The organism is Pseudomonas sp. PLB05 (genome assembly GCF_021106615.1).
In the GTDB taxonomy this organism is placed as follows: domain Bacteria; phylum Pseudomonadota; class Gammaproteobacteria; order Pseudomonadales; family Pseudomonadaceae; genus Chryseomonas; species Chryseomonas benzopyrenica.
In genome coordinates, this window is sequence record NZ_JAJOHO010000003.1 from 617,880 (window position 1) to 672,035 (window position 54,156).

General features: G+C 66.2%; 55 protein-coding genes and 1 pseudogene (2 of these 56 running past the window's edge). 27 read left to right on the plus strand and 29 right to left on the minus strand.

The features are described from left to right. The 3 genes from LRS53_RS15675 to LRS53_RS15685 all read right to left on the minus strand — a co-directional run. Positions 1-1,691, minus strand: partial view of an NAD-glutamate dehydrogenase gene (locus LRS53_RS15675; protein WP_231356518.1) — the beginning only. It extends 3,157 nt beyond the left edge of the window; 1,691 of the gene's 4,848 nt are visible here — the first part of the coding sequence; it begins with the start codon at positions 1,689-1,691; its stop codon lies off the left edge, out of view. A gap of 192 nt (positions 1,692-1,883) precedes the next feature. After that, positions 1,884-2,093 carry a SlyX family protein gene (locus LRS53_RS15680; RefSeq protein ID WP_059314155.1) on the minus strand — a complete coding sequence of 70 codons (210 nt, stop codon included), beginning with the start codon at positions 2,091-2,093 and terminating at the stop codon, positions 1,884-1,886. Then, positions 2,090-2,506, minus strand: a complete 417-nt coding sequence (locus LRS53_RS15685) for an HIT domain-containing protein (RefSeq protein WP_231356519.1) — start codon at positions 2,504-2,506, stop codon at positions 2,090-2,092. Before LRS53_RS15685 ends, LRS53_RS15680 begins: the two co-directional genes overlap by 4 nt. Before the next feature lie 368 nt (positions 2,507-2,874). Here LRS53_RS15685 and LRS53_RS15690 point away from each other — a divergent pair, with 368 nt between their 5' ends. Together LRS53_RS15690 and LRS53_RS15695 are read left to right on the plus strand one after the other, a co-directional pair. Further along, positions 2,875-4,194: an OprD family porin gene (locus LRS53_RS15690; protein ID WP_231356520.1), complete on the plus strand. Its 1,320-nt coding sequence runs from the start codon at positions 2,875-2,877 to the stop codon at positions 4,192-4,194. Between the two features lie 154 nt (positions 4,195-4,348). After that, positions 4,349-6,055: a proline--tRNA ligase gene (locus tag LRS53_RS15695; protein WP_231356521.1), complete on the plus strand. Its 1,707-nt coding sequence runs from the start codon at positions 4,349-4,351 to the stop codon at positions 6,053-6,055. Positions 6,056-6,071: 16 nt separating this feature from the next. Here the strand turns inward: LRS53_RS15695 and LRS53_RS15700 are convergent, their stop codons facing one another. Together LRS53_RS15700 and LRS53_RS15705 are read right to left on the minus strand one after the other, a co-directional pair. Continuing rightward, a complete protein-coding gene (locus LRS53_RS15700; protein WP_442968530.1) occupies positions 6,072-6,356 on the minus strand; it encodes an acylphosphatase in 285 nt (94 codons plus the stop codon). Beyond that, positions 6,356-7,606, minus strand: coding sequence for a YihY family inner membrane protein (locus LRS53_RS15705; protein WP_231356523.1), 1,251 nt, complete (start codon positions 7,604-7,606; stop codon positions 6,356-6,358). The genes LRS53_RS15700 and LRS53_RS15705 overlap by 1 nt, the downstream gene beginning before the upstream one ends. 91 nt (positions 7,607-7,697) lie before the next feature. On the opposite strand from LRS53_RS15705, the gene arsC reads away from it, so the two are divergent. Then, entirely contained in the window at positions 7,698-8,051 is a 354-nt protein-coding gene (gene arsC, locus LRS53_RS15710; protein ID WP_231356524.1) for an arsenate reductase (glutaredoxin), read from the plus strand. Further along, on the plus strand, positions 8,048-8,647 hold the full coding sequence (wrbA, locus tag LRS53_RS15715) for an NAD(P)H:quinone oxidoreductase (protein WP_017638944.1): 600 nt from the start codon (positions 8,048-8,050) through the stop codon (positions 8,645-8,647). The genes arsC and wrbA overlap by 4 nt, the downstream gene beginning before the upstream one ends. Positions 8,648-8,662: 15 nt before the next feature. Here wrbA and hda read toward each other — a convergent pair whose 3' ends face one another. Next, complete coding sequence (gene hda / locus LRS53_RS15720; RefSeq protein WP_064306685.1) at positions 8,663-9,367, minus strand: DnaA regulatory inactivator Hda; 705 nt, start codon at positions 9,365-9,367, stop codon at positions 8,663-8,665. Between the two features lie 97 nt (positions 9,368-9,464). Next, a complete protein-coding gene (locus LRS53_RS15725; RefSeq protein WP_231356525.1) occupies positions 9,465-10,553 on the minus strand; it encodes a DUF2066 domain-containing protein in 1,089 nt (362 codons plus the stop codon). A gap of 285 nt (positions 10,554-10,838) precedes the next feature. Between LRS53_RS15725 and purM the strand changes: the two genes are divergently transcribed. The 3 genes from purM to LRS53_RS15740 are packed head-to-tail and all read left to right on the plus strand — an operon-like array spanning position 10,839 to position 13,294. After that, positions 10,839-11,900 (plus strand): phosphoribosylformylglycinamidine cyclo-ligase, encoded by a 1,062-nt coding sequence (gene purM, locus LRS53_RS15730; protein ID WP_017638947.1) that lies wholly within the window; start codon positions 10,839-10,841, stop codon positions 11,898-11,900. Beyond that, positions 11,897-12,565, plus strand: coding sequence for a phosphoribosylglycinamide formyltransferase (purN, locus tag LRS53_RS15735; protein ID WP_231356526.1), 669 nt, complete (start codon positions 11,897-11,899; stop codon positions 12,563-12,565). Before purM ends, purN begins: the two co-directional genes overlap by 4 nt. A 15-nt stretch (positions 12,566-12,580) precedes the next feature. Beyond that, a complete protein-coding gene (locus tag LRS53_RS15740; protein ID WP_231356527.1) occupies positions 12,581-13,294 on the plus strand; it encodes a DUF3108 domain-containing protein in 714 nt (237 codons plus the stop codon). Between the two features lie 63 nt (positions 13,295-13,357). On the opposite strand, the gene LRS53_RS15745 is transcribed toward LRS53_RS15740, so the two are convergent. Together LRS53_RS15745 and LRS53_RS23995 are read right to left on the minus strand one after the other, a co-directional pair. After that, positions 13,358-13,726, minus strand: coding sequence for a GFA family protein (locus tag LRS53_RS15745; protein ID WP_231356528.1), 369 nt, complete (start codon positions 13,724-13,726; stop codon positions 13,358-13,360). A gap of 187 nt (positions 13,727-13,913) precedes the next feature. Then, positions 13,914-14,210, minus strand: a complete 297-nt coding sequence (locus LRS53_RS23995; protein WP_442968515.1) for a GNAT family N-acetyltransferase — start codon at positions 14,208-14,210, stop codon at positions 13,914-13,916. A 177-nt stretch (positions 14,211-14,387) separates the two neighbouring features. On the opposite strand from LRS53_RS23995, the gene LRS53_RS15755 reads away from it, so the two are divergent. Beyond that, positions 14,388-14,567, plus strand: a complete 180-nt coding sequence (locus LRS53_RS15755) for a hypothetical protein (RefSeq protein WP_231356529.1) — start codon at positions 14,388-14,390, stop codon at positions 14,565-14,567. Positions 14,568-14,744: 177 nt separating this feature from the next. On the opposite strand, the gene LRS53_RS15760 is transcribed toward LRS53_RS15755, so the two are convergent. From LRS53_RS15760 to LRS53_RS15770, 3 genes are read right to left on the minus strand one after another with little or no spacing between them, the layout of a single operon-like run. Next, positions 14,745-16,970, minus strand: coding sequence for a xanthine dehydrogenase family protein molybdopterin-binding subunit (locus LRS53_RS15760; protein ID WP_231356530.1), 2,226 nt, complete (start codon positions 16,968-16,970; stop codon positions 14,745-14,747). Then, complete coding sequence (locus LRS53_RS15765) at positions 16,967-17,953, minus strand: FAD binding domain-containing protein (protein WP_231356531.1); 987 nt, start codon at positions 17,951-17,953, stop codon at positions 16,967-16,969. Before LRS53_RS15765 ends, LRS53_RS15760 begins: the two co-directional genes overlap by 4 nt. After that, entirely contained in the window at positions 17,950-18,480 is a 531-nt protein-coding gene (locus LRS53_RS15770) for a (2Fe-2S)-binding protein (protein WP_133859726.1), read from the minus strand. The genes LRS53_RS15765 and LRS53_RS15770 overlap by 4 nt, the downstream gene beginning before the upstream one ends. 316 nt (positions 18,481-18,796) lie before the next feature. Between LRS53_RS15770 and paoA the strand changes: the two genes are divergently transcribed. Genes paoA through LRS53_RS15785 form a run of 3 tightly spaced genes read left to right on the plus strand, consistent with a single transcriptional unit; the run spans position 18,797 to position 22,675 of the window. After that, complete coding sequence (gene paoA, locus LRS53_RS15775; RefSeq protein ID WP_231356532.1) at positions 18,797-19,465, plus strand: aldehyde dehydrogenase iron-sulfur subunit PaoA; 669 nt, start codon at positions 18,797-18,799, stop codon at positions 19,463-19,465. Further along, positions 19,462-20,442: an FAD binding domain-containing protein gene (locus tag LRS53_RS15780; RefSeq protein ID WP_231356533.1), complete on the plus strand. Its 981-nt coding sequence runs from the start codon at positions 19,462-19,464 to the stop codon at positions 20,440-20,442. The genes paoA and LRS53_RS15780 overlap by 4 nt, the downstream gene beginning before the upstream one ends. 10 nt (positions 20,443-20,452) lie before the next feature. Continuing rightward, a complete protein-coding gene (locus LRS53_RS15785) occupies positions 20,453-22,675 on the plus strand; it encodes a xanthine dehydrogenase family protein molybdopterin-binding subunit (protein WP_231356534.1) in 2,223 nt (740 codons plus the stop codon). 16 nt (positions 22,676-22,691) lie between these two features. On the opposite strand, the gene LRS53_RS15790 is transcribed toward LRS53_RS15785, so the two are convergent. Together LRS53_RS15790 and LRS53_RS15795 are read right to left on the minus strand one after the other, a co-directional pair. After that, a complete protein-coding gene (locus LRS53_RS15790) occupies positions 22,692-23,588 on the minus strand; it encodes a DMT family transporter (protein WP_068385188.1) in 897 nt (298 codons plus the stop codon). Between the two features lie 22 nt (positions 23,589-23,610). After that, a complete protein-coding gene (locus LRS53_RS15795; protein WP_231356535.1) occupies positions 23,611-24,513 on the minus strand; it encodes a DMT family transporter in 903 nt (300 codons plus the stop codon). Between the two features lie 104 nt (positions 24,514-24,617). On the opposite strand from LRS53_RS15795, the gene LRS53_RS15800 reads away from it, so the two are divergent. The 5 genes from LRS53_RS15800 to LRS53_RS15825 all read left to right on the plus strand — a co-directional run bounded on the left by LRS53_RS15800 (position 24,618) and on the right by LRS53_RS15825 (position 27,605). Beyond that, positions 24,618-25,574 carry a LysR substrate-binding domain-containing protein gene (locus LRS53_RS15800; RefSeq protein ID WP_231356536.1) on the plus strand — a complete coding sequence of 319 codons (957 nt, stop codon included), beginning with the start codon at positions 24,618-24,620 and terminating at the stop codon, positions 25,572-25,574. Between the two features lie 53 nt (positions 25,575-25,627). Continuing rightward, positions 25,628-26,008 (plus strand): lysozyme inhibitor LprI family protein, encoded by a 381-nt coding sequence (locus LRS53_RS15805; protein WP_231356537.1) that lies wholly within the window; start codon positions 25,628-25,630, stop codon positions 26,006-26,008. A 70-nt stretch (positions 26,009-26,078) separates the two neighbouring features. After that, positions 26,079-26,735: a DUF2726 domain-containing protein gene (locus tag LRS53_RS23655; protein WP_269216738.1), complete on the plus strand. Its 657-nt coding sequence runs from the start codon at positions 26,079-26,081 to the stop codon at positions 26,733-26,735. Between the two features lie 16 nt (positions 26,736-26,751). After that, positions 26,752-27,078 (plus strand): hypothetical protein, encoded by a 327-nt coding sequence (locus tag LRS53_RS15820; protein ID WP_160922814.1) that lies wholly within the window; start codon positions 26,752-26,754, stop codon positions 27,076-27,078. 53 nt (positions 27,079-27,131) lie between these two features. Then, positions 27,132-27,605 carry a GNAT family N-acetyltransferase gene (locus tag LRS53_RS15825; protein WP_017638965.1) on the plus strand — a complete coding sequence of 158 codons (474 nt, stop codon included), beginning with the start codon at positions 27,132-27,134 and terminating at the stop codon, positions 27,603-27,605. Between the two features lie 246 nt (positions 27,606-27,851). On the opposite strand, the gene LRS53_RS15830 is transcribed toward LRS53_RS15825, so the two are convergent. Further along, entirely contained in the window at positions 27,852-28,868 is a 1,017-nt protein-coding gene (locus tag LRS53_RS15830) for a LacI family DNA-binding transcriptional regulator (protein WP_231356538.1), read from the minus strand. Between the two features lie 186 nt (positions 28,869-29,054). Here LRS53_RS15830 and LRS53_RS15835 point away from each other — a divergent pair, with 186 nt between their 5' ends. Both LRS53_RS15835 and LRS53_RS15840 read left to right on the plus strand, forming a co-directional pair. Then, positions 29,055-29,588 (plus strand): gluconokinase, encoded by a 534-nt coding sequence (locus LRS53_RS15835; RefSeq protein WP_231356539.1) that lies wholly within the window; start codon positions 29,055-29,057, stop codon positions 29,586-29,588. A 203-nt stretch (positions 29,589-29,791) separates the two neighbouring features. Continuing rightward, the gene (locus tag LRS53_RS15840; RefSeq protein ID WP_017638968.1) at positions 29,792-31,144 is read left to right on the plus strand and encodes a GntP family permease; all 1,353 of its coding nucleotides are present in this window, start codon (positions 29,792-29,794) and stop codon (positions 31,142-31,144) included. Between the two features lie 4 nt (positions 31,145-31,148). Here the strand turns inward: LRS53_RS15840 and LRS53_RS15845 are convergent, their stop codons facing one another. The 3 genes from LRS53_RS15845 to LRS53_RS15855 all read right to left on the minus strand — a co-directional run bounded on the left by LRS53_RS15845 (position 31,149) and on the right by LRS53_RS15855 (position 33,560). Next, positions 31,149-32,702: an alkaline phosphatase D family protein gene (locus LRS53_RS15845; RefSeq protein WP_231356540.1), complete on the minus strand. Its 1,554-nt coding sequence runs from the start codon at positions 32,700-32,702 to the stop codon at positions 31,149-31,151. A gap of 62 nt (positions 32,703-32,764) precedes the next feature. Further along, positions 32,765-33,067, minus strand: a complete 303-nt coding sequence (locus LRS53_RS15850; protein WP_064306701.1) for a putative quinol monooxygenase — start codon at positions 33,065-33,067, stop codon at positions 32,765-32,767. 88 nt (positions 33,068-33,155) lie between these two features. Then, complete coding sequence (locus tag LRS53_RS15855) at positions 33,156-33,560, minus strand: RcnB family protein (protein WP_017638971.1); 405 nt, start codon at positions 33,558-33,560, stop codon at positions 33,156-33,158. Positions 33,561-33,885: 325 nt separating this feature from the next. Between LRS53_RS15855 and LRS53_RS15860 the strand changes: the two genes are divergently transcribed. The 3 genes from LRS53_RS15860 to trmA all read left to right on the plus strand — a co-directional run bounded on the left by LRS53_RS15860 (position 33,886) and on the right by trmA (position 37,844). Next, a complete protein-coding gene (locus LRS53_RS15860) occupies positions 33,886-35,277 on the plus strand; it encodes an MFS transporter (RefSeq protein WP_231356541.1) in 1,392 nt (463 codons plus the stop codon). Between the two features lie 122 nt (positions 35,278-35,399). After that, on the plus strand, positions 35,400-36,695 hold the full coding sequence (locus tag LRS53_RS15865) for an NCS2 family permease (protein ID WP_064306703.1): 1,296 nt from the start codon (positions 35,400-35,402) through the stop codon (positions 36,693-36,695). Between the two features lie 60 nt (positions 36,696-36,755). Beyond that, positions 36,756-37,844 (plus strand): tRNA (uridine(54)-C5)-methyltransferase TrmA, encoded by a 1,089-nt coding sequence (gene trmA / locus LRS53_RS15870; RefSeq protein WP_231356542.1) that lies wholly within the window; start codon positions 36,756-36,758, stop codon positions 37,842-37,844. A 536-nt stretch (positions 37,845-38,380) separates the two neighbouring features. On the opposite strand, the gene LRS53_RS15875 is transcribed toward trmA, so the two are convergent. Together LRS53_RS15875 and ptrR are read right to left on the minus strand one after the other, a co-directional pair. Next, positions 38,381-39,301 (minus strand): Gfo/Idh/MocA family protein, encoded by a 921-nt coding sequence (locus tag LRS53_RS15875; protein WP_231356543.1) that lies wholly within the window; start codon positions 39,299-39,301, stop codon positions 38,381-38,383. 50 nt (positions 39,302-39,351) lie between these two features. Beyond that, the gene (gene ptrR / locus LRS53_RS15880) at positions 39,352-40,236 is read right to left on the minus strand and encodes a putrescine utilization regulator PtrR (RefSeq protein ID WP_017638978.1); all 885 of its coding nucleotides are present in this window, start codon (positions 40,234-40,236) and stop codon (positions 39,352-39,354) included. Positions 40,237-40,338: 102 nt separating this feature from the next. On the opposite strand from ptrR, the gene LRS53_RS15885 reads away from it, so the two are divergent. The 4 genes and pseudogenes from LRS53_RS15885 to LRS53_RS24005 all read left to right on the plus strand — a co-directional run bounded on the left by LRS53_RS15885 (position 40,339) and on the right by LRS53_RS24005 (position 45,836). Next, positions 40,339-41,487 (plus strand): YbfB/YjiJ family MFS transporter, encoded by a 1,149-nt coding sequence (locus LRS53_RS15885; RefSeq protein ID WP_231356544.1) that lies wholly within the window; start codon positions 40,339-40,341, stop codon positions 41,485-41,487. Between the two features lie 152 nt (positions 41,488-41,639). Then, entirely contained in the window at positions 41,640-43,286 is a 1,647-nt protein-coding gene (locus tag LRS53_RS15890) for an acetolactate synthase large subunit (protein ID WP_064306709.1), read from the plus strand. A gap of 717 nt (positions 43,287-44,003) precedes the next feature. Beyond that, positions 44,004-44,978, plus strand: a pseudogene (locus tag LRS53_RS24000) (methyl-accepting chemotaxis protein); the annotation flags it as partial. Further along, positions 44,973-45,836: a methyl-accepting chemotaxis protein gene (locus LRS53_RS24005; RefSeq protein ID WP_442968531.1), complete on the plus strand. Its 864-nt coding sequence runs from the start codon at positions 44,973-44,975 to the stop codon at positions 45,834-45,836. The pseudogene LRS53_RS24000 and the gene LRS53_RS24005, both read left to right, overlap by 6 nt. A gap of 208 nt (positions 45,837-46,044) precedes the next feature. On the opposite strand, the gene LRS53_RS15900 is transcribed toward LRS53_RS24005, so the two are convergent. Beyond that, on the minus strand, positions 46,045-46,914 hold the full coding sequence (locus LRS53_RS15900; RefSeq protein WP_231356546.1) for a LysR substrate-binding domain-containing protein: 870 nt from the start codon (positions 46,912-46,914) through the stop codon (positions 46,045-46,047). Positions 46,915-47,048: 134 nt separating this feature from the next. Here LRS53_RS15900 and LRS53_RS15905 point away from each other — a divergent pair, with 134 nt between their 5' ends. Next, positions 47,049-47,699, plus strand: coding sequence for a DUF998 domain-containing protein (locus tag LRS53_RS15905; RefSeq protein WP_231356547.1), 651 nt, complete (start codon positions 47,049-47,051; stop codon positions 47,697-47,699). Positions 47,700-47,721: 22 nt separating this feature from the next. Here LRS53_RS15905 and LRS53_RS15910 read toward each other — a convergent pair whose 3' ends face one another. Continuing rightward, the gene (locus LRS53_RS15910; RefSeq protein WP_231356548.1) at positions 47,722-47,982 is read right to left on the minus strand and encodes a DUF2798 domain-containing protein; all 261 of its coding nucleotides are present in this window, start codon (positions 47,980-47,982) and stop codon (positions 47,722-47,724) included. Positions 47,983-48,100: 118 nt separating this feature from the next. On the opposite strand from LRS53_RS15910, the gene LRS53_RS15915 reads away from it, so the two are divergent. Continuing rightward, entirely contained in the window at positions 48,101-49,015 is a 915-nt protein-coding gene (locus LRS53_RS15915; protein WP_231356549.1) for a LysR family transcriptional regulator, read from the plus strand. Between the two features lie 42 nt (positions 49,016-49,057). Here LRS53_RS15915 and LRS53_RS15920 read toward each other — a convergent pair whose 3' ends face one another. The 7 genes from LRS53_RS15920 to LRS53_RS15950 form a co-directional block, all read right to left on the minus strand. Then, positions 49,058-49,909 carry a universal stress protein gene (locus LRS53_RS15920; protein WP_231356550.1) on the minus strand — a complete coding sequence of 284 codons (852 nt, stop codon included), beginning with the start codon at positions 49,907-49,909 and terminating at the stop codon, positions 49,058-49,060. Between the two features lie 14 nt (positions 49,910-49,923). Then, on the minus strand, positions 49,924-51,408 hold the full coding sequence (locus tag LRS53_RS15925) for a SulP family inorganic anion transporter (RefSeq protein WP_184291407.1): 1,485 nt from the start codon (positions 51,406-51,408) through the stop codon (positions 49,924-49,926). 261 nt (positions 51,409-51,669) lie between these two features. Continuing rightward, positions 51,670-52,284, minus strand: coding sequence for an ATP-dependent Clp protease proteolytic subunit (locus LRS53_RS15930; RefSeq protein ID WP_231356551.1), 615 nt, complete (start codon positions 52,282-52,284; stop codon positions 51,670-51,672). A gap of 190 nt (positions 52,285-52,474) precedes the next feature. Continuing rightward, complete coding sequence (locus LRS53_RS15935; RefSeq protein WP_133859758.1) at positions 52,475-52,831, minus strand: YajD family HNH nuclease; 357 nt, start codon at positions 52,829-52,831, stop codon at positions 52,475-52,477. A gap of 152 nt (positions 52,832-52,983) precedes the next feature. Next, positions 52,984-53,415, minus strand: a complete 432-nt coding sequence (locus LRS53_RS15940; protein ID WP_133859759.1) for a carboxymuconolactone decarboxylase family protein — start codon at positions 53,413-53,415, stop codon at positions 52,984-52,986. After that, positions 53,412-54,056, minus strand: a complete 645-nt coding sequence (locus LRS53_RS15945; protein WP_231356552.1) for an FMN-dependent NADH-azoreductase — start codon at positions 54,054-54,056, stop codon at positions 53,412-53,414. Before LRS53_RS15945 ends, LRS53_RS15940 begins: the two co-directional genes overlap by 4 nt. Next, positions 54,053-54,156: the end of a GNAT family N-acetyltransferase gene (locus tag LRS53_RS15950; protein WP_133859761.1), read on the minus strand. It continues 346 nt past the right edge of the window; the window shows 104 of its 450 coding nt (coding positions 347-450); the start codon falls outside the window, past its right edge; it ends in the stop codon at positions 54,053-54,055. Before LRS53_RS15950 ends, LRS53_RS15945 begins: the two co-directional genes overlap by 4 nt.

Here is a 54,156-nt window from a genome sequence, read left to right on the forward strand (position 1 = left end):
CCGGTCTGGGTCAGCGGCTGGTAGAAGCCCATGGCCAGACGGCGATCGTCCTTCAGGGCCAGCAGGTGGCGCATGTCCACCACGGCCAGGTGCGGCGCGAAGCGCTCGCGGTAGCCGGCCGGGAAACCCAGCGGGTAATCGGCCAGGATGGAGGTGCCCTGGGCTTCACCGAAGCTATCCACCATCAGGCTGGCGAAATCGTCCTTCCAGCTGCGGCAGGCCTGCACCATCTCCTGCTCCAGGCGCGCCGGATCGACATCCTGGGGCTGCAGGGGATCGACGCGCAGGATGAACTGCACCCGCGCCAGCACGGATTCGGAGAAGAAGGTCCAGAATTCGCAGTCGGTGCCGTGCAGGCGATCCATGAGGATCTGCTGCATGCGCTGGCGCACTTCGGTGGAGTAGATGTCGCGCGGCACATAGGCCAGGCAATAGAAGAACTGGCCATAGGGATCGCGGCGCAGGAAGACGCGCACCTTGCTGCGTTCCTGGATCTGCACGATGGCCATGGCGGTGCTGAAGAGATCGTCCACCGGGGTCTGGAACAGATCGTCCCGCGGCAGGCCTTCGAGCACCTGCGCCAGTTCCTTGCCCAGGTGGGCGCTGCTGTCGAAATCGGCGCGGCGGCGCACCTCGTCGACCTTGCGGCGGATGTAGGGAATCTCGCGCACGCTGTCGTTGTAGACGCTGGAGGTATAGAGGCCCATGAAGCGATGCTCGCGCACCACCCGGCCATTGGCGTCCACCTCGCGCAGGGAGACGAAATCGGGGTAGGCCGGACGATGCACCCGGCTCGGGTCGGCCGCCTTGGCAAAGGACAGTAGCACCGGCTCGCGCAGGTAACGCAGCGGATCACCGGACAGGCTGATCTCGGCCGTCTCGGGACGGCCGCGCAGACGCCGCGACAGCCCCAGCAGGGAGTCGGGCACATAGCGTTGCACCGCGGTCTCGCCATCGCCTTCGACGGTGAATTCCTCGTAGCCGAGGAAGGTGAATCTGTCGTTGCGCAGCCAGTCGAGGAAAGCCTTGACCTCGGCCAGCTCCCCCTCCTCCACGCCCGCCGGACGCCGATCCAGCCAGGTCAGCAGGTCGGCGACCTTGGCCTTCATGGCGGCGAAGTCACCGACCGTCAGCCGCACCTCGCCGAGGATCTCCTGCAGCGCTGCCTCCAAGGCGCGCAACTCGCTGGTTGCCGCGCAGCGGTCGATCTCAAGGAACATCAGGGCTTCGCGGGTCACTCCTTCGCCCTGCTGGCCCTTGGGCAGCAATTCGAGCAACCGGCCCTGGGCATCTCGACGGACGCTGAGAACGCTGTTCTGCAGGGTATGGACGCTGTAGCCCTGGCGATTGAGTTCCATGCGCACCGAGTCCACCAGGAACGGCGAATCGGCGTGCAGTACCTCGACCACAGTGTGGCTCGATTGCCAGCCGTGTCGTTCGTAATCCGGATTGAAGACCTGCACCCGCGGCTCGGCCGGATCGAAGACGTCCAGCAGGCGCCAGGCCGACAGCACGCAGCCGACCAGATCGGACAGCCGACGCTGAGTGAGTTCTTCCAGCGGGACGATGCCGAAGAACTGGGCGGTGAAGCGCTCCAGCTGTTCAAGGGTTTCCCCTTCGACATGGGCCGCAAGGGCATTCTTGAGTTGTTGTTGGAAATCCGCTTGGCTGGCAGCGGTGAAAAACGCCATAACCGTACTCCGTCCTGAAGGTGCTGTGGGCTTCGCTCCGCAGAGGACAGGCCTCTCCCGGAGCGAGTTCCACAGGGGACGAGGCCGGACTGCACCAAAAAAGTGCAAGGATGCAGTGCCGCTAGAGTAGCCGGCAAAGCCGCCTGCGCACGTACGTCAGGGCGACAACAAGATTCAGCTGCGGAACGGATCTCAATAGTGTGGCGGCGGGGCTTCGTCCGGCATCCCCCCGCCACCGCCGCTTTGCAACTCGGCCTGGCGCTCGGCCAGCAGGCGGATCTGCGCCGCACAGCGATCCAGGGCGCGTTGCTGCTCGACGATGATGTCATTGAGGGTCTGGATGGTGTCGTCCTGGAACGCCTGACGCATTTCCAGATCGGCGATACGTTCTTCGAGGGTCATGCCTGTGCCTCCTCGTCAATCAACAGCCGCCAGCGTTCCGAAGCGGCACGGCCGGCCTCCATGTCATAGGATTCGCGTGGTGAGTGCCCCCATACCGGGCCGGGCCAGGCCGGATCGCCCTCCTGCCGCAGCAGGACGTGCAGGTGCAATTGCCTGACGACGTTGCCCAGCGCCCCGATGTTCAACTTGAGGTCTGGTTGAGCGCTCCGCAACACCTGGGCAACAAGTGTCACCTCTCGCCACAGTTGTGCCTGATCCTGGGGTGACAGGTCGAGGATCTCGGTAACACCTTCGCGGCGGGGTACCAGCACCAGCCAGTCATAGCGCCTGTCGTTCAGCAGTAACACCTGGCACAGCGTCAAGGACGCCACTTCCAGGGTATCGCCGGCCAGTCGTGGGTCTATTTGGAACATCTCATCTCCTGCCAACACCAGTAGGCACTAAAAGTGTGCACAGCTTTGGGTAAGTGAAACCTTTGGTGTCACAAAGGTGCAACCAAGCCTTCCGAAACTGCCCATTACCCGGGACGCGGACCGGTGATAGACAGGCGGGCTCAGGGATTAAGGATTTGTGCACGCTTTTTGCTATCACGATCCGGGTACGACGATCGGACGGGAACTCTTAAAGAAATTTCTTAAGAGTCCTGGTTAATCCGCTCATTACACGCAAAATTTTGATGAAGCCTATCGCCCCTCCGAGAGAGGTGCTATATGTGCCGCCATTAGAACAAACAGCCACGGCTGACACGATGGCTGACTTTCAACCCAAAGGAGCATTTCTGATGCAAGCGATGAAGTGGAGCATTCTCGCCCTGGCCGTAGCTGCAGGGACCACTCAACTGGCTTTCGCCGACCAGCAGTCCGAATCCAAGGGCTTTGTCGAAGACAGCAAGCTGACCCTGCTGAACCGTAACTACTACTTCAACCGGGACGTCAAAAACGGCGCCAACGATCGTAAAGATTGGAGCCATGGCTTCCTGATGAACTACGCATCGGGCTTCACTCAAGGCACCGTCGGTGTCGGTGTCGACGCCTTTGGCTACCTGGGTCTGAAACTGGACGGCGGTCGTGGCACCGTAGGCTCCGGAAACCTGCAGGTCGACAGCGACGGCCGCAACAAGGACGAGTACTCCACTGCTGGTGCCGCCGTCAAACTGCGCATCTCCAACACCGTCCTGAAGTACGGCAACGTGCAGCCCACCTCCCCGGTCTTCGCCGTGGGTGGCAGCCGCCTGTTCCCGCAGACCGCCACCGGCTTCATGCTGACCAGCGAAGAGATCGAGAATCTGTTCCTGGAAGCTGGTCACATCACCGCTGCGCGTGACCGCACCAACACCTACCACGACGGCAACATGGGCGCGGCTTACGCTACCGCGTTTACCGCCAGCTCCGCCGACTACCTGGGTGGCAAGTACAAGATCAATGATCAGCTGAATGCGTCGCTGTACTACGGCCGCATGGAAGATCTGTGGAACCAGTACTATGCCAACGTCAACTATGTGCAGCCGTTGAGTGCCAACCAGGCGCTGACCTTCGACTTCAACTACTACCACACCAAGGACGCGGGCAGCGCCAAGCTGGGTGACTTCACCAATAACGCCTACTCCCTGGCCGCTGCCTACAGCATCGATGCCCACACCTTCACCCTGGCCTACCAGGCCGTGAGCAGCGACTCGCCGTTCGACTACGTTGCCGTGGGTGGCAAGGGTTCTGGTGCTGGCACTGGCAACGGTGGCGACAGTATCTTCCTGGCCAACTCCATCCAGTACTCCGACTTCAACGCCTCTGGCGAGAAGTCCTGGCAGGCTCGCTACGACCTGAACATGGCCACCCTGGGCGTACCCGGCCTGAGCTTCATGGCCCGTTATATCTACGGCCACGACATCGATGCGCCGAAAGCCGGTACCGCTTACGCCGGCCTGTACCAGGATGGCGACAAAGAGCGCGAGACCAACGTCGAAGCCAAGTACGTCCTGCAGAGCGGCCCGGCCAAGGACCTGTCCTTCCGTATCCGTCAAGCCTGGCACCGTGGCGACGCCAGCACCGGCGGCACCGTCAACGAGTTCCGCCTGATCACCGAGTACCCGCTGAACATCCTCTAATAGAGGTCAGCCCTACTCGCACGATCCAGCAGCCCGGCATCCGCCGGGCTGCTCTTTTCCGGCCCCTGGTCGGCGCCGCCCGCGTCCCTGTACGCCCTGCCCCACCCCACCGTACAATGCCGGTCCCGTCTCGATGCCGACAGACCGCCTAGCCATGCGTACCAGTCAGTTCCTGCTGTCCACCCTCAAAGAAACCCCTTCCGATGCCGTGGTGATCAGCCACCAGCTGCTGCTGCGTGCCGGCATGATCCGCAAACTGGCCTCCGGCCTCTATACCTGGCTGCCGCTGGGCCTGCGCGTGCTGCGCAAGGTGGAAGCCGTGGTGCGTGAGGAAATGAACGCCACTGGCGCCCTGGAGGTGCTGATGCCGGCGATCCAGCCCGCCGAGCTGTGGCAGGAATCCGGCCGTTGGGAGCAGTACGGCCCCGAGCTGCTGCGTCTGAAGGACCGTCATCAGCGCGATTTCTGCGTGGGCCCGACCCATGAGGAAGTCATCACCGATCTGATGCGCAACGAGCTGAACAGCTACAAGCAGCTGCCGATCAACCTGTACCAGATCCAGACCAAGTTCCGCGACGAGATCCGCCCGCGTTTCGGCCTGATGCGCGGTCGCGAGTTCGTGATGAAGGACGCCTACTCCTTCCACCTGAACCAGGCCTCGCTGCAGCAAACCTATGACGCCATGTACCAGGCGTACTGCAATGTCTTCACCCGTCTGGGTCTGAATTTCCGTCCGGTGCAGGCCGACAACGGCTCCATCGGCGGCAGCGGTTCCCATGAATTCCACGTGCTGGCCGGCTCCGGTGAAGACGACATCGCCTTCAGCGACAGCTCCGACTACGCCGCCAACATCGAGAAGGCCGAGGCCCTGCCGCGGGAAACCGCGCGTGGCGCCGCCACCGAAGAATTGCGCCTGGTCGATACCCCCGACACCAAGACCATCGCCGATCTGGTGGAGAAATTCGGTCTGGCCATCGAGAAGACCGTGAAGACCCTGGTGGTACGCGGCGCCGAGGAAGGCAAGCTGGTCGCCCTGGTGGTGCGTGGCGATCACGAGCTCAACGAAATCAAGGCGGCCAACCTGCCGGAGGTCGCCAGCCCCCTGGTGTTCGCCACCGAGCCCGAGATTCGTGCCGCCATTGGCGCCAGCCCCGGCTCCCTGGGCCCGATGAATCTGTCGATTCCCTGCATCGTCGATCGCTCGGTCGCCCTGATGAGCGACTTCGGCATCGGTGCCAACCAGGAAGACAAGCACTACTTCGGCGTCAACTGGGAGCGCGATCTGCCGCTGCCCCAGGTCGCCGACCTGCGCAACGTGGTGGCCGGCGATCCGAGTCCGGATGGCCAGGGTACCCTGGTGATCAAGCGCGGCATCGAAGTGGGTCATATCTTCCAGCTGGGCACCAAGTACAGCGAGGCCATGAAGCTGTCGGTCCTGGGCGAGGAAGGCAAACCCACCCTCCTGACCATGGGCTGCTACGGCATCGGGGTATCCCGCGTGGTCGCCGCCGCCATCGAGCAGAACCACGACGAGCGCGGCATCCGCTGGCCGGCCGCCCTGGCGCCCTTCCAGATCGCCCTGGTGCCGATGAAGTACGAGAACGCGGCAGTGAAGGAAGCCACCGATCGCCTCTATGCCGAGCTAAAGGCGGCCGGCTTCGACGTGCTGCTGGACGACCGCGACAAGAAGACCAGCCCTGGCGTGAAGTTCGCCGACATGGAGCTGATCGGCATCCCCCATCGCCTGGTGGTGGGTGAGCGCGGCCTCAATGAAGGCCTGGTCGAGTACAAGGGCCGTACCGACAGCGACAGCCAGAACGTCGCCCTGGCCGAGATCGTCGGCTTCCTCAAAGCCCGCTGAGGGCTACCGTTCCAGGTCAGGCGTCCGTGCGCCTGACCTGGAAGTCGGTGAAGCCTGCGCAGGCCACCTCCTCCAGCTCCACCCCGGTCACCCGCGCCGCTGCCGGTCCCTGCCAGAGCCACGCTTCCAGTCTGGCGAGCGCCTCGGTCGGGCCTTCCAGATGGCACTCCACCCGGCCATCGGCCAGATTCCGCACCCAGCCCGTGACGCCCAGCCGCTGCGCCTCCTGCCGCGTGCTCTCGCGATAGTAGACACCCTGAACGCGGCCACTGATCAGGCCGTGACGCGCCGCTCTGTCCATCATCGCGAGGCTCCCCGCTCTTCCAGCACTGGCGCGACCTTGAGCCAGTGAGCCACGCTCCCGGCCAGCAGTTCATGACGCTGCGCCTGCAGTCGGGTGAAGGCCTCTTGCAGCTGCGGATACCAGTCACCGGGAAAGCGTTCGGCGGGCGGCCAGCAATCCGGCGCGGGCGGCGCCCAGGGCGCGCGATCCAGCAGATCCAGGAGCGCATAGCCATGCAGATCGCGGCAAAGCACCCAGTGACCGCTGTCGTTCTGGCACACCAGGCGCTCCTGCTGCAGGAAGGCCAGCACCGCATGCCATTCGTGCTCCGGCAGCTTCCAACCGGCCTGATGCAACCGCCCCAGGTGCAGGCTGGAACCGCTCTGCTGACGCTCCAGAAAGGCGCGCAGCACGGCGAGCAGGATGAAAAAGGCCGGCAAGGGCGCGCGGCGCCAGTGGTGGGTGGTGGACAGGCTGCAGACCACCTCCGCCCCCAGCAGCACGATCAGCCAGCAGACATAGATCCACACCAGGAACAGCGGCACCGTGGCGAAGGCGCCATAGATCAGCTGGTAGCCGGGGAAATAGAAGACATAGAGACCGAACAGACTCTTGGCCGCCTCGAACAGCACCCCGGTCAGGGCGCCGCCGATCAGCGCATGGCGTAGGGGTACCCGGGTGTTGGGCACGGCCGCGTACATCAGGGTGAAGGCAGCGATGCTGAACAGCAGCGGCGTGACCTTGAGCAGCACCTGGGCGCCGGACATGCCGTAGGAGCCGAACACCAGGGCCACCGAGGCCAGGTAGGTGCTCATGGCGAAGCCGGCGCCCAGCAGCAGGGGCCCCAGGCTGAGCACGGCCCAGTAGAGCAGGAAGCTGGAGACCCCACGTCGTGGAATGCGTACCCGCCAGATGTCGTTGAAGGTCTTTTCCACCGTCACCAGCATGAAGAAGGACGTCACCGCCAGCAGGGCCACGCCCAGCCAGGTCAGGTGCCGCGCCTGCTCGATGAAGTTGCGCAGGTATTCTTCCAGGGTCGCCCCGGTGGAGGGCACGAAATTGCGGAAGATGAAGGCCTGGATCTGCACTTCCGTGCCCTGGAAGGCGGGTATCGCCGAGAGCATGGCGAAGGTCACGGTCATCACCGGGACCACCGCGAACAGGGTGGTATAGGTCAGGGCCGCGGCATTGTTGGGCGCGCGGTCTTCGATGAAGCGGTCGGCGAGGTAGCGAACGAAGGACAGCAGTTCACGCAAGCGGGCCGGCATTGGCGGTTCCTCGAAAGGCACGGTCAAGGGCTGGCGCGGCAGTCCTCGCCAACCCGCTACAATGGCCATCTTACCTTCTATGGATCAGCCCATGAGTGAAATCGTCCTCTATCACAATCCGCGCTGCTCGAAATCGCGGGCGGCGCTGGCGCTGCTGCAAAGCCGCGAGCTAGCCGTGTCCGTGGTGCCCTACCTGGACACGCCGCCGGATGCCGCGACCCTGCGCGCACTGCTCGCCAAGCTGGGCCTGGAGGCGCGCCAGTTGCTGCGTACCGGCGAGGAGATCTATCGCGAATTGAACCTCGCTGATCCGACGCTGGGCGAAGACGCCCTGATCGCAGCCGTGGCTGCCCACCCCAAGCTGATCGAGAGACCCATCGCCGTGCGCGGCTCACGCGCCGTCGTCGGTCGTCCCCCCGAGCGTGTCCTGGAGATCCTGCAATGACCCCCGAAGCCTATGTCCTGGTGCTCTACTACAGCCGCCATGGCGCCACCGCCGAGATGGCCCGCCAGGTCGCCCGCGGGGTGGAAATGGGCGGCATGGCCGCGCGCCTGCGCACCGTGCCGGCGGTGTCCGCCGAGTGTGCCGCGGTCGCCCCGGCCGTGCCCGAGCAGGGCGCGGTCTACGCCACCCTAGACGACCTGCGCGACTGCGCGGCCCTGGCCCTGGGCAGTCCGACGCGCTACGGCAACATGGCCGCCGCCATGAAGTATTTCCTGGATGGCACCAACAGCCTCTGGCTGACCGGCGCCCTGGTGGACAAGCCCGCCGGCGTCTTCACCTCCACCGCCAGCCTGCACGGCGGCCAGGAGAGCACCCTGCTGTCCATGGCCCTGCCGCTGCTGCACCATGGCATGCTCATCACCGGCCTGCCCTACAGCGAGAGCGCCCTGCTGGAAACCAAGGGTGGCGGTACGCCCTATGGGCCGAGTCATTTCGCCGGGGCGGATGGCAAGCGCGCGCTGGACGAGCAGGAAACGGCGCTGTGCCGGGCCCTGGGCAAGCGCCTGGCGACCCTGGCGGGGCGCCTGCAAAAGTAGCGGTAGCCGGCACGGCTACCAGCCCATGATTTCCTTGACGAAGGGAATGGTGAGCTTGCGTCGCGCCTGCAGCGAGGCCTGATCCAGGCGTTCGAGCATGTCGAACAGGGCGTCCATGCTGCGGGTGTTGCGCGAAAGGATGAAGCGGCCGACCTCGTCGGTCAGGTGCAGGCCGCGGCGAGAGGCGCGCAGCTGCAGGGCACGCAGCTTGTCTTCGTCGGACAGGGGTCGCAGCTGGAAGACCAGCGCCAGGGTCAGGCGCGATTTCAGATCGGCAAGTTGCACCGGCAACTGCCGTGGCGCCGCGGTGCTGGAGATCAGCAGCCGCTTGCCGGCATCGCGCAGGCGATTGAACAGATGGAAGAGCGCCTCTTCCCAGCGTCGCTGGCCGGCCAGGGCATCGAGATCGTCGAGGCAGACCAGCTCGCACTGTTCGAGGTTGTCGAACAGCTCGACGCCATAGTCGGCCAGTTCACCCATGGGCAGGTAGATGGCCCGCTCGCCCAGTTCCTCCAAGCGGTGGCAGGCCGCCTGCATCAAATGACTGCGACCGGCGCCGGCGCCACCCCAAAGATAGATCAGACTTTCCGTCCAGCCGGCATCGGCGTCGCAGAGACGCTCGACATAGCCGAGCGCCGCGGCATTGGCGCCAGGGTAGTAGTTGACGAAGGTGGCGTCGTCACGCAGACGAATGCCCAGGGGCAGCTGTAAAGGCATCATGCCAGCTCGAACGGCTCTTGGCAGTTTCGCGAGGGCGCCAAGTCTAACCAAATCCTGGCCCCCTCGCAGCAGCCGCTTCAGTCTTGGGTGTCGGCCCTCATGGCCAGCGGAAATACAGGGTGGTACGCGCCGGCTGGGCGGACGGGGCTGGCTGGGCCACAGGCGCGCTCGGCGCGGCCGTGGCGTCGACGGCTACACCCTGGGTCGCCGGTGCCGGAGTGGCAGGGGCGGTCGGCGCGGAGGCGGGCTGCAGGCCGGCGAGACCGAGCTGTGCCTGCAACTGGTCGGGATTGGCGGTGAGGTCGTAGGTCAGCTGGGTGCCCTCGACCTTGACCAGGCGGCTCGACAGGGGCTCCAGGACTTTCTGCAGCTGGGCATAGCGCTCGAAGTTGGAGTTGTCGGCCACCAGCGTCAGCGGCTGGGTGGTGCCCGGACGGGAAACGAATTTCTTCGACAGGCGCGCAGCCACGTCCTGCAGGACGGCGGCGGCCAGGGCGTCCTGATCGGCCGCCTGGCTGCTGCCTTGCTCCGCGGCGCCGTTATTCCACAGGCGCCACTGGGCCTGCCAGCCATTGCCCTGGGACTTGGCGTGCACCGCCAGCAGGGCATTGGCGCCATAGCGCTCGGAGGCCTGGCGCAGGGCGGTCGGATCGCTGGCGTCGATGTTGGCGGCGGTACCGGCCAGTTGCTCGTTGAGATCGGCCAGCGGCAGGCGGATCGGCAGGCCGGCGCGTTGGGCGCCACGCTGGACGCCGGTGCTGGCGGGCTGGCCATCACCTACCAGGGTCGCCCCGCTGTCGGCGTCGTTGAGCCACCAGATCATCACCACCGGGCGATTGGCGCCCCATACCGAGAGCCCCGCCTGGCCCAGGGCACGCTCGGTGGCGGCCGGGTCGAAGTTGGCCACCAGCACCTCCGGCGGGCCGGCGTCATAGCTGTACTGGCTGATCAGGGACTCGGGCGCCGCCAGGGCACTGGCGAGACCAGGAGTCTGGCCGGCCTGGGGATTGCCGGTCAGGCGTCCAGCCAGCACCTGCAGGGCGCGCTTGAGGGCGGCATTGCGCTCGTCCGGTTGTTGCGAGGTCACCGGCTCGCGGACCTGGTAGAGGTTGCCCACCACCTCGGCGTGCGCGAGCGGACTCAGAACCAGCAGCGAAGCGAGCAACGGAAGGACGAGACGGCGCATGGCAATTCCATAGAAAGGGCAAGGGGCATACCTTAAAAGCCGCCCGACCCGCGAGCAAGGGCACTGGGTCGCGGGCTGCGCAGAAGGTAGCAGCGAACATTGCCCACCCGGCGAACGGATGGGCGATCAGGCTCAGACCCCAGGGCGCTGGCCGGGTGCCATCGCCACCCGGACCGGAGGCCACGGCGGGCCGCGTGCTTTGGCACGGCTTCTGGTAAAATCGCCCGCCTCATTGCCGGCTGGCGCCAGCCGGCTCGTTTCGCCATTAGCCAAAGGCCAGGATTCATGAGCAAACAACCCCAGCTGAGCTACAAGGACGCCGGTGTAGACATCGACGCCGGTGAGGCTCTGGTAGAACGCATCAAGGGCGTCGCCAAGCGCACCGCCCGCCCGGAAGTCATGGGCGGCCTGGGGGGCTTCGGTGCCCTGTGCGAGATCCCGGCAGGCTATCGCCAGCCCGTGCTGGTCTCCGGTACCGACGGCGTCGGCACCAAGCTGCGCCTGGCCATGAACCTGGCCAAGCACGACAGCATCGGCATCGACCTGGTCGCCATGTGCGTCAACGACCTGGTGGTCTGCGGCGCCGAGCCGCTCTTCTTCCTCGACTACTACGCCACCGGCAAGCTCAACGTCGACGTCGCCGCCCAGGTGGTGACCGGCATCGGCACTGGTTGCGAACAGGCTGGCTGCTCCCTGGTGGGTGGCGAGACCGCCGAGATGCCCGGCATGTACGAAGGCGAAGACTATGACCTGGCCGGCTTCTGCGTCGGCGTGGTGGAAAAGTCCGAGATCATCGACGGTTCCAAGGTGACCACCGGCGACGCCCTGATCGCCCTGCCCTCTTCCGGCCCGCACTCCAACGGCTATTCGCTGATCCGCAAGATCATCGAGGTGGCCGGCGCCGACATCGAGAACATCCAGCTCGACGGCCAGCCGCTGACCGAATTGCTGATGGCGCCCACCCGCATCTACGTCAAGCCGCTGCTCAAGCTGATCAAGGACACCGGCGCGGTCAAGGCCATGGCCCACATCACCGGTGGCGGCCTGCTGGACAATATCCCGCGGGTACTGCCCGAGGGTGCCCAGGCGGTGCTCGACGTCGCCAGCTGGCAGCGTCCGGCGGTATTCGACTGGCTGCAACAGCAGGGCAACGTCGACGAGACCGAGATGCACCGCGTGCTGAACTGTGGCGTGGGCATGGTCATCTGCGTGGCCCAGGATCAGGTCGAAGGCGCCCTGCAGGTGCTGCGTGCCGAGGGCGAGCAGCCCTGGGTCATCGGCCGTATCGAACAGGCCGCCGAGGGCGCCGACCAGGTCGTGCTGAACAATCTGAAACAGCACGGATGAGTCCTGCCGACTGCGCCGTGGTGGTGCTCATCTCCGGCCACGGCAGCAACCTGCAAGCTCTGATCGACGCCGCGACCCCGCCCGTGCGGATCGCGGCGGTGATCGCCAACCGCGCCGAGGCCTATGGCCTGGAACGGGCCCGACAGGCCGGGATCGCCACCCAGGTGATCGACCACCGCGAGCATGCCGATCGCGAAAGCTTCGATGCGGCCCTGGCAGCCGCCATCGACGCCCAGGGCGCCGATCTGGTGGTGCTGGCCGGCTTCATGCGCATCCTCACGCCGGCCTTCGTGCGGCGCTACCAGGGTCGCCTGCTCAATATCCATCCCTCACTGCTGCCGCTGTACAAGGGCTTGCACACCCACCAGCGCGCCCTGGATGCCGGCGATGCCTGGCACGGCTGCAGCGTGCACTTCGTCACCGAAGAGCTGGATGGCGGTCCGGTCGTTCTGCAGTCGCGGGTACCGGTGCAGCCTGAAGATACGTCGGAGAGCCTGGCGACACGGGTACACGCCGCCGAGCACCTCCTTTATCCTGTGGCGGTGCGGCTGTTCGCCGAAGGTCGTCTGCGGCTGGGCACCCTGGGTGCCGAGCTCGACGGCGAGGTGCTGCCGCCTACCGGGGCCACGTTGCCGTCGCTGACGGCCGCGGCCTCCCCTTCCTGATCCAAGGAGAAACTGATGCGACGTCTGTTGTTCCTATTGGCCACTCTCTGCAGCGCCTCGGCCTTCGCCTTCGACCTGCAGCCGTTCACGGCCAGCTACACCGCCGACTGGAAGCAGATGCCGGTCAGCGGCTCGGCCGAGCGCTCGCTGCAGAAGGAAGCCGATGGCCGCTGGGAGCTGAAGTTCGAAGCCTCCATGCTGGTCGCCGGCCTCAACGAGTCCAGCACCTTCCGCCGTGAGGGCGAAGCCTTCCTGCCGGACACCTACCAGTACAAGCGCAGCGGGCTGGGCAAGAGCCGCGAGAGCGAACTGACCTTCGACTGGGCCGGCAAGAAGGTCACCGGCAAGGACAAGGATGATCCGGTCAATCTGACCCTGGATCGCGGTCTGCTGGACAAGTCGACCTACCAGCTCAAGCTGCAGCAGGACGTGGCCGACGGCAAGAAGAGCATGAGCTACCAGATCGTCGACGGCGACGGCATCGACACCTACGACTTCCGCGTCATCGGCCCGGAGCGCATCCGCACCCCGCTGGGTCTGTTCGATGCCATCAAGGTGGAGCGCGTGCGCGATCCCACCAAGAGCAGCCGCAAGACCGAACTGTGGTTCGCCAAGGACTGGGACTACCTGCTGGTGCGTCTCTACCAGCAGGAGAGCGACGGCAAGGAATACCAGACCAGCCTCAAGGAAGGCTCGGTCAACGGGCGCACGGTGAAAGGCGCCAACTGATCCTGGTAGTTGCAAAGACGCCCTCTTTGGAGGGCGTTTTCTTTTCAGCGGGGACCCGTCCGCTCAGGGATTCCACCAGCCCGGTCGCTGGTCGGCGAAAGCATGAAAGAGCGGCACAACGTCATCGTCGAGTCGATCCAGGCTACCCACCGCCAGGGCGAGGGTCGGACCGTCATCCACGGCGCCTAGCGTGGAACCGCAGTGCGGGCAGAAGGCTCGGCACGTCGTAGCCGAGGAGCGCCAGAGGGCCGGCTCGCCACCCGGACCGGTCCAGCGCAGCTGGGCCTTGTCCAACTCGATCCAGACCTGCGTCGGTGCCCCGGAATGCCGGCGGCACTGCTCGCAGGAACAGCTGTGGGGATCCCGTGGCGAGCCTGTCACGAGATAACGAATCTGGCCGCAGAGGCAGCCACCGGTGCGCGTGCTGTCCATCAGGAGATGCCTCCTTGGTCCTGTCTAGGCGTGCGGGATTTCTCGTAGCGGACATCCGTCCCTTCGAGGGAGACGACCCTGTGCCAGCCGTGAGACCGATAAAAGGCATTCGCCCGTACCGCCGGGCGCCCATCGGTGACCAGCCAGATCAGGGCATGACGGCGGAATAGCGCGGTCTCGGCGGCGGCTAGCAGACGGGCGCCAAGCCCTGGCCTTGCCAGTCGGGTCTGACGAACAGAGCGAAGATCTCGCCGGTCGCCAGATCGACCAAGCTGAAGCCCACCACCTCGCCTCCCACCTCCACCACCCAGGCACAGGGCGCGGCGGCGAGCAGCTCGGCGATCGATTCAGGGGTGACGCCCAATTCAGCGAGTTGCTCCCGGGTAAGGGCGTTGTCCGTGACCGCGGTACGGATGGCGAACAGCGCCTCTATGTCGGCCAGGGTGGCAAGCCTCAACTGAGCAGAGGCAGCGCAAGCGGTCACAGGGATTCTCTTGATGTCGGCATAGAGCGATGCCGATGATGACCATGAGCAGCGCGACAGATTGTCGCAGAAGTTGTAACGACTTGTTGCCGAGATACGCCTTGGTCCTGAAGCGAAACGCTCTAGTATGGGTTTTCAAGCCCTGCCGTAGCGCGGGCTCGACCAAGGAGATACAGCATGACCATTACCGTAACCGAACGTGACGAAGACCAGATGTCCCGCGAAGCCCGTGGCCTGGGCATGCATCTGTGGGACGTGAAGCAGGAAGGGGAACTGGTCGGCGTCTACCAGAGCGAAGCCGATGCCCTGGAATACAAGGAGCAGATCGAACACGAAGGCGCGTCGCACGCCGAGTGAGTCGAAGGATCTTTTTACCGACTGCCTGAAAAAGGCCCGCCTCTTGGAGGCGGGCCTTTTTCGTTGCAGAGGTTCGCGGATGTTGGGCTTCACTGCGCTCAGCGCCAACCCACGGGATGATCATGCCGCGTAGGTTGGGTTGAGACGGCTCCATCGTCGAAGCCCAACAACATTACATCAATGCAGCAGCTCGTCGGCGAAGACCTTGTCCAGGGTGATGGGCAGGTCGCGAACCCGCTTGCCCGTAGCATGGAAGATGGCGTTGGCGATGGCCGGCGCTACCCCGACGATACCGATTTCGCCGATGCCCTTGGCGCCCAGCGGATTGACGATCTCGTCGTGTTCCTCGACGAAGATCACCTCCAGCTGATGAACATCGGCCTGCACCGGGAAGTGGTACTCGGCGAGGCTGTGGTTCATCCAGCGGCCTTCGGTAGTGTCCATCATCCCCTCTTCCTGCAGGCCCATGCCGATGCCCCAGACGATGCCACCGGCTACCTGGTTCTCGCCGGTCTTGAGATTAAGGATGCGGCCGGCGGCCACCGCGGTGACCACGCGACTGACCTGGACGCTGCCGAAGTCTTCGTCGACCTTGACCTCGACGAACACCGCCGAGTGGGTACCGGTGGCGTAGTTGTCGCGCTCTTCCGCCGGCTCGGCGCTGGCCAAGGTTTCCATGGACGGCGAACCCGAAGCCTTGAGGATGGCGGTGAAGTCGACACGCTGGGCCGGATTGGTCTTGAGACTGATGCCGCCATCGGCGAACACCACCTGCTCCAGTTCGGCCTTGGCTAGCGGGGAGTCGTCCATCTCCTTTGCCGCATCCAGCAGTTGCTGGCGCAGCTGGTCGCAGGCCAGTTTCACGGCGGTGCCCACCGAAGACACGGTAAAGGAACCGCCTTCGAGGGGCGCCTTGGGCAGAGTGGAATCACCGAGTTTGAAGGTCACCTTGTCCAGCGGCAGACCGAGGTTCTCGGCGGCGATCTGGGTCATCACCGTATAGGTGCCGGTGCCGATATCGGCGGTCGCACTGGCTACCACTAGGCTGCCGTCGATGTTCATCACCGCCTTGGCGGTGGCGGGTTGCTGCATGGCCTCCCAGACCCCGGTCGCCATGCCCCAGCCGACCAGCTGGTTGCCATCGCGCATGGAACGTGGCGCCATGCTGCGCTGCTCCCAGCCGAAACGCTCGGCGGCCTGGCGATAGCATTCCAGCAGCTCCTTGCTGGAATAGGGCTTGTTCTTGGCCGGATCGACATTGGTGAAGTTGCGAATACGCAGCTCCAGCGGATCGATGTCGGCAGCGTATGCCAATTCGTCCATGGCACTTTCCAGCGCATAGACACCCAGTACAGCCCCCGGCGCGCGCATGTCCAGCGGGGTGTAGACGTCCAGTGCGGCCAGCTGGTAGGCCAGCTTGACGTTGGGACAGGCATAGAGCGATGCCGACCAGACCAGCACCATCTCGGTGAAGTCTTCGAACCGCGAGGTGATGCCCAGGGCGCTGTGATCGATGGCCTGCAGCTTGCCGTCGCTGTCGCAGGCCAGCTTGACCTGCTGATAGGTCTCGGGGCGATAGCCGAAGGTGAACATCTGCTGGCGGGTCAGGGTGACCCGTACCGAGCGCTTGAGTTGCAGCGCGGCCATGGTCGCCAGCACCAGCTGGTACTGCGGACGCAGACCGGACCCGAAGGCGCCGCCGACGAAGGGCGAGATGACCTTCACGTCGCCTTCGCCCAGCCCGAAGATGCTGCTGACGAACTGGGCGCTGTTCTGCACGCCCTGGGTCTTGTCGTGCACCGTCAGCTTGCCGTCCTTGTGGTAGATGACCGTCGAGGCGTGCATCTCCATGGGATTGTGGAATTCCGCCGCGGAGTGGTATTCGGCTTCGATACGGGTAGGCGCCGCGGCCCAGGCTGCCGGGGCGTTACCCCGATTCTCCGGCAACTCCATAGGCGCTTCGTGGGCCTGGTCGCGGGCCTGGGCCAGGTCGGTGGCGTGCTCCTCTTCGCTGTATTGGGCGCGAATCAGCGCGGCGGCGTGACGTGCGGCCTCGAAGGTCTCGGCGACGACCAGGGCGATGGGCTGGCCACTGTAGAGAATGCGATCGTTGTACAACGGCCGAAAGGGCTTGCCATCGGCCGCGTCCATGTCGGTATAGCTCTCGTCATAGCTGGCCATCTTGGGTCGATTGAGGTGGCTGAGCACCTCGATGACACCGGGCTGGGCCAGGGCTTCGCTGACGTCCAGGCCGAGCAGGCGACCCTTGGTGATGGTGGCGTTGACCACGAAACCAAAGGCCAGATCCGGCACGCTGAATTCGCCGGCGTAGAGGGCCTGGCCGGTGACCTTGAGCGGACCGTCGACGCGGGGAACGGCTTTTTGCAGATGGACGAAGGTCATTGCAGGGTACCTCCGGCGGCTTCGGTAAGGGCACGGACGATGGCGCGCCGGGCCAGTTCGATCTTGAAGCTGTTGTGGGCGAAGCCCTGGGCGCCTTGCAGCAGGCGATCAGCCAGTTGACCGAAGGCTGCCTTGTCCGCGACCTGGCCAACCAGCGCCTGCTCGGCCTCCGGCAGGCGCCAGGGCTTATGGGCCACGCCACCCAGGGCGACACGCACCTGCTTGATGCGCTCGCCATCCAGTTCCAGGGCTGCCGCCACCGAGACCAGGGCGAAGGCATAGGAGGCGCGGTCGCGGATCTTCAGGTAGGCGCTGTGGGCCGCCAGGCTTTCCGCCGGCAGGGTCACGGCGGTGATGAGTTCGTCGGCGGCGAGATTGGTGTCGCGCTCCGGGGTGTCGCCGGGCAGGCGGTGGAAATCGGCGAAGTCGATGACGCGATCCCCCTGGGGCCCGCTTACCTCGACCTTGGCCTGTAGGGCGGCCAGGGCCACGCACATGTCCGAGGGGTGAGTGGCGATGCACTGCTCGCTGTGGCCCAGGATGGCATGGATGCGATTCTGCCCCTCGCGAGCACCACAGCCAGAGCCCGGCTCGCGCTTGTTGCAGGGGGTGCCCACGTCATAGAAGTAGTAGCAGCGGGTGCGCTGCAAGAGGTTGCCACCGGTAGACGCCATGTTACGCAACTGCGGCGAGGCGCCAGCGAGGATGGCCTTGGCCAGCAGCGGATAGCGGCGTTGCACCTCGGGGTGGTAGGCCACCTCGGCATTCTTGACCAGGGCGCCGATGCGCAGACCGCCTTCGGGGGTGGTCTCGACCTCGCGCAGGGGCAGGCCGTTGACGTCGATCAGTTGCTCGGGACGCTCGACGTTTTCCTTCATCAGGTCCAACAGATTGGTGCCGCCGGCGATGAAGTGGGTCTGGGGCCCATGCTGGCGGATGGCATCGGGCACGGCGTTGGGCTTGGCATAACCGAAGCGGTTCATTCGCGGCCCTCCCCTTGCTGGCAATCCGGACGCGCCCGCTCGATGGCGGCGCGGATGTTCCGATAGGCCCCGCAGCGGCAGAGGTTGCCGCTCATCTGCTCGGCCACCTCGGCCTCGCTGTGGGCGTGGCCCTCCTTGAGCATGCCGATCGCCGAGCAGATCTGCCCCGGGGTGCAATAGCCGCACTGGAAGGCATCTTCGGCGACGAAGGCGGCCTGCATGGGGTGCAGCTGGTCGCCCTGGGCCAGGCCCTCGACGGTGGTGACCTCGGCGCCGTCCTGCATGACCGCCAGGGCCAGACAGCTGTTGATGCGGGTGCCATTGACCAGCACGGTGCAGGCGCCGCACTGACCATGATCGCAACCCTTCTTGGTGCCGGTCAGGTCGAGGTGGTCGCGCAGGAGATCGAGCAAGGTGGTCCAGGGCTCCACGGCCAGTTGCAGCTGCTTGCCGTTGAGAGTCAGGGCGATGGTATGGGACTCGGGTTCGGCCAGGGGCTGAACCTGGCGCGCGGGGGTGGCGTTCATGGCGGACCTCACGGTTAAAGCCGCGGGGTGCAGATGCCCCCGTGGTCGGAATAGGTGGTGGCAGCGAAAGGCCACCTCAGGTAAGGGACTGTTGCCGACCGGAAGCGGTTCAGCACCCCTGCCCAGCGGTATTCAACGTGACGTTGAAGCCTGCTCAGCGAAGCGTTGGGAGTACTGATCCAGAGCCCTTGGGCATGGGCAGGACACATCCGGTATGGCGGCTCCTGCCACCAGCGGCCCAGTGGCCTGAACCCCGTCGGCAAAGGGGCAGTCATCAGAACTCCCGTGATGCGCCTCCAACGATGAGAATCCGACCATGGCTTCCGACTCCGATGCACCCTGGCGCCTGTCCCGGCGCCAGTTCCTCGGCACTTCCGCGGTGCTGGTGGCGACCAGCGCCATTCCCGGCTACACCTTTGCCCAGGCCAGCGGTGGCGCGCCCCTGACACCCCAGGCCATCGCCGCCCGCCTGCCGCGGCTGCTGCCCCTGACCCTGCAGATCAATGGCGAGGCGCGCCGGCTCAAGGTCGACAGCCGCACCACCCTGCTCGATGCCCTGCGCGAAAACCTGCACCTCACCGGCACCAAGAAGGGCTGCGACCATGGGCAGTGTGGCGCCTGCACCGTGCTGGTGAATGGCCAGCGCATCAACAGCTGCCTGAGCCTGGCGGCCATGCATGAAGGCGACGCCGTCACCACCATCGAGGGCCTGGGCAACGCCGAGCGGCTGCATCCCATGCAGGCCGCCTTCCTGGCCAAGGACGGTTTCCAGTGCGGCTATTGCACCCCGGGGCAGATCTGCTCGGCGGTGGCCTTGCTCGACGAGGTCAAGGCCGGCATGCCCAGCCACGTCTCGGCGCGCCTCGATGGCCCCATGCGCCTGAGCGAGGAAGAGATCCGCGAGCGCATGAGCGGCAATCTCTGCCGCTGCAGTGCCTATCCCAATATCGTCGCGGCCATCCAGATGGCGGGGGGACAGGCATGAGAGTCTTCGACTATCGGCGTGTCCAGAACGAGGCCGACGCCAGCCGCCAGGGCGTCCAGGCGGGCAGTCGCTTCATCGCCGGGGGTACCAATCTGCTGGATCTGATGAAGCTGGAGATCGAGACTCCCAGCCAGGTGCTGGACATCAATCGCCTGCAGCTGGATCAGATCAGCGCCACCGAGGGCGGCGGCTTGCGCATCGGTACCCTGGTGCGCAATTCCACCCTGGCCGCGGACCCTCGGGTGCGCGAGCGCTATCCGGTGCTGTCGCGCGCCTTGCTGGCCGGTGCCTCGGCGCAGTTGCGCAACAAGGCCACCACCGGGGGCAATCTCCTGCAGCGCACCCGCTGCTCCTACTTCTACAACACCGCCATGCCCTGCAACAAACGCCAGCCCGGCAGTGGCTGTGCGGCCCTGGGCGGCTTCAATCGGATGAACGCGGTGCTTGGCGCCAGCGACCAGTGCATCGCCGTGCACCCCTCCGACATGGCGGTGGCCATGCGGGTGCTGGACGCCACGGTGGAAACCCGGGAAGCCACTGGCCGCACCCGGCGCATTCCTATCGCCGACTTTCATCGCCTGCCCGGGGACACCCCGCAGATCGAGACGGTGCTGCAACCCGGCGAACTCATCACCGCCGTGACCCTGCCGCCGCCACCGCCCGGCATCCAGGTCTATCGCAAGGTGCGCGATCGCGCTTCCTATGCCTTTGCCCTGGTGTCCATGGCGGCCATCGTCGAGCTGGACGGCACGCGTATCCGCAGCGGTCGTGCGGCGTTCGGCGGCCTGGCGCACAAGCCCTGGCGGGTAGCGGCGGCTGATCAAGCCTTTGCCGGCCAGGCGGCGGACGGTGATCTCGCCGCCGTTGGCGATGCCCTGCTCGCCGGCGCCCGTGGCTATGGCCACAACGAATTCAAACTCGAGCTGACCCGCCGCGTCCTGCGCGCTGGGGTGGCCGACGCTCGCCACCAGGCCTGAGGACAGCAGCATGGAAATGAATGAACCCGCTGGCCGCAACCTGATCGATGAGAATCGCGGCGGCCTGATCGGCAAGCCCATCGATCGCGTCGACGGCCTGCTCAAGGTCACCGGCCAGGCGCCCTACAGCTTCGAATTCCGCAATGATCGCGTGGCCTATGGCTTCATCGTCGGCGCCACCATCGCCAAGGGCCGCATCGCTCGACTGGACACCTCCGCCGCCGAAAGCGCGCCGGGCGTGCTCAGCATCCTGACCTATCGCAACGCGCCGCGCCAGGCCGCCCGGGAGCCGGACAACAGCGGCCGCTTCACCCGGCCCAAGCCCTATCTGGACAGCGACCAGGTGCGCTATTTCGGCGAACCCGTGGCCTTCGTGGTGGCCGAGACCTTCGAGGAGGCGCGCCTGGCGGCGACCCTGGTGGAGATCGACTACGCCGCCGAACCGGGCGTCTTCGATCTGGCCGCCAACCTCGGGCAGGCGGTGAAGCCACCGGATGGCGATCAGCCCACCGACACCGCCTCGGGCGATGTCGACGCCGCCTTCGCCCGGGCGCCGATCAAGCTCGACCAGCGCTACACTACGCCCTACCACATCCATGCGCAGATGGAGCCCCACGCCAGCCTCGCCCAGTGGGACGGCGACCGGGTGACGATCTATTGCTCCACTCAGTTCGTCGAGCAGGCGCAGAGTTGCGTGGCCAACACCCTGCAGCTGCCCAAGGACAAGGTGCGCATCGTGGCGCGCTATATCGGTGGCGGTTTCGGCGGCAAGTTGCCGATCTATGCCGACGCCCTGATCGGCGCCATGGCCGCCCGGGCAATCGGCCGGCCGGTCAAGGTCACCCTCACCCGCCAGCAGATGTTCCAGATCACCGACCACCGCTCGGCCACGGTGCAGCGCATCCGCCTGGGTGCCGACCGCGATGGTCGTATCCAGGCGATGGCCCACGAGGGCTGGTCCCATTCCGCTCGTGGTCTGACCTACTACGAACCCACCGGTCTGTCCTCGCGTACCCTCTATGCCGGCGATGACCGCCTGGTGGCGCACCGCATGGTCGAGCTGGATCTGCCCGAGTCCGGCTCCTGCCGCGCGCCCGGCGAAGCCGTGGGCATGCTCGCCAGCGAAAGCGCCATGGACGAGCTGGCGGTCATGCTCGCGCTCGATCCCATCGAGCTGCGCATCCGCAACGAACCCAGCCAGGACCCGGAAAAGCACATCCCCTTCTCCTCCCGCAAGCTGGTGGAGTGCATGCAGGACGGCGCCCGCCGCTTCGGCTGGAACCGGCGCAATGCCACGCCCGGTCAGGTGCGTGATGGCGACTGGCTGATCGGCATGGGCATGGCGGCGGCCAGTCGCGCCAACATGCTCAGGCCGTCCCAGGCCGGCGTGCGCCTGGAGGCCGATGGCACGGCCACGGTCAAGACCTCGATGACCGACATCGGCACCGGGACCTACACCATCCTGGCGCAGATCGCCGGTGAGTCCCTCGGCTTGCCGGTGGAGCGGGTCAAGGTGCTGCTGGGCGACAGCGACGATCCGGCCGGGGCCGGCTCCGGCGGCTCCTTCGGTGCGGCCAGTTCCGGCTCCTCGGTCTATGTCGCCTGCGAGAACCTACGCCTGAAGGCGGCGCAAGCGGCGGGACTGGATCCGGCCAGCGCCCGTTTCGTCGGCGGCCGGCTGATCGCCGACAACGGCAGTCGCGACCTCGCCGAACTGGCGCGCGAGCATGATCTCCAGGCCATCGGCGAGATCAAGCCGGGGCAGACGCTCAAGGACTATTCCCAGCAGGGCTACGGCGCCTTCTTCGCCGAGGTGGGGGTGCACGCCCTCACCGGTGAGATCCGCCTGCGGCGCATGCTCGGGGTGTTCGCCGCGGGGCGCATCCTCAACGAGAAGACCGCCCATTCGCAGATGCTCGGCGGGATGATCTGGGGGGTGGGCAGCGCCTTGCACGAAGACGGGGTGATCGATACCCGTCACGGTCACTTCGTCAACCATGACCTGGCCGACTACCACTACCCCTGTCACCTGGACATCCCCGCCATCGAAGCTCATTTCCTGCCGGAAGTGGACGACAAGGCCAATCCGCTGAAGATCAAGGGCGTCGGCGAACTGGGCATCTGTGGCGCAGGAGCCGCCCTCACCAACGCCGTCTACAACGCCTGCGGGGTGCGCATCCGCGACTATCCGCTCACGGTGGACAAGGTGCTGGCGGGGCTGAAGACGGCCTGACGGCGGGCGGCGCGGCTCAGCGCGCCGCCTTGCTTCCCGCCCGGGTCGCCAGCAGCACCCCGCCGATGGCGATGACCATGGCCACCCAGGCCAGCGGTGGCAAGGTTTCGCCGAGCAGCAACCAGGCGCTCAGAGCGGCGCCTGGCGGTACGCAGAAGAACAGCGCACTGACCCGTGCCGCCTCGCCAGCGCGGATCATCCACACCAGCAGGCTGATGGCCAGCAGCGAATTGGCCAGCACCAGATAGGCCAGGGCGCCAATGAAGGCCGGCGCCCAGTGCACCGGCGTGTGCTCGAACAGCAGCGCCAGGGGCGCGCAACACAGCAGACCGACGCTGTACTGCACCAGGTTGTTGGTGACCGGATGCTGGGCCACGCCCAGGCGCTTTTCATAGAGTACGGCGCTGGTCATGCCCAGCAGCGCGCCCACCGCCAGGAAGATGCCCGCCACGGACTCCACGGCGACGCTCGCCCGCGCTAGGATCACCCCGATGGCGCCGAGCAGTCCCAGGGCCAGCCCCAGCCACTGCAGCGGCGCCACCCGCTCGCCCACCAGCAGCGGTGCGCCCAGGGCCACCAGGATGGGTTGCAACGAGGCGACCATGGCCACCACGTTGGCCGAGGCGCCCATCACCAGGGCGCCATAGCTCATGCCGAAATAGACGCCCTGGATCAGAAAGCCCACCACGGCCAGATTCGCCCACTCCCGCCGCGTACGCGGCAGTGGCGGGCGCAGGATGAGGAAGGCGACCAGTAGCACGCTGAAGGCCAGGGCATAGCGCATCGCCAGCAGGGTGAAGGGTGGTGCATAGGCCAGGCCCACCTTGGACACGGCGAATCCGGCGGACCACAGGGCCAGGAACACCAGGGGGATGAGGCGCAGCAACCAGGGATGCAGCGAGGTGGACGACATCGGATTCTCAAGGCCAGGCGAGTCAGCGGGACGCAGCTCGCGAGCGGGAAGGATAGCTGACGATCAGCAGACCGCTGAGCACCAGGGCGGCACCTGCAAGAAAACCAGGGCCTGGGGTCTCGCCCAGCAGCCAGACGCCCATCAGCACCCCGAACAGCGGCGTCAGCAGGGTCAGCACGCCCAGAGGCGCGGCGCGATAGCGACTGAGCAGCACGAACCACCCCAGCAGACTGATGCCGGCGACGATGAACACCTGGAACGCCAGACTCGACCAGGCCAGGGAGTCGAGTGCTGCCAGATCCAGGTGTTTGCCGAGCGGGAGGGCCAGCGCCAGGAGCACCACCCCAGTCACCCCGAGTTGATAGAACAGGGTGCGCAGCGGCGGCGCCTCGGCCAGGGCGCTGCGGCGGATCAGCACCGTGGTGGCGCCCCAGGCAGCGCCGCCGACCAGGCCGATCAGATCGCCCTGCCAGCTGGTGCCGCCGCTCGGCTTGCCAATCAGGAAGGCACAGACCACACCACTGGCCGCCAGCACCATGCCCAGCCACTGACGCCCCGACAGCCGCTCGCCGGGCACCAGCCAGTGCAGGCCACAGGCGGCGAACAGCGGCGCCGTGTAGATGAACACCACCATGTGCGCGGCGCTGGTGTATTTCAGGCCCACCGCCATGCAGAGGAACTCCAGGGCGAACAGCGAACCGGCGAGCAGTCCGGGAATCAGCGTCCGGTCGTGCCCCAGGCAGCGGATGCCGCGCCAGCGTGCCAGGCCGTAGAGCAACCCGGCCGCCAGCAGCGAACGCCAGCCGATCTGCAGCAGCGGATCGACCTGTTCGGCGATGGCCTTGATGGCCGTCTGCTGCAGGCCCCAGACCAGGCAGAGTGCCAGCATGACCAGCACGGCCGTGGCATCCAGCTCCTTGCGCATGAGCGTCGCTCCACGAATAAGTGAGCCTGAATGGTGACGTTGGCTGAACAGGTCGGACAAACGATGTTTAATAGGTGTCAGGCTCAGGAAAACTAAGGCTCAGCGTGACCACTCCCCTTCCCCTCAACGCCCTGCGCGCCTTTGCCGCCGCCGCGCGGCACCAACAGTTCGCCAGGGCCGCGGACGAGCTGCACGTCACCGCCGGCGCCATCAGTCGACAAATCCGCCTGCTCGAAGCCGAGCTGGGGCAACCGCTGTTCGAGCGCCTGCCCCAGGGGGTGCGGCTTACTGCCCAGGGTCGCGCCCTCGCGGCCGAGATTGCGCCGCACCTCGACGGCCTCGCCCGCGCCGTGGCGCGGGCACGGGTCAAGAGCAGTGTCCTGACCGTCAGCGCGCCGCCTACCTTTGGCCAGGAGTGGCTATTGCCGCGCCTGGAAGACTTCCAGCGACAGCATCCGGACATCGAGGTATTTCTCGACGCCTCGTCCGCCATCGTGCCCCTGGGCACCGAGGGCGGTGCCCAGGCGGCGATCCGCTATGGCCGGGGCGACTGGCAGGACGGCGAGACCCGCCTGCTGCTGCGCGAATGGATCTTTCCGGTGTGCAGCCCGGCGCTGATCCCGACACCGCTGGCAGAACCCGCCGCCTTGCTGGACTATCCGCTGCTGCATGCCGAATGGCCCGGCGGCTGGCGCTCGGGGCGTCCCAGCAGCCGTTTCAACGCCTGGCAGGACTGGTTCGCCAGCCAGCAGGTGCCCCTGGGCGACAGCCTGCGCGGCCCACGCTATTCTCTGAGCGGCATGGCCCTGCAACAGGCGGCGGCCGGCAAGGGCGTGGCCCTCGGCGGCTGCGTGCTGGCCCAACGGATGCTCGCCAGTGGTGCCCTGGTGCGGCCCCTGCCGGATCGGTTCAACCAGCTCTCGACCCAGGCCTACTTCCTGGTGTTGCCCAAAGGTCCGGTGGACGCCCCGGTGCAGCGCTGGATCGACTGGCTGCTGGTGCAGATCCGCCACTTCCGCGACACCCAGGGCGAGACCCAGGAGACCGGCGGCGCTTGGTGAGCGCCCTCCACTTGCGGCAGTCTGAAGGGACTGCCGTCCAGATAGCTGCCTCCATGTCCGCCTTTCGCCTGTCCTCGCTGCTGCTCGTCCTGACCATTCCAACCCTGGCGCTCGCCGCCGAACAGCCGCCTGCCGACTGCGACCGCCAGGGCAGCGAGGCCCAGTTGGCGGCCTGCGCCGCCGGGGATCTGGCCGCCGCCGAAGCCCGGCTGGCTGACGTCTACAGCCGACGGCTGGCTGCCACCTCCCCCACGCAACGACCCGCCTTCGAGCGACTGCAACAGCTCTGGCAAGACGATCGGGCGCCCCGCTGCGCCACCGCCACCCGCGGTTTCCAGGGCGCCATGCAGCAGCTGCAGTACCTGAGCTGTCTGAAGTCGGTGACCCTGCTGCGCCTGGACGATCTGCAACGGCAACTACCGCGGCGCGACTGACGCTTCGTCGCCCGCGCTGCTGTCCGGCGCCGGAACTCACTATCATGGCGCCCCGCTGTTGGAGTTCGCGATGTACGAGCGTTACCTGCCCCTGCTGGTCCTGGCCGGACTGCTGTTCCTAGGGGCATCGTGGTGGTGGCAACGCCGTCGCCAGGCCGCCTTTCCCTATCGCCAGGTCGAAGCCCTCTTCACCCCCGCCGAACAGGCCTTTCTCGCCGTGCTCGACGAGGCCGTGGGCGACGACTACCGGGTGTTCGGCAAGGTGCGCATCGCCGATGTGGTCCAGACCTTGCCGCTGCGCGATCGCCGCCGCTACCTGATCGCGCAGAATCGCATCAACTGCAAGCACTTCGACTTCGCCATCTGCCGCCGCGACGACCTCGCCGTACACGCGGTGGTCGAACTCAACGACAGGTCGCACCTGCAGCGTCATCGGCAGCAACGCGACCGCTTCGTCCGCGCGGTGTGCGAGGCCGCCCAGTTGCGTCTGGTGGAGATCCCGGCGGCGGCGCGCTATTCCGCCAGTGCCGTACACGACGCCGTGTTCGGCGGGCGCCGGCCGCGCAACCGAAAGGTAGCGCCCAACCAGGCGCTGGCGCCGGAGTGCCCCGAGTGCCAGGCGTCCATGGTCCGCCGCCGTGCGCGCAGCGGTCGCCACCAGGGGCGGGAATTCTGGGCCTGCTCGAACTACCCGGACTGCCGCGCCCTGCTCGACATCGACGACTGACCAAGGGGCCCCTGCCATGCGCTATCCCACCACTCCGGACGGTCGTTATTTCGTGGTCAGGGGCCGGCTCTGGCGCTGTACCGATCCCAGCCTGCCCGCCGACCGCCGCGACGCCCTGACCCATGAGCTGATGGACGCCCGTCGCCAGGTGGGCGTGGCCAAGCGCCAGGGTGACGACGCGGCCCTGCGCACCGCCCGCGCCGCGGTGGACGCCGCCAAGCATGCCTTGGGTGAACGCGGACCGGTCTGGTGGACCGATGGCGCACCCGATTACAACCGTCGGATGGCCAAGAACACGCCCTATGCCGACTGGTACCAGCAGCTGGCGGCGGAGGCTTCCTGACCTGCGCCGTGCGGCGTAAGGTGGAGGGTTGACTCCTCTTGCGAGCACCGCTCTTGCGTATCCGTCCCGCCTTCGTCACCGACCTCGCCGCCATCTGCCGCCTGGCCGAACAACTCGCCGAGCAGCATCACCGACAGGCCCCGGCGACCTTTGCCGCGCCCTCCGGCGGCTGGCGCGACCAAGACTACTGGGCCGCCCAGCTGGAGCCGGACGATGGGGTGATGTTCGTCGGCGAGGCCAGGGGCGAACTGGTGGGCTTCGTCACTGCACGACTGTCCGATACCCGCTCGATTTCCTTTCTGCAGCCCTTGGTCCTCTGCCGGATCGGCACCCTGGTGGTGGCCGCCAACCACCGACGGCTGGGCGTAGGCGCACGGTTGCTGGAAGCCGTGGAAGCCTGGGCCCGGGACAACGACGTCGACGAATTGCGCCTGGAGGTCATGGAATTCAACGAAGATGCCCAGGCGTTCTATGCACGCCAGGATTTCCAGGGCCAGTCACGGATCCTGGCCAAGGCATTGCGGTAGATGGGCGCTAGCGAATCGCGGCCATGGGCCGCTCCTACGGTCGGCACGAAGCGGTAGGAGCGTAAGTGGCTCGGCCCCGTAGGTTGGCGCTGAGCGTAGCGAAGCCCAACATCGTCGGACCCCTGTTGGGCTTCGACAATGGAGCTGTCTCAAACCAACCTACGCGGGTGCCGTAGGTTGGCGCTGAGCGTAGCGAAGCCCAACGTTGCCGGATCGAAGCCTCGCTAGGAGCCTTCGACGCTGACCCTACACACTCTCCCGGCTCACCAGCTCGAACCCCAGGTCCACGCAGGTCAGTTGGCTGCGACCGTCGAGCAGGCCCAGCAGGAGGGTCGCCGCCTGGCGCCCCACCGCGGCGCGCGGGGTCTGGATGGAGGTCAATCGGGGCACCGTGTGCGCCGAGCCGGGCAGGTCGTTGAAGCCCAGCACCGAGACCCGCTCCGGGATGGCGATTCCCAGCCGCTGGGCCTCGAACAGCGCGCCCTGGGCAAGGTCGTCGTTGCAGAAGAACAGGCCGTCGACATCCGGCCGGCGGGCCAACAGCTCGCGAAACTGCTGGGCGCCCAGGCCCACGGACGACGGCTGCGAATCCAGCACGTCCAGACTCGGATCGTAGCAACCCGCCTCGCGCAACACCTGGCGAAACCCTTCACCCCGGGCCAGCGCCCGCGGGTCGAGCTGGGCGGCGACATAACCCAGCCGTTTGCGCCCCGCCGCCAGCAGATGCCGCGCCGCGGCAGCGCCGGCGGCATGCTGGGAAAAGCCCACGCTGGGCACCCCGCCAGCCGGATCCAGCTCCATCATATGCACCCGCGGTACCCCACTGGCCGCCAAAAGCTGACGGGCGGCGTCGGTACGGTCGAAGCCGGTCAGCAGCAGGCCCCGGGGCTGATAGGCCAGGTAGTTGCGGATCAGCTTCTCCTCCTCTTCGGGATCGTAGTGGTAGTTGCCGATCAGCACCTCCAGGCCACGGGGGCGCAGGACCTCGTGGATGGCCTCCAGCGGCTCGATGAACAGATGGTTGGACAGCGAGGGGACCAGCACCACCACCGAGTGCCCCTGGGCCGAGGCCAGGGCGCGGGCGGCCGGATTGGTGACATAGCCGAGACGCGCGGCGGCTTCCTGCACGCGGGTGACCAACTCGGGCGCCACGCTGGCGACACCACGCAAGGCCCGCGAGGCCGTGATGGGCGAAACACCGGCCTGCAGCGCCACCTCGGTGAGGGTGGGCCGACCGGAACTACGAGAACCCGTTCGATTCATTGTTATGGTTTCAGGCTTGTCAAGGACGGAGAACGCGCCTAAGGTAGCGCTGTCTCACCAGACACTACAAGCCTGGCGTGTCCTTCAGGAACACGTCGGCATTCGGCCTAACAAGATCGACAAGAACTGGAAGCCGCTCCCTCTTTCATTTTCCGGGGTAGCGCTGTCTCCAGACCGGAGGTGACGATGAACACTCCCATTCCCGCGCTGGTGGTCATGGGCGTCGCAGGCTGCGGCAAGAGCAGCGTCGGCGCGGCCATCGCCGAGCAGGACGGTGGCCGCCTGATCGAAGGCGATGCCTTCCACCCCGCCGCCAACATCACCAAGATGAGCGCCGGCATTCCCCTCGACGATGAAGATCGCGTTGGCTGGCTGACCCGCCTCGGTGAGGAACTGGCTGCTGCCGTGGCCGCGGGCGAACGTCCCGTACTCACCTGTTCCGCGCTCAAGCGCCGCTATCGCGACCAGCTGCGCCAGGCCGTGCCCGGTCTCGGTTTCGTCTTTCTCGAACTGACCCGCGAGACCGCGGCCCAGCGCGTCGCCAATCGTCCAGGGCACTTCATGCCCGCCAGCCTGATCGACAGCCAGTTCGCCGCCCTGGAAGCACCCCACGGTGAACCGGCTACGCTGGTAGTGGACGCCCGCGATCCGCTGGCCGCCATCGGCACCCAGGTGTCGGCCTGGTGGACCACCTCGGCGCGCCTGGCCCAACCGGCCTGACGAGACAGCGCTACCCATTCCAACCCTTAGAATCTGTTCAAAGTCTCGCGAGCTAGAGACAAACAAGGCGAAAAGGGCTGAGGAAGCGGAGTTTACGAAGGGTAAATGAGCATTCCGAAGCCATTTTCAACGCAGTTTGGCCGACGCGCAGCAGACTTTGAATAGGCTCTTACAACGCCCACAACAACAATAGGAGAGGCGCCATGTTCGGCATGGACCACAACAGCTTCCTTCTGCTCGACGCCCTGGTCACCATCATCGGCCTGGTGCTCTTGATCACCAAGTTCAAGGTCCATCCCTTCATCGCCCTGACCATCGCCTCGGGCTTTCTCGGCCTGACCTCCGGCATGCCGGTGGAAAAGGTCATGAAATCCTTCCAGGACGGCTTCGGCGGCGTGCTCGGCTTCGTCGGCATCCTGCTCGGCCTGGGCACCATGCTCGGCAAGCTGATGGCCGATTCCGGCGGCGCCGACCAGATCGCCCAGACGCTGATCCGCGCCTTCGGCATCAAGCGCGTGCACTGGGCGATGATGTTCGCCGCCTTCCTGGTGGGCATCCCGCTGTTCTTCGAGATCGGCTTCGTGCTGCTGGCGCCCCTGGTGTTCATCGTCGCCCGCCGTACCGGGTTGTCGCTGGTCAAACTGGGTATTCCGCTGCTGGCCGGCCTGTCCGCCGTGCACGGCCTGGTGCCGCCGCACCCGGGTCCGCTGCTGGCGGTCGGGGTGTTCGGTGCCGACATCGGCAAGACCATCTTCTATGGCCTGCTGGTCGGCCTGCCCACCGCCATGATCGCCGGTCCCATCTTCGGTGCCTGGATCTCCAAGCGCATCCCCGGTTCGGCCAACGCCGAGCTGGTCGCCCAGATCGCCCAGGAAACCGACAACCGCAACCTGCCGGGCTTCGGCATCACCGTGTTCACCGTGCTGCTGCCGGTGATCCTGATGCTGCTCAAGGCCTTCGCCGACATCTTCTTCGCCGCCGACAACCACTTCCGCATCTGGATGGACTTCATCGGCCACCCCATCACCGCCCTCCTCGCCGCCCTGCTGCTGAGCTTCTACAGCTTCGGCACCGCCTGCGGCTTCTCTCGCGAGAAGATCGTCAAGCTGCTCGACCAGAGCCTGGCGCCAGTGGCGGCCATCGTGCTGATCGTCGGCGCCGGCGGTGGTTTCAAGCAGATGCTGGTGGCCAGCGGCGTGGGTGAGGTGATCGGCAACCTGGCGGTGCAGACGCAGATCTCGCCGATCCTGCTGACCTGGCTGGTGGCGGCGGTGATCCGCGTGGCCACCGGTTCCGCCACTGTGGCGACCATCACCGGCGCCGGCATCGTCGCCCCCGTGGTGGCGCTGGTGCCCGGCGTGAACAAGGAACTGCTGGTGCTGGCCGCCGGCGCCGGTTCGGTGATCCTGTCCCACGTCAACGACGCCGGCTTCTGGCTGGTGAAGCAATACTTCAACATGACCGTGGCCGAGACCTTCAAGACCTGGTCGATGATGGAAACCATCCTCTCGGTGGTGGCCCTGGCCTTCATCATGCTGCTGTCGCTGTTCGTCTGAGCCGTTAGATAGGGACGGCCCCTGGCCGTCCCCCCTCCACCACGAAACTCGCCCGGTTGCTGCGCTCGGCATCCGGACGGGTTCGGTCACTGATGGTGCGCAGGTCCACCTGCAGCCGCTCCCGCGTCAGTTCCAGGGCCAGATAGCCGCGCTGCCGACTGTCGAAGAAGCGCACCTGGGGATTCTCCGGCAACAGCGCCTGGAAACGTCCGTAGTCCGGGCCGTCCGAGGTGATGGAGGTGCCGACGAATTCACTCGCCACCACCGGACTCCGCTCGTCTTCCGGGTCGCGGTGCAGATCCGTGACCCAGAACGAATGGATATCGCCGCCCAGGGTTACCGGATTGGCCAGGCGACTGTCGGCCATGGCCGCGAGCAGCCGCTCGCGGGTAGCCGGATAGCCATCCCAGCCATCGGTCCAGCGCGCTGGATCGCCATTGGGCAGACGTTGGCGCAAGGGTGCCAGCAAGAGATCCTGGGCGACCAGATTCCAACGGGTGGCATTGTGCCGAAAGCCATCCAGCAACCAGCCCTCCTGGGCCTGCCCGAGCATGCTGCGCGCGGTATCGCGCAAGCCCGGGCAGTCCGGGGCGACCAGATGACCACCGTGGGTCTTGGCCGTGGCGCAGGCCGGTTCGCTGCGGTACTGGCGACCATCGAGCAGATGGATCTCGGCCAGGTCGCCAAAGCGCCACCGGTCATAGAGGCGCAGCGCTGTGCCCTGGGTGCGCCAGCTGCGCAGGGGTACGTGCTCGCGAAAGGCTTGGTAGGCCGCCTGCCGTCGCGCGGCGAAGGCGGCCAGGCTGACCCGAGGATCCGCCGACCAGGGACCGGAATAGTCATTCTGCACCTCGTGGTCGTCCCAGGTGATGACACTGGTGACCTTGGCGTGCAGGTACTGCAGATCGGGATCGGTGCGATACAGGGCATGGCGCCGCCGGTAGCTGGCGAGGTCCCGGGCCTCCGGCAGGCCGTGTCGGCGTACCGTCGGCAGATGCAGGGGTACGTTGCCTTCATAGAGGTAGTCGCCCAGGAAGAGCGCCAGATCCGGCTGTTCGTCGGCCATATGCCGGTAGGCACTGAAGAAGCCTTTCTCATAGTGGGAACAGGAGGCGGCCACCAGCTTGAGACGCTGCGGCGCACTGGCCGAAGGCGGCAAGGTGGTGGCTTGGCCGATCCGACTCCGATGTCCCAGGGCGGTGAAGCGATACCAGTAGGCGCGCCCCGGGAGCAGATCGACCAGGGTGATCGCCAGGCTGAAAGCCGCCTGAGGCCGCGCCTGGGCCATGCCGCGCTGCACCACCTGGCGCAGCCCCGGATCCAAGGCGACCTCCCACTGCACCTCGACCGGGCTGCGCAGACCGCCCAGGCCATCTGCGGCCAAAGGGTCCGGTGCCAGCCGTGTCCAGATGACGAAGCCATCGACGGCAGGATCGCCACTGGCAACGCCCAGGGTGAAAGGATCGGCTTGCGGTTCGCGAGCGCTGCAACCGGCGAACCAGGGCGCGCTCAGACCCAGGCCGAGCAGGCCCAGCGCTTGACGTCTCGAGGTGCTCATCCAGGCCTCCGCGAAAAGAGGCCAGGGTGACTCAGGCAGGTGACAACAGGATGTCGCCGAACTCAGGCCAGCGGCAATTCTTCCAGGATCATGACCTGCGGTGCCTCGCTGAGCAAGCCGTCGAGATCGCTCAGCAGTTGCTTGAAGTGCGCGGTTTCTTCGTGCTCGGCGAGGGCTTCGCGACTGGCCCAACGCTCGATGAAGACATAGCGCCCCTCATGGCTCGGATCGCGATGCGGGGTATAGAAGTGGCAGGCGGGTTCGGCGCGGGAAGGAGCGACGATGGCGCGCATCGCGTTTTCGACGGCCGCAGCCTGGCCAGGCTTGGCCTGCAGAATGGCGACGATGCGGATTTCACTGGTCATGCGGGAGACTCCGAAAAGGGTGTTTCAGGATGCTGCCTGGACACCCCGAACACTACGGGGCCGATCATTCGGCCCCGGCCACGATGGCTCACTGCTTGGCTTTGACGATCTTGTCGATCACCGCGTTACTGCGCTTGATCAGCACGTAGTCGGAACCGATCTTCACCCACTGGCTGTCTTCGCCCGGCTGTTCCAGTCCGTGCTTCTTCCAGTCCTTGATCACGTACTCATCGCGGATGTACTTGCGTGGCGCCCGGCCACCCTCTTCGAGTTCAAAGGTAGGATGATCAGGGTCGTGGGTAACAGCCTCGTCGCTCTGATTGGCATCCTTCTTGTTGACCTTGTTCTGGTACTGCGCGTTGGTGGGCTCCGAAGCCGCCTTGTCGGCGGCCGGCTTGGTCGGCGTCATGGACTCGGGCGCGGCCTGGACCTGCAGGGCACCTGCCAGGACGACGGTACCCAGAGCCAGGGAGAGCAGCGATTGCTTGATCATGGGGGTGTTTCTCCTCTGCGTTCGAGGTTTTGACCCCGCGCTCAGCGGAAAAGCTCCACGACTACCTGCGGACGCACCGTTGGCCTTACCAGCGTTCGTCCCGATCGGTCCTGCAGGATCAGCCCCCACCCTTGGCTATCGTTCACATCCTTCATGCAACGAATCCCTGGTGGCGACGACAGCTGGCGAAACCGTCTCATCTCGACGCTGGCAGTCTGGCTGGCAGGTGCCGGCGATTCCTCGACCTTTATCGGTAAGCCAGGGCTGGCGAGCCTTGCAGCACCTCAGGCAGAGTAGCCCACCTCTTTTCCGGACGCGCGCACTCATGGAACGCTGGAAGATTCTCGCCGGCCTGGTGAGCTTCACCTTCTTCATGGAAAACCTGGACGCCACCGTGATCGCCACGGCCCTGCCGCAGATGGCCCTGTCCTTCGGCCGTGATCCGGTGGACCTCAACCTGGGCATCAGCGCCTATCTGCTGGCCATCGCCGTGGGTATCCCGGTGAGCGGCTGGATCGCCGAGCGCTTCGGTCCGCGACCGGTCTTTACCCTGGCCATCGGCGTCTTCACCCTGGCCTCGCTGCTGTGCGGGATAGCCCAGTCCCTGGAGCAATTCATCGCCGCGCGCATCCTTCAGGGGCTCGGCGGCGCCCTCATGGTCCCCGTGGGCCGCCTGGTGGTGCTGCAGGTGACGGAGAAGCACGAACTGGTGCGGGCCATCGCTCTCATTACCTGGCCCGGCCTGGTGGCGCCCGTGCTCGGTCCGCCCCTGGGTGGCCTGATCACTACCTATGCCGACTGGCGCTGGATCTTCTACCTCAACCTGCCATTGGGCTTGATCGCCCTGGTGCTAGCCTGGCGCCTGGTGCCGGCCGACATCCCCACCCAGCGGCATCCGCTGGACTGGCGCGGTTTCCTGCTGCTGGGCGGGGCCTGTGTGGCCTTCATGTGGGGCGTGGAGCGCCTCGGCCAGAATCAGGGCAGCCTGGGTAGCAACCTGGCCTGGATGGGCATAGGGCTGATCCTCGGCACCAAGGCGGTGCGTCACATGGCCCGTATCGAACGACCGCTGATCGATTTTGGCACACTGCGCATCCCCACCTACCGCGCGGCCATCCTCGGCGGCGGGCTGTTCCGCATCACCATCGCCACCGCGCCCTTCCTGCTGCCGCTGATGTTCCAACTGGCCTTCGGACTGGACGCCTTCCAGGCCGGGCTGCTCCTGCTGGCGCTGTTTGCCGGCAACCTGGCGGCCAAGCCCTTTACCACCGCCACCATGCGCCGCTTTGGCCTGCGCCGCATCCTCACCGTCAACGGCCTGCTCAGCGCCCTGAGCCTGTTGGCTTGCGGCCTGCTCACCCCGGACTGGCCCTTGCCGGCGATCCTGCTCCTGCTGTTCTTCAGCGGGGTGTTCCGCTCGCTGCAGTTCACCGCCAGCAATGCCCTGGCCTTCGCCGACATCCCCAAGGACCGCCTGGGGCATGCCTCCACCCTCTTCAGCACCAATTTCCAGCTGGCCATGGGCCTGGGCGTGGCCATCGCCGCCCTGTTGCTACGCGCCTCGATGGAGTGGCACGGCCATTTCGACCCGCAATTGGCAGACTTTCGGCTAGCCTTTTGCATCGTGGCCGTGCTCGGCATCCTGAGCACCCTGGATGCCTTCCGCCTGGCCCGCAATGCCGGCGATTCGGTCAGCGGCCATACCTCTGGAAGTTGACCAACCGGACAGTGCTCGACGCGATGCCGATTGGGGGGTAGGTCCTAGCGTCTTACCCGTGTTTACCGACCTGTTATGATGCGCGCCTTTTTCCGATCAGACCGGCGCGCACGAGGCATCCCATGCTGGAAAGACTCTTCCAACTCAAGGCCCACAACACCTCTGTCCGCACCGAACTGCTGGCCGGGGTCACCACCTTCCTGGCCATGGCCTACATCCTGTTCGTCAACCCGAGCATCCTCGGCGCCACCGGCATGGACAAGGGCGCGATCTTCGTCGCCACCTGCCTGGCCGCCGCCATCGGCTCGGCGCTCATGGGACTCATCGCCAACTACCCCATCGCCCTCGCCCCGGGCATGGGCCTCAACGCCTTCTTCACCTACACCGTGGTCCTGCACCTGGGCCATACCTGGCAGGTGGCCCTGGGCGCGGTATTCCTCTCGGCGCTGATGTTCTTCCTGCTGTCGATCTTTCGCATCCGCGAATGGATCATCAACAGCATCCCGCTCCCGCTGCGCTCGGGCATCGCCGCCGGCATCGGCCTGTTCCTGGCGCTGATCGCCCTGCAGACCGCCGGCATCGTGGTGGGTAATCCGGCGACCCTGGTGGGCCTGGGCGACCTGTCCAAGCCGGGTCCGCTGCTGGCCATCCTCGGCTTCTTCCTGATCGTCGCGCTCGAAGCGCGCAAGGTCACCGGCGCGGTGCTGATCGGCATCCTGGTGGTCACCGTGATCGCCATCGCCCTGGGCGTCAGTGCCTTCGGCGGGCTGGTCTCCATGCCGCCGTCGCTGGCACCGACCTTCCTGCAGCTGGATATCCGGGGCGCCCTGGACGTCGGCCTGATCAGCGTCATCTTCGCCTTTCTGTTCGTCGACCTGTTCGACAACTCCGGCACCCTGATCGGCGTGGCCAAGCGCGCCGGCCTGATGGGCAAGGACGGCCACCTGCCGAAGATGGGCCGCGCCCTGATCGCCGACAGCTCCGCCGCCATGTTCGGCTCGCTGCTGGGCACCTCCACCACCACCAGCTACATCGAATCCGCCGCGGGGGTTTCCGCGGGTGGTCGTACCGGCCTTACCGCCGTGGTGGTCGCGGTGCTGTTCCTGCTGGCGCTGTTCTTCGCCCCCCTGGCCGGTAGCGTGCCCGCCTTCGCCACCGCCCCGGCGCTGTTCTTCATCGCCGTGCTGATGACCTCGGGGCTGGCCGAGATCGAGTGGGACGACCTGACCACCGCCGCCCCGGTGCTGGTCACCGCCCTGGCCATGCCGCTGACCTATTCCATCGCCAACGGCATCGCCTTCGGCTTCATCGCCTGGACCGTCATCAAGCTGCTGTCCGGTCGCACCCGCGAGCTGAATTCGGCGCTGATCGTGCTGTCGATCCTGTTCGTCATCAAGCTGGGCTGGTTCAACGCCTGACCCCTCCCCTCGGGGCTCCGGCCCCGAGGTCTCCCCGCCTCACCCTGCCCCGGATCTACCATGTCCCAACCTTCCTTCGCTCCCGCCGACTACCAGGCTCAACTCGACGCCAAGGCCAACCGCCTGTGCGAACTGCTGGCGCCCTTCCAGGCCCCCGAGCCGGAGGTCTTCGCCTCGCCGCTGCAGCACTACCGGCTGCGCGCCGAATTCCGCCTGTGGCGGGAGAACGAGGAACGTCACTACGCCATGTTCGCTCCGGGCGACAAGCACACGCCGATCCTCATCGAAGACTTCCCCATCGCCAGCCAGCGCATCAATGACCTGATGCCGCGCCTCAAGGCCGGCTGGCAGGCGGACGTGGCGCTGTCGTTCAAGCTGTTCCAGGTGGAATTCCTCACCACCCTGGCCGGCGATGCACTGATCACCCTGGCCTACCACCGGCCATTGGACGCCGCCTGGCAAGCCGCCGCCGAGCGCCTGGCCGCCGACCTCGGCGTCAGCCTGATCGGTCGTTCCCGCGGCCAGCGCCTGGTGATCGGTCGCGACCATGTGCTCGAAGAACTGGAGGTGGCCGGGAAAACCTACCGCTATCTGCAACCCGAAGGCGGCTTCACCCAGCCCAATGGCACGGTCAACGGCAAGATGCTCTCCTGGGCCCATACCGCCCTGGGCGCGCGTGACGACGATCTGCTGGAGCTCTATTGCGGCAACGGTAATTTCACCCTGCCGCTGGCCAGTCGGGTGCGTAAGGTGCTGGCCACCGAGGTGAGCAAGACCTCGGTCAACGCCGCCCTGCACAACCTGGCCAGCAATGGCGTGGACAACGTCACCCTGGTGCGCCTCTCCGCCGAGGAACTGACCCAGGCGCTCAACGAGGTCCGGCCCTTCCGCCGCCTGGCCGGCGTGGAACTCAAGAGCTACGACTTCGGCACCGTCTTCGTCGACCCGCCCCGCGCCGGCATGGACCCGGACACCTGCGAACTGACCCGCCGCTTCGAACGCATCCTCTATATCTCCTGCAATCCCGAAACCCTGGCCGAGAACATCGCCCAGCTGCAGGACACCCATCGCATTACCCGCTGCGCCCTGTTCGACCAGTTCCCCTGGACGCACCACATGGAGAGTGGGGTGTTGCTGGAGCGGCGGTGAGGGCTTTGAGCGTCGAGGTAATCCGCGTGGAAAAGGTTGCGCCGTTTTCCACCCTACGCCGGGGCTGAGCGCCCCTCTCCCTCGGGGAGAGGGCTGGGGCGAGGGAAGCTACCGAGCCGTAGGTTGGGCTGAGACGGCTCCACCGTCGAAGCCCAACATGCCAGGCACCCTTCTTGGGCTTCGCTTCGCTCAACCCAACCTACAAAAGCCCACCATGATGCCCCCTCTCCCCGCGGGAGAGGGCTGGAGTGAGGGAGACCGAGCCGTAGGTTGGGCTGAGACGGCTCCATCGTCGAGGCCCAACAGCCAAGCCCCCCTGTTGGGCTTCGCTGCGCTCAGCCCAACCTACAAGAGCCCACCATGACGCCCCTTCTCCCTTGGGATAGGAGACCGAGCCGTAGGTTGGGCTGAGACGGCTCCATCGTCGAAGCCCAACAGCCAAGCCACCTGTTGGGCTTCGCTTTGCTCAGCCCAACCTACCAGGGCCCACCATGCCACCCCTCTCCACCGGGGAGAAGGCCGGGGTGAGGGAGGCCCTACTCGTGAAACTCCGCTACCGTCTCGCGCCGGCCATAGAGAAAGGCGTCGGCCACGTGGCGCAGCGGGGCCACGTCCACGTCGGAGCGGTTCTGGGCGACCAGCTCGGCGAAGCGGGCATAGAGGCCGGCGTATTCCCGGTCGGGGCCCTGGTGGGTCAGTTGGCCGTCCAGGTACAGCTCGCTGCCGCCCTTGCTCAGGGTCAGGCGACCGGCATCGGTGTCGACGTGGATGTCCCAGGTCTGGGGTCCGGTCTGCAGGAAGTCGAGGTCGGCGGCGATGGGCACGCCGGCGCTGTCAACGAAGGCCAGTTGCGCGGCCACCGGGGTCTGGCAGTTGCCGGGAACCTGCAGCGTCGCCTCCTTGAGAAAGAACGGCCGCGGCAGGAGGGCGGTGACGATGGACAGGGCATTGATGCCCGGATCGAAGACGCCCATGCCGCCCGGTTCCCAGATCCAGGCCTGACCGGGATGCCAGACGCGCACGTCTTCCTTCCACTCGATCCGCACCGCCTGGATGCGCTTGCCTTCCAGCCATTCGCGGGCTGGCTGCACACCCTGGGCATAGCGCGAATGCCAGGTGGCGAACAGCGACAGCCCCGCTGCCTCGGCCTGGCGGGCCAGGGCGTCCACTTCGCTCAGGGTCGCGCCCGGCGGCTTCTCCAACATCACGTGCTTGCCAGCGGCCAGGGCCTCGCGCGCCTGTTCGTAACGCACCGCCGCTGGCGCGCAGAGCGATACGGCGTCGATGGCCGGGCCATCTTCGAGCAGGGCGCTCAGGCTGGCATAGTGGGCGACGCCGTCGAGCTGGGCGTTGCGGCTGGCTACGGCGACCAGCTCGTAGTCGGGATTGGCGGCGAGCGCCGGCAGGTGCTGGTCACGGGCGATCTTGCCCAAACCGACGATGGCTATTCTTATCATGATCGTCCTCGGTAGACGGTAGGAGTCCGCCGCCTAGAATCGGGCAATCATCACACCAAAGCAACAGCTTCGCGATCGGTCTGCAAGCTCTCGCGCAACTCCAGCCAGCTGCGCAGATTGGCGCCCTCGCGGCCCTTGCGCCACATCAGCCAGGTGGTGGCCTGGGCGAAGCGCGCCTGGATCGGGTGACGCTGCACCCGCTCGCGGCCGGGCAGGCTGTCGAGCATGGACTCCGGCATCAGCGCCACCCCACCGGTGATCACGCAGGCCAGCATGCTGTGGTAGGACTCGATCTCCATCACCGGTCCACTGGGCACCCCCGCCGCGGCGTACCAGGTGTCCAGGTAGCGTCTATAGGAGCAACCGGCGCGAAAGCCGAACACCGGACGCCCGGCTACATCGGCCGGTGAGCGCACCGGGCCGAGTTCCAGCCCGGTGATCAGCACCAGGCGTTCCTCGAACCAGGGCTGGCCCTCCAGCGCCGCATCGGGCGCCGGGCCGTCCACCAGGGCGGCGTCCAGGCGACCGGCCAGCAGGCCTTCCACCAGTTCGCCGCTTGGGCCGCTGTGCACCTGCAGATTCACCTTGGGATAGCGCTGGTGGTAGCGCGCCAGCAGTCCCGGCAGATGGATGGCTGCGGTGCTGAACATGGAACCCAGGACGAAGGTGCCGGCCGGCTCCCCGCCCTGCACCGCGCTGCGTGCCTCGTCGGCCAGGGCGAACAGGCGATGGGCGTAGTCCAGCAGCCGGTGGCCGGCGGCGGTCAGGTGCAGCCGCTGGCGTTCGCGTAGGAACAGCTCCACCCCCAGCTTGTCTTCCAGCTGGCGCAGGCGCGTGGAGAGATTGGAGGGCACCCGGTTGAGCCGCTCGGCGGCCCGTACCAGCGAGCCCTCCTCAGCCACCGCCTGGAAGATGCGTAATTCGGCGAATTCCATACCTTTCTCTTTAGCTGAACATCTATTTCTCTATTATTCGTTTTTATTGATTAACTTCAAGGCCTAGGCTGTCAGCATCCACCTGTTACCGGAGCCTTTTCGATGACCGCCACTACCCGCCTGCTGGCCTGCCTGCTGGCCCTGGCCACCGCCATGGGCATCGGCCGCTTCGCCCTGACCCCCGCCCTGCCCCACCTGATCGCCGAGGGTCAGATCGACCTCACCGGCGCCAGTCTGCTGGCCGCGGCCAACTACCTGGGCTATCTGCTCGGGGCCCTGGACGCCCTCTTCGCCCGTCGCACCCATGCGCGCCTGGTCGGAGGCCTCTGGCTCTGCGCCGGCCTGACCCTGGCCTCCCTGCTGGCCGATGGCCTGGCCGCCCAGGCGCTGCTGCGCTTCGGCACCGGCCTGGCCAGTGCCTGGGTGCTGGTGATGGTGACCGGTCTGAGCCAGCCCCTGGCCGCCGAAGCCGGACGGCCGCGGCTCGGCGCCCTGGTCTTTACCGGTCCCGGGGTAGGCATCCTCATCAGCGGCCTGATGGCCCTGGTCAGCAATCGCCTGGGTGGCGATTCCAATCAGCTGTGGCTGAGCTACGGCCTGCTCGCCAGCGTGGCCACCCTGGCACTGCTGCCGCTGCTGCCACGGCGCGGTCCCGCCACCCCGCTGCCTACCACCGCCGCGGCGCCGACCAAGCGCTCGCCCGCCTTCAACCGCCTGATCCTGGCCTATGGCCTGGTGGGCGTCGGCTACATCCTGCCGGCGACATTCCTCTCGCAGATGGCCGCCAGCCGCTTCCACGGCCAGTGGCAGGCCGACCTCTTCTGGCCCGGCTATGGCCTGGCGGCAGCCCTGGGCGTGGTACTGGTGAGCCTGCGTCGCCCGGGCACCGATACCCGCCGGTGGCTGATCGCCACCCTCTGGCTGCAGGCGGCGGGTGTGCTGCTCTGCCTCTTGCCGGGCAGCCTGGCGCTGTTCCTCGGGGTGCTGCTCTGTGGCGGCCCCTTCCTCGCCTGCATGCAGCTGGTGATGCAATACGGCCGCGAGCTGGCACCGGCCACGCCGCAACGCAACGCGGGGGTACTGACCGCCAGCTTCGCCAGCGGCCAGTTGCTCGGTCCCTTGCTCGGCGCGGTGAGCAGTCACTTTGCCGGCGACCTGCAACCGGCCTTGGTGATCGCCGCCATGGGCCTGCTGTTCGCCGGGCTGCACCTGCGCCGCGCCAGGGCGTCGCTACAACGCTGCCTCGCCTGAATCGTTTCCGCTGCGGCCATTCGTCACAGAAGTAAAACTGGGTGGTTCCTTGTTTTGAAATGTTTCGCCGTTCCTGAGTACAGTGACCGCCGCGCCTCATAGAGGAGGCGCTTCAGGCGCTCGCCATCCACCCTACAAGGAATACAACACTCATGATGAAGGCCTCCGATCTGGTCGTTCGCTGCTTGGAAAACGAGGGTGTGGAATACATCTTCGGCATTCCCGGCGAAGAGAACCTGGACCTGCTGGAATCCCTGCGTCGCTCCTCGCAGATCAAGCTGATCCTGACTCGCCACGAGCAGTCCGCCGGCTTCATGGCCGCCACCTACGGCCGCTTCACCGGCAAGACCGGTGTCTGCCTCTCCACCCTCGGTCCAGGCGCCACCAACCTGGTCACCGCCGGCGCCTATGCCTACCTGGGCGGCATGCCGATGCTGATGCTGACCGGCCAGAAGCCGATCAAGAAATCCAAGCAGGGTCGTTTCCAGATTCTCGACGTGTGCCGCATGATGGCGCCGCTCACCAAGTACACCCACCAGTTCGCCTCCGCCGACAACATCCCGTCGCGCATCCGCGAGGCCTTCCGCCTCGCCGAGGAAGAAAAGCCCGGCTCCGTGCACCTGGAACTGCCGGAAGACATCGCCGACGAGCACACCGAAAGCCTGCCGGTACCGCCGAGCCTGAGTCGTCGTCCGGTCGCCGAGGCCAAGGCCATCGCCGCCGCCGTCTCCAAGCTGGAAAACGCCCGCAGCCCGGTGCTGGTATTGGGCGCCGGCGCCAACCGCAAGATGACCGCGCGGGTGCTGCGTCAGCTGATCGAGAAGACCGGCATCCCCTTCGTCACCACCCAGCTGGGCAAGGGCGTGGTCGACGAGCGCCATCCGCGCTTCCTGGGCAACGCCGCCCTCTCCGCTGGTGACTTCGTGCACCGCGCCCTGGAGTCCGCCGACCTCATCGTCAACATCGGCCACGATGTGATCGAGAAGCCGCCGTTCTTCATGACCCGCGGCGGCACCGAGGTCATCCACATCAACTTCCGCTCCGCCGAAGTCGATCCGGTGTACTTCCCCCAGGTCGAGGTGGTCGGCGACATCGCCAACGCCATCTGGGAGATCAAGGAGCGCATCGAGGTCCAGCCCACCTGGGACTTCGACCGCCTGCTGACCATCCGCGAAGCCAACGAGGCCCACGTCGCCGAAGGCGCCACCGATGACCGCTTCCCGGTCTACCCCCAGCGCCTGGTGGCCGATCTGCGCAACGTGCTGCCGTCCGACGGCATCGTCGCCCTGGACAACGGCATCTACAAGATCTGGTTCGCCCGCAACTACAAGGCCTACATGCCCAACACGGTGCTGCTGGACAACGCCCTGGCCACCATGGGCGCCGGCCTGCCGTCGGCCATGGCCGCACGCCTGGTCCATCCCAACACCCCCATCGTGGCGGTGTGCGGCGACGGCGGCTTCATGATGAACAGCCAGGAACTGGAAACCGCGGTGCGCCTGAAGATGAACCTGGTGGTCATCATCCTTCGCGACGACGGCTACGGCATGATCCGCTGGAAGCAGGCGCAGATGGGCTTCGAGGACTTCGGCCTGGACTACGGCAACCCGGACTTCGTCCGCTACGCCGAAAGCTACGGCGCTCAGGGCCATCGCGTGGACAGCGCGGCGGCCTTCGCCCCGCTGGTGCAGCATTGCCTGGACACCCCTGGCGTCCACGTCATCGACTGCCCGGTGGACTACTCCGAGAACGACCGCATCCTGCACCAGGACATCAAGGAACGCAGCGCGGCGGTCTGATCGAATAGGTCAGCCAGGTAAGGGAACGCCCCGGCCATGAGGTCGGGGCGTTTTTGCTTGGGCCCACGACGGCGTCCCGAACGCCTTACGGCAGCCAGTCCACCCAGGTCGTCGCCAAGGGCAAGCGTCTTGGTAATTGCCATGAAGGGAGGCGTCTTATCAGGTTTCAGGGCGCCTTACCTGTGAAAAAGGACGACTTTTCCTTGTATTTAGTCAAACTATTCAGCAAGTTTTATCAATAAAATCAATAAGATACGATGTGAGATCTCCACCAGAACAAGCCGCATATCCCGGTAATTGTGCAGCCTATCGCTTGGCTTTAAACCTTCCAGCAATCGCGCCTCTATTAAGGAGACCTTAAGCACCGTCGTGGCTGTACCCCCTCATCCGCTGCTTTCCTCGGCGCGGGACCGCAATCGCCTGATTGCCCGTCCGCGCCTGCAGGCCGCAGGGCGAGGTCAGGTCTTGCCCAAGGCGCCTAGGGGAATACCCGTGGTTACTCGCACAAGATGCCAAGCGCCCTTCGCGCCCACCGGCCCTGCCGGTAGTTGACGAAACAGAGGCTGCCGTAACCCTCAAGAAGGCGCTGGCCCCGCGGCCGGCGTCATCCAGAGCTCCGCTATCCAGGTAGTCCAAATGCAGCAAAATGGCTGGAATGTATTAAGCAATCTCACCGTCAGGGCCAAGCTGGCCCTCGGCTTCGCTCTGCTCATCGGCATGATCCTGCTGGTGGCCTACACCGGCTGGTCGGCCACCGATACCTTGCGCGATCGCAGCGAACGCATGAACGACATCGCCGGTTACAGCACCGTGGCCCGTGACATGCGCATCGAGCGCCTGGTGTACCTCACCAAGGCCGATGATGCCCAGGCGGCCAAGTGGCTCGCCGCCCTGGAAAAGACCGAAGCCCAGTTGCACGGCATCGTTCCGCATTTCAAATCTCCGATTAATCAGACCCTGCTCGACGAGGCGAACAACACCCTCAAGCGTTATCGCGACTTCTACGATCAGACGATCACCGCCACCCGCGAGCGGGAAGCCATCCGCAAGGTCGCCAGCGCTGCGGCCGAGGCCGCCAACACCCATCTGCTCACCCTGGCTGAAGCGGCGAACGGCGAGACCGGTCGCCCCGCCGATCGCCAGCAGCTGGCGGCGCTCTTCATTGGCGTGCAGCGGATGCGAGTGGATTTCCGTGGCTATGCCACTGCACCCGGCAAGGACAGCGAACAGAAAGCACGCGACTCCGTCAACGCCGCGCTCTCCCAGGCCAAGGCGCTCGGCGCCACAACTCTGCCGGCCGAGACCGTGCAAAAGTTGCTCGGTGAAATCTCCGGCTACGGGCAGCGCCTCGAACAACTGGTGGCGGCGCAGGCGCAGGTGGACCAGGCTCAGGGCGGCATCACCACCACCATCACCACCCTGCTCTCCATCGCCGACAAGCTCACCGCCATCCAGCAGGAATTCCGCGCGGCCGACGTGGCTAATGCCCGCCAGTTGCTGTTGATCTGGCTGGCAATCGCCATCGCCCTGGGCCTGGCCTGTGCCTGGCTGATCACCCGTTCCATCGTCAAACCCTTGCAGGACACCGTGGCGCTGGCCGAAATGGTCGCCAGCGGCGACTTCACCCATCAGCAGCAGGTCACCCGCAAGGATGAACTGGGCGCCCTGCAGACCAGCATGCAGCGCATGACCGGCAACCTGCGGCGTCTCATTGGCGAGGTGCGTGACGGTGTCGTCCAGGTAGCCAGCGCTGCCGAGCAGTTGTCGGCGGTCACCGAGCAGACCAGCGCCGGGGTGCAGTCACAAAAGGTCGAGACCGACCAGATCGCCACCGCCATGCAGGAAATGACCGCCACCACCCACGAGGTGGCGCGCAATGCTGGCGAAGCGGCCAAGTCCGCGCTGGACGCCAGTCGCCAGGCCCAGCAAGGCGATCAATCGGTCAGCAAGGCAATCGACCAGATCGAGCTGCTGGCCCGGGAAATGGCGTCGACCAAGGCGGCCATGGCCACCCTCCGTGGCCACGCCGACAGCATTGGCGGCGTACTCGACGTGATCAAGGCGGTGGCCGAGCAGACCAATCTGCTGGCGCTCAATGCCGCCATCGAAGCCGCCCGTGCCGGCGAGGCGGGACGTGGCTTCGCAGTGGTCGCCGACGAGGTCCGCGGCCTGGCCCAGCGTACCCGCTCCTCGACGGACGAGATCGCCCAGCTCATCACCGGTCTGCACCAGAGCACCGACCGCATGGCGACGGTGCTCGACCATAACGTGCAGTTGACCGACAGCAGCGTCGGCCTGTCCCGCGAGGCGGGCGAGCTGCTCAAGCGCATCACCCAGTCGGTGAAAGACATCGAGTCGATGAACGAACAGATCGCCTGCGCGGCCGAGCAGCAGAGTTCGGCCGGCGAAGAGATCAGCCGCAACGTCACCAACGTCCGCGACATCTCCGACCAGACCGCCGCCGCCAGCGAGGAGACGGCCTCGTCGAGCATGGAGCTGGCTCGCATCGGCGTACGCCTGCAGGAGATGACGACACGCTTCAAGGTGTGATCCTGGCGGGCGCTCCTTCCCCTCACTCCGGTCCTCTCCCCAAGGGAGAGGGAGCGCCTGGGATGGACTTCCAGGAGGAAGGAAAACGCAGCACAAAAGGTAGGTTGGGCTGAGCACAGCGAAGCCCAACGTCAGTCAGGTGAAGGCTGGGCCGTTGGGCTTCGACGGTGAAGCCGTCTCAACCCAACCTACGGCTCCACGACTTCCCTCACCCCATCCTCGCCTCTTCCAGCAGCCAGCGTTCGAAACTTGCGAGCGCGGAATCGATTTCCGTCGTGGGACGGGTGACCAGCACATAGCGTTCACGCAGCTCCGGCAGGACCGGCCAGGGCGCCTGGAGTCGGCCGGCGGCCAGATCCTCCTCGATGTAGTGCTCAGGTACCAGGGCCATGCCGAAGCCGGCCTTGGCGGCCTCGATCAGCAGCGAGTAGCGATCATAGGTAGGACCAACCGCCTGGGCGCCCAGGGGTAACCCGGTGAGCGTGGCATAACGGGCCCAGCTGTGCGGACTCTCCAGCTTGTGCAGGAACGGCAGGCTGGCCGGAGGATTGCCCGCCAGACGTGGATGACAGACCGCGACCAGCTGCGTCTCGAACAACGGCTGCACCCGCAGACCGTGCCAGACCGGATGGTCATAGTTGATCGCGGCGTGCAGTCCGCTGTCTTCCAGGGCGAAGGGCTGCGTCCGCTCGCGCAGATTGACCTCGATGTCCGGATGGCGCGCCTGGAAGCGCGCCAGCATCGGGATCAGCCAGCGACCCGCCAGGGTCGGAATGACGCCGATCTCCAGCGCGGTAGTGCCGCGGGCCTGGGCGACCAGTTGCCGCGTGTGGCGTTCGATGTCGGCAAGGGCCGTGCGCATGTGCGCGGCATAGCGGGCTCCGGCAGCGGAAAGCTCGACGCGATTGCCGATCCGCAGAAACAGCCTGACGCCCAGTGCAGCCTCCAGCTTGGCGATCTGCCGGCTGATGGCGCCCTCGCTGAGCGACAGCTCCTGCGCCGCCTTGGCGAAGCTGAGATGGCGGGCGGCCGCTTCCAGGGCCACCAGCGCCGTAGTACTGGGCAGGCGTCTAGTCATCAGCGATCATCCTTGGCAGCGGGGCGCCCCAGGATGACGCCTGGGCAAGCTGCCTTGCAAAAAAATCCGTAACGCTCCCCCGCCAGCACCTCCTAGCATGACCAGACGACACCAGGGAGGCAGCAGCAGTGGTGATGACGAGGACGTTCGCCTGGAACCGCATGGATCGGCTGCTGCTGGGCACGGGTCTGTTGATTCCGTTCTGGTTGACTATCGGCGTAGGGCTGACCGCCCTGGCGTATCCCGGTTACAGCCATGTCGATCATGCCCTGAGTCGGCTGGGGGCTGTCGATGCGCCCACTCAGGGATTTTCCGCCTGGCTCAACAACGTTCCTCTGGGGGTGCTGTTCGTGCTGGTCGCCCTGGGGCTGGCCAGACGTTTTCGCACGTCGCGCCTAGCCGGGTTGAGCGCGGCCCTGATCCTGCTCCACGGCCTGGCGAGCTTCGCCACCGGGCTGTTCCCCTGCGACCAGGGCTGCGCCCCGCTGCAGCCCTCCGTTTCCCAGCAGCTGCATAACCTGGCCGGCCTGGTGATGTTCCTGTCGCTGACCCTGGCGAGCGCGCTCTGGGCGTGGCTCGGCAAGCGGTTGCTGGCCTCGCCCGGCCTGGCTGTCTTCTCGGCGATCTGCACTCTGCTGGCCCTGGTCACCGCGGGCATGATGGCGAGCGCGGTCGCCGACGGCCAAGGCTTCGGGCTCTACCAGCGCCTCAACTATGCCGTGGGCGTCGCCTGGCTCGCCGTCCTGAGCGGAATGGCCAGGCGCAGCCCAGGTGGCCGGCCGTGACCGACAAGCCGCCTGAAACCGCTCAGGCATGGACGGTCAGGGCGACGAGTCGGGCGACCAGAGGCCGTACCAGCAACACGCAGACGAAGGCGGACGGCATGGCCACCTGATAGGCATTCATCACATTCCTGAAGTAGTCGACGTCGAAGCCGAACTCCGCCAGGGTGATCACCAGGCACATCAGCAGGGCCATGATGGTCGACATATAGAGGGCGAAGACATAGGGCGTCGCTCGCTTGGGAAAGCGTGGCTTTATGGAAGTAGCGGGACTGATCGGCTTCATCGGGTTGCCTCGGGTCAAGGGATCGAGGCCAAGCTTACAAGGGCGAGTCTCTGCCGGTAGCCTTCCCTGCCTTGGTTCACTATAAACAGAAATCAACGAATCCTTCGGCAGGGACCCCATGGACATCCTGGGCTTGATCAGTACCTACATCAGGGTCGTGGAAGCCGGCAGCATCGCCGGCGCCGCTCGCGCGCAGGGCCTGAGCGCGGCCGCAGTGAGCCAGAGCATCGCTCGTTTGGAGGCACATCTGGGCGTACGGCTGCTGTCGCGGACCACGCGCCGTCTCGCCATGACCGAAAGCGGCGCCCGCTATTTCGAGAAAGTCCGGCACATCCCCCAGGACGTCGAGATCGCCGCCCACCTGGCCACCCTGGCCAGCGAGCCGCAGGGACCGCTGCGGATAGCCACCACCGCCGCCTTTGGCCGCCACCTGCTGGCGCCGCTGCTGCCGGCGTTCAAGCGTACCTATCCGGGCATCGACATCGAATTGATCGGCAGCGACCGGCGCCTGGATCATCGCCTGGAACAGATCGATGTCAGCCTGAGGATCAGGGCGCAGCTGAGCGACAGCCTGGTCGCCCGCCGGATCGCTTCTCGTGCCTTCGTGTTCTGCGCCGCGCCCGCCTATCTCGAACAGGCCGGCACACCCCGCACCCCGGAAGAGCTGCAGCAGCACGCCTGCCTGCTGTTTCGCTATCCCACCGACGGACGCTATCTGCCCTGGCGCTTCGTGCGCGCGGGTCAGACCTTCGAGGCGGCCACCCGCCCTGGCTTCGTCTGCGACGACATCGACATGATCGCCCAGCTCGCCGTGAACGGGGGCGGCATCGCGCGCCTGGCGGACTTCGTCGCCCTGCCGCTGATCGAGCGGGGCCAACTGGTGTCGCTGTTCGACGCCCAGAGCCAAGGCGCCACCGTCGCGCAGCCGGAGCCGATGGACATCTATGCCTGCGTTTCCGAACGTTCCGCGCTGAGCGGCAAGGTTCGCGCCTTCATCGACTTCATCGAACAGGCCCTGCAGCCGGGCTCCTGACAGGCGAAGGCCCTGGCCGCCGTAGCGACCAGGGCCGCTCTCTCAGGGACGCAGTACCAGGGTGGTGATGTCGGTGTGGTGCAGCAGGTGGGACGTCTGACTGCCCAGCAGCAAGCGTCGGGCGGCGGAATGACGGTAGGCGCCCATCACCAGCAGGTCGGCCCGAGAGGCCTGGACCCGCTCGGGAATCACCTCGGCCGGATGCCCTGCCACGAGCTGGGTCGTCACCTCGCTGCCGCCGGTACGCAGGAGCTCCGCAGTGGCCTCCAATCCGGCCGCACGCGCCGGCGTGGACTCACCGACCTGCAAGACCTCGCCCTGCAGCCCTGCCAGCAACCCGCTCCTGGCGACCTCCAGCAGTCCCCGATGGGTGGCCTCGCTGCCGTCATGGGCGAGCAGAAAGCGCCGGGGTTCGCGGAAGTCGGCGGCGCACACCAGGATGGGCTTGTGCAGCGTGCGCACCACGGTTTCCAACTGGCTACCGATACCGCGGCGACCGGTATGCTCGCCGCGCTTGCCGATCACCAGCAGGCTCAGGTCCGCCTCCAGTTCGCGCAGGGTATCCACCAGGTAGTCGTGCCGCTGGAGCGTAGCAGGCGCCGTGACCAGCCCGCTGCCCTGCAACCGCTCCACGGCCCCAGCCAACAGGGCCGCGCCATCGGCACGTGCCAGACGCGCGCGCTGCTCGTCCAGCCGCGCCAGTTCTTCGAGCAGATGCTCGCGCGAACCGAGACCGATGGCGCCGCTGGCATCGGGGGCTGTGGGATAGAGGCTGCGCTCCAGGACATGCAGCAGGGTGAGGGGCAGCGCCAGGCGCCGGGCCAGCCAGGCACCGTGATCGCAGACACTGCCCGCCAGGGGCGAGCCGTCGATACAGGCGATGATCTTGCTCATGGTGTCGCCACTCCTCAGTGGCCCAGCAGTTGGCTGCTGGCCCCGGGTTTGTCGTGGATGCCGAAGCGGTCGACCAGGGTCGCGCTGGCCTGATCGAGATCGAGGACCTGCACGGTCACGCCTTCCCGGCGATACCTGAGCACGACCTTGTCCAGGGCGGCGACGGCGGTGATGTCCCAGAACTGGGCCGCCTTGAGATCGATCCGTACCTCGTCCAGCACCTCCTTGAAGTCGAAGGCCTCGATGAAGGCCGCGGTGGACGAGAAGAACACCTGACCACGCACCTCGTAGACGCGAACGCCGGGCGCCTCCAGACGGGACGTCAGCGTCAGTTGGTGCCCCACCTTGTTGGCGAAGAACAGCGCAGCCAGCAGCACCCCGACCAGCACGCCGAGCGCCAGGTTGTGGGTGGCGACCACGACCACCACGGTGGCCACCATCACCAGGTTGGTGGAGAGCGGATGCCGCCGCAAATTGCGGATCGAATCCCAGCTGAAGGTGCCGATGGAGACCATGATCATCACCGCGACCAAGGCCGCCATGGGGATCCGGGCGAGCCAGTCACCGAGAAACACCACCATCAGCAGCAGGAAGACGCCGGCGCAGAGTGTTGATAGCCGGGTGCGTCCGCCGGATTTCATGTTGATCACCGACTGGCCGATCATGGCGCAGCCCGCCATGCCGCCCAGCAAGCCGGCGGCGATGTTGGCGATCCCCTGCCCCTTGCACTCGCGATTCTTGTCGCTGGGCGTGTCGGTGATGTCATCGACGATGGTGGCCGTCATCAGCGACTCCAGCAGCCCCACCACGGCCAGTGCCAGGGAGTAAGGCAAGATGATCAGCAGGGTGTCGAGCGTCAGCGGCACCTGGGGCCAGAGCAGCACTGGCAGGGTATCGGGCAGCTGTCCCATGTCACCCACCGTGCGGATGTCCAGCCCCAGGACGAGGGAGACGGCCGTCAGCACCAGGATGCACACCAGCGGCGAGGGCAGCAGCCTGCCCACCACCGGCAGCAGCGGGAACAGATAGATGATGCCCAGTCCGGCGGCGGTCATGGCGTAGACCTCCCAGCCGACATGGGTCAGCTCGGGCAACTGGGCCAGAAAGATCAGGATCGCCAGGGCATTGACGAAGCCCGTCACCACGGAACGGGACACGAAGCGCATCAGCGCACCCAGGCGCAGATAGCCGGCGGCGATCTGCAGCACCCCGGTCAACAGGGTCGCGGCCAGCAGATATTGCAGGCCGTGCTCCTTGACCAGGGTCACCATCAGCAGCGCCATGGCGCCGGTAGCCGCCGAGATCATCCCGGGGCGACCGCCGACGAAGGCGATCACCACGGCGATGCAGAAGGAGGCGTAGAGCCCCACCTTGGGATCGAGTCCGGCGATGATGGAAAAGGCGATGGCTTCGGGGATCAGCGCCAGGGCGACGACCAATCCGGACAGCACATCGTTCTTCACATTGGAAAACCAATGCGTCTTGAGGGTATTCAACATGGACAACTCGCACCTGTGCCTGACCCGTCGAGCGAGTGGCAGACGCCAGATCAGGCGTGAATTCCAGGGTTGGCAGCCGCCACGCCGCGGGCGCGACAGGACGGCAGACGTTCTTGCGTCAGCGAGCAAGGACGGGAGAGGTGCGAGCTATGGGGGACTGGGTTGCCAGTCGCGGGAGGGGCAATGCATACCCCGAAGGTATCACGAAAGAACGAGCGCTTGTAGACCGCACTGCGGGTCTGGCCGGGCGTCAACCTGCCCTCACCGGCTTCCGCCGTCGCTGACGAGGTAGGTAGCCCGGTCGGTCCCACGCGGCAACCGGTCCGGCGCCCGGGTGATCAAACCGATGTCCTTGGCCGCGTCGTAGCCCAATCGTCGTCTGTTGCTTTCGGAGGACAACAGGGTGGTGAGCTCCTCCGGGGTCAGCTTGAGGCAGCCCTTGTAGATCTCGCGGAACTTGAGGTTCTCGCGCTCGACGTCCTCGAATGCCTGCTTGGCCTGGTCGGGTTTCATGTAGCCGTTGACGGCGATGGCCGCCGCGGCCGGATGCAGGAGAAAGCTGGCGAGTGGCGCCGCATAACGATCTTCGGCCGCGCAATAGATCATGGTGGCGGATGAATCCGTCGCGGCGGCGTCGATGGTATTGATGTGCAGCGGATAGTGGCGGATGAATTCGTAGGCGACATAGCCCGCCTCCATGCTGCCGCCAGGGCTGTTGAGGTAGAGATTGACGTTCTTGGTGGCGGGGTACTTGAGGACGATGTCGCTCAAGGCAGCCAGCAGGGAGCTGACCGAGCGGTCGTTGATACCGCTGTTGAAGTACACCGACGCGGTGTCGGCACTGGCAGCACCGCCCTCTCCGCGGATGACGGTCATCTCGGCGGAGGCCTCCGGCAGACAGCCTGCAGCTAGCACGGCCAAGGCCCCGGCGGCCAACCGTTTAGCAACGCTCGAACGTCTCATCCCCTCTCGCTCCCAGGTCGGCAATCGGCCAAAGACTGCAACGCTAGAGAGCGAGACTTAAGATCGGCTTAAGGCAGGAAGGACTGCCTGGATCGCCGTGCGCTCAGTCCTTTTTCAGCAGTCCCGCCAGCCCGGCGAAGGGGTTGTGGGTCGCCTGGGCCACCTTGGGCGTGCTCAGGGAGCTGTCGCTGAAATACTGCTGATCGGTGTAGCGGCTGTGCTCGTTGTCGTGGCAGTACAGGCAGAGCAATTCCCAGTTGGAGCCGTCCTGGGGATTGTTGTCGTGGTTGTGGTCACGATGATGCACGGTCAGTTCGCTCAGGCGCTTGCCGGCGAATTCCCGGGCGCAGCGACCGCAGACGTGGGGATACATCTTCAGCGCCTTGTCACGATAGCCGCGTTCGCGCTCGCGCTGGGTCTCGGCGAGGATTCGATCCAGCTTCGAGGTATCGGTAGCCATGCTGCACCTGGGTAGTCGGGTAGAAAGGCGCAGTATAGCCCGGGCCCGGCCTGGCCGGTGAGCGCCCGTCACTGGCTCCGACTGCCGAGCGCCCTGCCTGCCGGGAGCGCAGCGAAGTCCGGAAATCGTCCTTCGCTGCGGCCTGCCTTCGCCTAGAGGCGCATCCCCACTGCCAGCCGGTTGAAGGCATTCATCAGCGCCACGGCAAAGGTCAGGTCGGCGATTTCCGCGTCGCTGAACTGCGCCTTGAGCGGTTCGTAGAGCGCGTCGGGGGCGCCCTTCTCGGCGACGGCGGTCAGGGTCTCGGCCCACTCCAGGGCGGCGCGCTCGCGGGCATCGAAGAGGTTGCTGATGCGCCAGCCGGCCAGACGATCCAGCTTGGCCTGGCTGACGCCCTGCTCGCGCAGGGTTTCGGCGTGCTTGCCCAGGCAGAAGGCGCAGCCATTGATCTGGGAGATGCGCAGATAGATCAGCTCCACTAGCTCCAGGCCCAGCGAACTCTGCGCCAGGGCCTGGCCCGTAGCGATCAGGCCCTGGTAGGCGGCGGGTGAAAGGGTGGAAAACGGCAGTCGCAATTGGCTCATGGTTTACTCCGGGTAGCGGTCACAGGGTTGGCGAGAGCGCGGGAGGGCACCTCGCGGGAGAGTTGTTCACGGACAGACGCCAGGGTGTCGGCCACATCAGCCGGGTCGCCGACCAGGCCTTCCAGATAGATGAAGTGCAGGTCGAACAGCCCGAGCGTGCCCAGGGCATGGCGCAGGTAGGAGGTGAGGAAGTCCGGCTGCCGCGCCTGGGGGCCACGGTGATGACCACCCGAGCCGACCAGCAGGTAGACCGGCCGGTCGGCCAGCAGACCGCGCTTGCCCTCCGCGGTGAACGCGAAGGTGCGGCCGATGCGCAGCACGTAGTCGAGCCATAGCTTGAGCGCCGCAGGCAGAGTGAAGTTGTGCAGCGGCGTATTGATCAGCAGCAGGTCGCTGGCCTCCAGTTCGCCAATGAGGGCTTCGGACAGGGTGAATACCGCTGCCTGCGGTGGCGTGCGCCAGGTCAGGGCCTCGGCATAGTCGGTGCTCAGCGGCGGCAGCGGCATGGCGGCCAGATCCCGCTCCAGTACTTCCAGGCGAGGCCAGCTCAGCCTCAGCGCGGCCCGGAGTTCACCGGCCAGCCGATAGCCCTGGGAGGTGGCCGGACGTGGGCTGGCGTTGACATGGAGGGCGGTCTTCATGGCGTCACCGCCCCCGTCAGCCGCTCGGCGAAATGCAGGCCGCGGGCGAGCAGGCCCTGGCGGAAATAGAAGCGCTGGGCCAGCGGCATGTGCAGACCGG

What these genes read in the sequence shown, in the direction of transcription:
- ptrR (WP_017638978.1), bottom strand. Translation starts at nt 40,236, where the DNA reads ATGGAATTCGCCGAATTACGCATCTTCCAGGCGGTGGCTGAGGAGGGC.
- LRS53_RS23655 (WP_269216738.1), top strand. Translation starts at nt 26,079, where the DNA reads ATGTACGAGCGTTACCTGCCCCTGCTGGTCCTGGCCGGACTGCTGTTC.
- LRS53_RS15905 (WP_231356547.1), top strand. Translation starts at nt 47,049, where the DNA reads ATGACGAGGACGTTCGCCTGGAACCGCATGGATCGGCTGCTGCTGGGC.
- LRS53_RS15935 (WP_133859758.1), bottom strand. Translation starts at nt 52,831, where the DNA reads ATGGCTACCGATACCTCGAAGCTGGATCGAATCCTCGCCGAGACCCAG.
- LRS53_RS15915 (WP_231356549.1), top strand. Translation starts at nt 48,101, where the DNA reads ATGGACATCCTGGGCTTGATCAGTACCTACATCAGGGTCGTGGAAGCC.
- LRS53_RS15940 (WP_133859759.1), bottom strand. Translation starts at nt 53,415, where the DNA reads ATGAGCCAATTGCGACTGCCGTTTTCCACCCTTTCACCCGCCGCCTAC.
- LRS53_RS15790 (WP_068385188.1), bottom strand. Translation starts at nt 23,588, where the DNA reads ATGTCGTCCACCTCGCTGCATCCCTGGTTGCTGCGCCTCATCCCCCTG.
- LRS53_RS15925 (WP_184291407.1), bottom strand. Translation starts at nt 51,408, where the DNA reads ATGTTGAATACCCTCAAGACGCATTGGTTTTCCAATGTGAAGAACGAT.
- arsC (WP_231356524.1), top strand. Translation starts at nt 7,698, where the DNA reads ATGAGTGAAATCGTCCTCTATCACAATCCGCGCTGCTCGAAATCGCGG.
- LRS53_RS15760 (WP_231356530.1), bottom strand. Translation starts at nt 16,970, where the DNA reads ATGACCTTCGTCCATCTGCAAAAAGCCGTTCCCCGCGTCGACGGTCCG.
- paoA (WP_231356532.1), top strand. Translation starts at nt 18,797, where the DNA reads ATGGCTTCCGACTCCGATGCACCCTGGCGCCTGTCCCGGCGCCAGTTC.
- trmA (WP_231356542.1), top strand. Translation starts at nt 36,756, where the DNA reads ATGTCCCAACCTTCCTTCGCTCCCGCCGACTACCAGGCTCAACTCGAC.
- LRS53_RS15740 (WP_231356527.1), top strand. Translation starts at nt 12,581, where the DNA reads ATGCGACGTCTGTTGTTCCTATTGGCCACTCTCTGCAGCGCCTCGGCC.
- LRS53_RS15685 (WP_231356519.1), bottom strand. Translation starts at nt 2,506, where the DNA reads ATGTTCCAAATAGACCCACGACTGGCCGGCGATACCCTGGAAGTGGCG.
- LRS53_RS15830 (WP_231356538.1), bottom strand. Translation starts at nt 28,868, where the DNA reads ATGAATCGAACGGGTTCTCGTAGTTCCGGTCGGCCCACCCTCACCGAG.
- LRS53_RS15865 (WP_064306703.1), top strand. Translation starts at nt 35,400, where the DNA reads ATGCTGGAAAGACTCTTCCAACTCAAGGCCCACAACACCTCTGTCCGC.
- LRS53_RS15770 (WP_133859726.1), bottom strand. Translation starts at nt 18,480, where the DNA reads ATGAACGCCACCCCCGCGCGCCAGGTTCAGCCCCTGGCCGAACCCGAG.
- LRS53_RS15765 (WP_231356531.1), bottom strand. Translation starts at nt 17,953, where the DNA reads ATGAACCGCTTCGGTTATGCCAAGCCCAACGCCGTGCCCGATGCCATC.
- purN (WP_231356526.1), top strand. Translation starts at nt 11,897, where the DNA reads ATGAGTCCTGCCGACTGCGCCGTGGTGGTGCTCATCTCCGGCCACGGC.
- LRS53_RS15835 (WP_231356539.1), top strand. Translation starts at nt 29,055, where the DNA reads ATGAACACTCCCATTCCCGCGCTGGTGGTCATGGGCGTCGCAGGCTGC.
- hda (WP_064306685.1), bottom strand. Translation starts at nt 9,367, where the DNA reads ATGATGCCTTTACAGCTGCCCCTGGGCATTCGTCTGCGTGACGACGCC.
- LRS53_RS15795 (WP_231356535.1), bottom strand. Translation starts at nt 24,513, where the DNA reads ATGCGCAAGGAGCTGGATGCCACGGCCGTGCTGGTCATGCTGGCACTC.
- LRS53_RS15820 (WP_160922814.1), top strand. Translation starts at nt 26,752, where the DNA reads ATGCGCTATCCCACCACTCCGGACGGTCGTTATTTCGTGGTCAGGGGC.
- LRS53_RS15855 (WP_017638971.1), bottom strand. Translation starts at nt 33,560, where the DNA reads ATGATCAAGCAATCGCTGCTCTCCCTGGCTCTGGGTACCGTCGTCCTG.
- LRS53_RS15690 (WP_231356520.1), top strand. Translation starts at nt 2,875, where the DNA reads ATGCAAGCGATGAAGTGGAGCATTCTCGCCCTGGCCGTAGCTGCAGGG.
- LRS53_RS24005 (WP_442968531.1), top strand. Translation starts at nt 44,973, where the DNA reads ATGACCGGCAACCTGCGGCGTCTCATTGGCGAGGTGCGTGACGGTGTC.
- LRS53_RS15700 (WP_442968530.1), bottom strand. Translation starts at nt 6,356, where the DNA reads ATGGACAGAGCGGCGCGTCACGGCCTGATCAGTGGCCGCGTTCAGGGT.
- LRS53_RS15920 (WP_231356550.1), bottom strand. Translation starts at nt 49,909, where the DNA reads ATGAGCAAGATCATCGCCTGTATCGACGGCTCGCCCCTGGCGGGCAGT.
- LRS53_RS15910 (WP_231356548.1), bottom strand. Translation starts at nt 47,982, where the DNA reads ATGAAGCCGATCAGTCCCGCTACTTCCATAAAGCCACGCTTTCCCAAG.
- LRS53_RS15840 (WP_017638968.1), top strand. Translation starts at nt 29,792, where the DNA reads ATGTTCGGCATGGACCACAACAGCTTCCTTCTGCTCGACGCCCTGGTC.
- LRS53_RS15780 (WP_231356533.1), top strand. Translation starts at nt 19,462, where the DNA reads ATGAGAGTCTTCGACTATCGGCGTGTCCAGAACGAGGCCGACGCCAGC.
- wrbA (WP_017638944.1), top strand. Translation starts at nt 8,048, where the DNA reads ATGACCCCCGAAGCCTATGTCCTGGTGCTCTACTACAGCCGCCATGGC.
- LRS53_RS15785 (WP_231356534.1), top strand. Translation starts at nt 20,453, where the DNA reads ATGGAAATGAATGAACCCGCTGGCCGCAACCTGATCGATGAGAATCGC.
- LRS53_RS15850 (WP_064306701.1), bottom strand. Translation starts at nt 33,067, where the DNA reads ATGACCAGTGAAATCCGCATCGTCGCCATTCTGCAGGCCAAGCCTGGC.
- purM (WP_017638947.1), top strand. Translation starts at nt 10,839, where the DNA reads ATGAGCAAACAACCCCAGCTGAGCTACAAGGACGCCGGTGTAGACATC.
- LRS53_RS15885 (WP_231356544.1), top strand. Translation starts at nt 40,339, where the DNA reads ATGACCGCCACTACCCGCCTGCTGGCCTGCCTGCTGGCCCTGGCCACC.
- LRS53_RS15755 (WP_231356529.1), top strand. Translation starts at nt 14,388, where the DNA reads ATGACCATTACCGTAACCGAACGTGACGAAGACCAGATGTCCCGCGAA.
- LRS53_RS15890 (WP_064306709.1), top strand. Translation starts at nt 41,640, where the DNA reads ATGATGAAGGCCTCCGATCTGGTCGTTCGCTGCTTGGAAAACGAGGGT.
- LRS53_RS15680 (WP_059314155.1), bottom strand. Translation starts at nt 2,093, where the DNA reads ATGACCCTCGAAGAACGTATCGCCGATCTGGAAATGCGTCAGGCGTTC.
- LRS53_RS15845 (WP_231356540.1), bottom strand. Translation starts at nt 32,702, where the DNA reads ATGAGCACCTCGAGACGTCAAGCGCTGGGCCTGCTCGGCCTGGGTCTG.
- LRS53_RS15695 (WP_231356521.1), top strand. Translation starts at nt 4,349, where the DNA reads ATGCGTACCAGTCAGTTCCTGCTGTCCACCCTCAAAGAAACCCCTTCC.
- LRS53_RS15930 (WP_231356551.1), bottom strand. Translation starts at nt 52,284, where the DNA reads ATGACCGTCATCCGCGGAGAGGGCGGTGCTGCCAGTGCCGACACCGCG.
- LRS53_RS15945 (WP_231356552.1), bottom strand. Translation starts at nt 54,056, where the DNA reads ATGAAGACCGCCCTCCATGTCAACGCCAGCCCACGTCCGGCCACCTCC.
- LRS53_RS15860 (WP_231356541.1), top strand. Translation starts at nt 33,886, where the DNA reads ATGGAACGCTGGAAGATTCTCGCCGGCCTGGTGAGCTTCACCTTCTTC.
- LRS53_RS15705 (WP_231356523.1), bottom strand. Translation starts at nt 7,606, where the DNA reads ATGCCGGCCCGCTTGCGTGAACTGCTGTCCTTCGTTCGCTACCTCGCC.
- LRS53_RS15875 (WP_231356543.1), bottom strand. Translation starts at nt 39,301, where the DNA reads ATGATAAGAATAGCCATCGTCGGTTTGGGCAAGATCGCCCGTGACCAG.
- LRS53_RS15805 (WP_231356537.1), top strand. Translation starts at nt 25,628, where the DNA reads ATGTCCGCCTTTCGCCTGTCCTCGCTGCTGCTCGTCCTGACCATTCCA.
- LRS53_RS15725 (WP_231356525.1), bottom strand. Translation starts at nt 10,553, where the DNA reads ATGCGCCGTCTCGTCCTTCCGTTGCTCGCTTCGCTGCTGGTTCTGAGT.
- LRS53_RS15745 (WP_231356528.1), bottom strand. Translation starts at nt 13,726, where the DNA reads ATGGACAGCACGCGCACCGGTGGCTGCCTCTGCGGCCAGATTCGTTAT.
- LRS53_RS15900 (WP_231356546.1), bottom strand. Translation starts at nt 46,914, where the DNA reads ATGACTAGACGCCTGCCCAGTACTACGGCGCTGGTGGCCCTGGAAGCG.